Annotated in this window: 55 protein-coding genes (1 of these 55 running past the window's edge); 25 read left to right on the top strand and 30 right to left on the bottom strand. The window is 58.7% G+C overall.

All coding sequences use genetic code 11. The annotated features are described in order from the left end of the window. On the bottom strand, positions 1-260 hold the beginning of the coding sequence (locus tag AC6CWS_RS17725; protein WP_065882616.1) for a pirin family protein. The gene continues 442 nt to the left of window position 1, outside the view; the window shows 260 of its 702 coding nt (coding positions 1-260); it begins with the start codon at positions 258-260; the stop codon falls past the left edge of the window. 104 nt (positions 261-364) lie between these two features. Here AC6CWS_RS17725 and AC6CWS_RS17720 point away from each other — a divergent pair, with 104 nt between their 5' ends. Further along, complete coding sequence (locus AC6CWS_RS17720) at positions 365-1,261, top strand: LysR family transcriptional regulator (protein WP_498256430.1); 897 nt, start codon at positions 365-367, stop codon at positions 1,259-1,261. Positions 1,262-1,300: 39 nt separating this feature from the next. On the opposite strand, the gene AC6CWS_RS17715 is transcribed toward AC6CWS_RS17720, so the two are convergent. The 11 genes from AC6CWS_RS17715 to AC6CWS_RS17665 form a co-directional block, all read right to left on the bottom strand. Continuing rightward, positions 1,301-1,669, bottom strand: a complete 369-nt coding sequence (locus AC6CWS_RS17715; RefSeq protein WP_017900662.1) for a DUF805 domain-containing protein — start codon at positions 1,667-1,669, stop codon at positions 1,301-1,303. Positions 1,670-1,795: 126 nt separating this feature from the next. Further along, a complete protein-coding gene (locus tag AC6CWS_RS17710) occupies positions 1,796-2,782 on the bottom strand; it encodes a glutathione S-transferase family protein (RefSeq protein WP_023291095.1) in 987 nt (328 codons plus the stop codon). 95 nt (positions 2,783-2,877) lie between these two features. Further along, complete coding sequence (locus tag AC6CWS_RS17705; protein ID WP_002917920.1) at positions 2,878-3,270, bottom strand: DoxX family protein; 393 nt, start codon at positions 3,268-3,270, stop codon at positions 2,878-2,880. A gap of 360 nt (positions 3,271-3,630) precedes the next feature. Continuing rightward, a complete protein-coding gene (locus AC6CWS_RS17700) occupies positions 3,631-3,927 on the bottom strand; it encodes a YqjK-like family protein (protein WP_023291094.1) in 297 nt (98 codons plus the stop codon). Beyond that, positions 3,924-4,322, bottom strand: a complete 399-nt coding sequence (locus AC6CWS_RS17695; protein WP_023291093.1) for a phage holin family protein — start codon at positions 4,320-4,322, stop codon at positions 3,924-3,926. Before AC6CWS_RS17695 ends, AC6CWS_RS17700 begins: the two co-directional genes overlap by 4 nt. Positions 4,323-4,324: 2 nt before the next feature. Next, positions 4,325-4,630, bottom strand: a complete 306-nt coding sequence (locus tag AC6CWS_RS17690) for an ElaB/YgaM/YqjD family protein (protein ID WP_002917916.1) — start codon at positions 4,628-4,630, stop codon at positions 4,325-4,327. A gap of 45 nt (positions 4,631-4,675) precedes the next feature. Beyond that, on the bottom strand, positions 4,676-5,044 hold the full coding sequence (locus AC6CWS_RS17685) for a DUF1090 domain-containing protein (RefSeq protein ID WP_004206124.1): 369 nt from the start codon (positions 5,042-5,044) through the stop codon (positions 4,676-4,678). 149 nt (positions 5,045-5,193) lie between these two features. Beyond that, entirely contained in the window at positions 5,194-5,571 is a 378-nt protein-coding gene (mzrA, locus tag AC6CWS_RS17680; protein ID WP_072096611.1) for an EnvZ/OmpR regulon moderator MzrA, read from the bottom strand. Between the two features lie 8 nt (positions 5,572-5,579). Continuing rightward, positions 5,580-6,242: a DedA family general envelope maintenance protein YqjA gene (gene yqjA, locus AC6CWS_RS17675; protein ID WP_023291090.1), complete on the bottom strand. Its 663-nt coding sequence runs from the start codon at positions 6,240-6,242 to the stop codon at positions 5,580-5,582. 341 nt (positions 6,243-6,583) lie between these two features. Next, positions 6,584-7,360, bottom strand: a complete 777-nt coding sequence (gene exuR / locus AC6CWS_RS17670) for a transcriptional regulator ExuR (protein WP_004206120.1) — start codon at positions 7,358-7,360, stop codon at positions 6,584-6,586. A gap of 130 nt (positions 7,361-7,490) precedes the next feature. Continuing rightward, a complete protein-coding gene (locus AC6CWS_RS17665) occupies positions 7,491-8,792 on the bottom strand; it encodes an MFS transporter (RefSeq protein ID WP_023291089.1) in 1,302 nt (433 codons plus the stop codon). Positions 8,793-9,272: 480 nt separating this feature from the next. On the opposite strand from AC6CWS_RS17665, the gene uxaC reads away from it, so the two are divergent. The 3 genes from uxaC to AC6CWS_RS17650 all read left to right on the top strand — a co-directional run bounded on the left by uxaC (position 9,273) and on the right by AC6CWS_RS17650 (position 12,876). Next, positions 9,273-10,685, top strand: coding sequence for a glucuronate isomerase (gene uxaC, locus AC6CWS_RS17660; RefSeq protein WP_065882618.1), 1,413 nt, complete (start codon positions 9,273-9,275; stop codon positions 10,683-10,685). 18 nt (positions 10,686-10,703) lie between these two features. After that, positions 10,704-12,191, top strand: coding sequence for a UxaA family hydrolase (locus tag AC6CWS_RS17655; protein ID WP_065882619.1), 1,488 nt, complete (start codon positions 10,704-10,706; stop codon positions 12,189-12,191). Positions 12,192-12,321: 130 nt separating this feature from the next. Then, entirely contained in the window at positions 12,322-12,876 is a 555-nt protein-coding gene (locus tag AC6CWS_RS17650; protein ID WP_065882620.1) for a YgjV family protein, read from the top strand. 15 nt (positions 12,877-12,891) lie between these two features. Here the strand turns inward: AC6CWS_RS17650 and sstT are convergent, their stop codons facing one another. The 5 genes from sstT to AC6CWS_RS17625 form a co-directional block, all read right to left on the bottom strand. Continuing rightward, the gene (gene sstT, locus AC6CWS_RS17645) at positions 12,892-14,139 is read right to left on the bottom strand and encodes a serine/threonine transporter SstT (protein WP_023291085.1); all 1,248 of its coding nucleotides are present in this window, start codon (positions 14,137-14,139) and stop codon (positions 12,892-12,894) included. Positions 14,140-14,406: 267 nt separating this feature from the next. Next, positions 14,407-15,378, bottom strand: coding sequence for a TerC family protein (locus AC6CWS_RS17640; RefSeq protein WP_004188496.1), 972 nt, complete (start codon positions 15,376-15,378; stop codon positions 14,407-14,409). Positions 15,379-15,650: 272 nt separating this feature from the next. Then, positions 15,651-16,640 carry a Gfo/Idh/MocA family protein gene (locus AC6CWS_RS17635; RefSeq protein ID WP_023291084.1) on the bottom strand — a complete coding sequence of 330 codons (990 nt, stop codon included), beginning with the start codon at positions 16,638-16,640 and terminating at the stop codon, positions 15,651-15,653. Between the two features lie 73 nt (positions 16,641-16,713). Beyond that, positions 16,714-17,214: a M48 metallopeptidase family protein gene (locus AC6CWS_RS17630; protein WP_023291083.1), complete on the bottom strand. Its 501-nt coding sequence runs from the start codon at positions 17,212-17,214 to the stop codon at positions 16,714-16,716. Positions 17,215-17,233: 19 nt separating this feature from the next. After that, a complete protein-coding gene (locus AC6CWS_RS17625) occupies positions 17,234-17,836 on the bottom strand; it encodes a helix-turn-helix domain-containing protein (RefSeq protein WP_065882621.1) in 603 nt (200 codons plus the stop codon). 43 nt (positions 17,837-17,879) lie between these two features. Here AC6CWS_RS17625 and AC6CWS_RS17620 point away from each other — a divergent pair, with 43 nt between their 5' ends. Next, entirely contained in the window at positions 17,880-18,587 is a 708-nt protein-coding gene (locus AC6CWS_RS17620; protein ID WP_080901671.1) for a B3/B4 domain-containing protein, read from the top strand. 85 nt (positions 18,588-18,672) lie between these two features. Beyond that, complete coding sequence (gene rlmG, locus AC6CWS_RS17615; RefSeq protein ID WP_023291080.1) at positions 18,673-19,803, top strand: 23S rRNA (guanine(1835)-N(2))-methyltransferase RlmG; 1,131 nt, start codon at positions 18,673-18,675, stop codon at positions 19,801-19,803. Between the two features lie 110 nt (positions 19,804-19,913). On the opposite strand, the gene AC6CWS_RS17610 is transcribed toward rlmG, so the two are convergent. From AC6CWS_RS17610 to lsrR, 3 genes are all read right to left on the bottom strand, one after another. Next, positions 19,914-21,935, bottom strand: coding sequence for an NADPH-dependent 2,4-dienoyl-CoA reductase (locus tag AC6CWS_RS17610; RefSeq protein WP_065882623.1), 2,022 nt, complete (start codon positions 21,933-21,935; stop codon positions 19,914-19,916). Positions 21,936-22,154: 219 nt separating this feature from the next. After that, a complete protein-coding gene (gene lsrK / locus AC6CWS_RS17605) occupies positions 22,155-23,753 on the bottom strand; it encodes an autoinducer-2 kinase (protein WP_023291078.1) in 1,599 nt (532 codons plus the stop codon). Positions 23,754-23,790: 37 nt separating this feature from the next. Further along, positions 23,791-24,762: a transcriptional regulator LsrR gene (gene lsrR, locus AC6CWS_RS17600; protein WP_004206105.1), complete on the bottom strand. Its 972-nt coding sequence runs from the start codon at positions 24,760-24,762 to the stop codon at positions 23,791-23,793. Between the two features lie 218 nt (positions 24,763-24,980). Between lsrR and lsrA the strand changes: the two genes are divergently transcribed. From lsrA to lsrG, 6 genes are read left to right on the top strand one after another with little or no spacing between them, the layout of a single operon-like run. After that, positions 24,981-26,468, top strand: coding sequence for an autoinducer 2 ABC transporter ATP-binding protein LsrA (lsrA, locus tag AC6CWS_RS17595; RefSeq protein ID WP_065882624.1), 1,488 nt, complete (start codon positions 24,981-24,983; stop codon positions 26,466-26,468). Next, positions 26,465-27,499 carry an autoinducer 2 ABC transporter permease LsrC gene (lsrC, locus tag AC6CWS_RS17590; protein ID WP_065882625.1) on the top strand — a complete coding sequence of 345 codons (1,035 nt, stop codon included), beginning with the start codon at positions 26,465-26,467 and terminating at the stop codon, positions 27,497-27,499. The genes lsrA and lsrC overlap by 4 nt, the downstream gene beginning before the upstream one ends. Next, positions 27,500-28,498, top strand: a complete 999-nt coding sequence (gene lsrD / locus AC6CWS_RS17585; RefSeq protein WP_048335373.1) for an autoinducer 2 ABC transporter permease LsrD — start codon at positions 27,500-27,502, stop codon at positions 28,496-28,498. It begins immediately after the preceding gene. A gap of 7 nt (positions 28,499-28,505) precedes the next feature. Beyond that, positions 28,506-29,519, top strand: coding sequence for an autoinducer 2 ABC transporter substrate-binding protein LsrB (gene lsrB / locus AC6CWS_RS17580; RefSeq protein ID WP_064155346.1), 1,014 nt, complete (start codon positions 28,506-28,508; stop codon positions 29,517-29,519). A gap of 11 nt (positions 29,520-29,530) precedes the next feature. Continuing rightward, a complete protein-coding gene (lsrF, locus tag AC6CWS_RS17575) occupies positions 29,531-30,418 on the top strand; it encodes a 3-hydroxy-5-phosphonooxypentane-2,4-dione thiolase (RefSeq protein ID WP_023291072.1) in 888 nt (295 codons plus the stop codon). Beyond that, positions 30,415-30,711 (top strand): (4S)-4-hydroxy-5-phosphonooxypentane-2,3-dione isomerase, encoded by a 297-nt coding sequence (gene lsrG / locus AC6CWS_RS17570; RefSeq protein ID WP_004181386.1) that lies wholly within the window; start codon positions 30,415-30,417, stop codon positions 30,709-30,711. The genes lsrF and lsrG overlap by 4 nt, the downstream gene beginning before the upstream one ends. Positions 30,712-30,781: 70 nt before the next feature. Here lsrG and ygjG read toward each other — a convergent pair whose 3' ends face one another. Beyond that, positions 30,782-32,161, bottom strand: coding sequence for a putrescine aminotransferase (gene ygjG, locus AC6CWS_RS17565; protein ID WP_023291071.1), 1,380 nt, complete (start codon positions 32,159-32,161; stop codon positions 30,782-30,784). Positions 32,162-32,418: 257 nt separating this feature from the next. Beyond that, on the bottom strand, positions 32,419-32,973 hold the full coding sequence (locus AC6CWS_RS17560) for a PadR family transcriptional regulator (RefSeq protein ID WP_023291070.1): 555 nt from the start codon (positions 32,971-32,973) through the stop codon (positions 32,419-32,421). Positions 32,974-33,211: 238 nt separating this feature from the next. Here AC6CWS_RS17560 and AC6CWS_RS17555 point away from each other — a divergent pair, with 238 nt between their 5' ends. Then, positions 33,212-33,988 carry a siderophore-interacting protein gene (locus AC6CWS_RS17555; protein ID WP_074442618.1) on the top strand — a complete coding sequence of 259 codons (777 nt, stop codon included), beginning with the start codon at positions 33,212-33,214 and terminating at the stop codon, positions 33,986-33,988. 154 nt (positions 33,989-34,142) lie between these two features. On the opposite strand, the gene AC6CWS_RS17550 is transcribed toward AC6CWS_RS17555, so the two are convergent. The 4 genes from AC6CWS_RS17550 to dhaK all read right to left on the bottom strand — a co-directional run bounded on the left by AC6CWS_RS17550 (position 34,143) and on the right by dhaK (position 39,012). Further along, on the bottom strand, positions 34,143-35,792 hold the full coding sequence (locus tag AC6CWS_RS17550; RefSeq protein WP_048298371.1) for a glycerone kinase: 1,650 nt from the start codon (positions 35,790-35,792) through the stop codon (positions 34,143-34,145). Between the two features lie 74 nt (positions 35,793-35,866). Further along, the gene (gene dhaM / locus AC6CWS_RS17545; RefSeq protein ID WP_065882627.1) at positions 35,867-37,288 is read right to left on the bottom strand and encodes a dihydroxyacetone kinase phosphoryl donor subunit DhaM; all 1,422 of its coding nucleotides are present in this window, start codon (positions 37,286-37,288) and stop codon (positions 35,867-35,869) included. Between the two features lie 10 nt (positions 37,289-37,298). Beyond that, positions 37,299-37,931 (bottom strand): dihydroxyacetone kinase subunit DhaL, encoded by a 633-nt coding sequence (dhaL, locus tag AC6CWS_RS17540; protein WP_017899726.1) that lies wholly within the window; start codon positions 37,929-37,931, stop codon positions 37,299-37,301. A gap of 10 nt (positions 37,932-37,941) precedes the next feature. Beyond that, positions 37,942-39,012 (bottom strand): dihydroxyacetone kinase subunit DhaK, encoded by a 1,071-nt coding sequence (gene dhaK, locus AC6CWS_RS17535; RefSeq protein WP_065882628.1) that lies wholly within the window; start codon positions 39,010-39,012, stop codon positions 37,942-37,944. A gap of 117 nt (positions 39,013-39,129) precedes the next feature. Here dhaK and AC6CWS_RS17530 point away from each other — a divergent pair, with 117 nt between their 5' ends. The 3 genes from AC6CWS_RS17530 (at position 39,130) to dhaR (ending at position 42,747) form a co-directional block, all read left to right on the top strand. Further along, positions 39,130-39,408 (top strand): hypothetical protein, encoded by a 279-nt coding sequence (locus AC6CWS_RS17530; RefSeq protein WP_158238145.1) that lies wholly within the window; start codon positions 39,130-39,132, stop codon positions 39,406-39,408. Positions 39,409-39,622: 214 nt separating this feature from the next. Further along, positions 39,623-40,720: a glycerol dehydrogenase gene (locus tag AC6CWS_RS17525; protein ID WP_065882629.1), complete on the top strand. Its 1,098-nt coding sequence runs from the start codon at positions 39,623-39,625 to the stop codon at positions 40,718-40,720. Between the two features lie 101 nt (positions 40,721-40,821). After that, positions 40,822-42,747 (top strand): dihydroxyacetone kinase operon transcriptional regulator DhaR, encoded by a 1,926-nt coding sequence (dhaR, locus tag AC6CWS_RS17520; protein ID WP_044524806.1) that lies wholly within the window; start codon positions 40,822-40,824, stop codon positions 42,745-42,747. On the opposite strand, the gene AC6CWS_RS17515 is transcribed toward dhaR, so the two are convergent. From AC6CWS_RS17515 to AC6CWS_RS17500, 4 genes are read right to left on the bottom strand one after another with little or no spacing between them, the layout of a single operon-like run. Next, positions 42,725-43,255 carry a cob(I)yrinic acid a,c-diamide adenosyltransferase gene (locus AC6CWS_RS17515; protein ID WP_065882630.1) on the bottom strand — a complete coding sequence of 177 codons (531 nt, stop codon included), beginning with the start codon at positions 43,253-43,255 and terminating at the stop codon, positions 42,725-42,727. The genes dhaR and AC6CWS_RS17515 overlap by 23 nt on opposite strands. Next, complete coding sequence (locus tag AC6CWS_RS17510; protein WP_065882631.1) at positions 43,256-43,609, bottom strand: glycerol dehydratase reactivase beta/small subunit family protein; 354 nt, start codon at positions 43,607-43,609, stop codon at positions 43,256-43,258. 20 nt (positions 43,610-43,629) lie between these two features. Continuing rightward, complete coding sequence (gene dhaT, locus AC6CWS_RS17505) at positions 43,630-44,793, bottom strand: 1,3-propanediol dehydrogenase (protein WP_065882632.1); 1,164 nt, start codon at positions 44,791-44,793, stop codon at positions 43,630-43,632. Positions 44,794-44,814: 21 nt separating this feature from the next. Continuing rightward, positions 44,815-45,243: a GlcG/HbpS family heme-binding protein gene (locus tag AC6CWS_RS17500; protein WP_065882633.1), complete on the bottom strand. Its 429-nt coding sequence runs from the start codon at positions 45,241-45,243 to the stop codon at positions 44,815-44,817. A 414-nt stretch (positions 45,244-45,657) separates the two neighbouring features. On the opposite strand from AC6CWS_RS17500, the gene AC6CWS_RS17495 reads away from it, so the two are divergent. The 9 genes from AC6CWS_RS17495 (at position 45,658) to AC6CWS_RS17455 (ending at position 55,798) form a co-directional block, all read left to right on the top strand. Further along, entirely contained in the window at positions 45,658-47,325 is a 1,668-nt protein-coding gene (locus AC6CWS_RS17495; protein WP_023291059.1) for a propanediol/glycerol family dehydratase large subunit, read from the top strand. A 12-nt stretch (positions 47,326-47,337) separates the two neighbouring features. Next, entirely contained in the window at positions 47,338-47,922 is a 585-nt protein-coding gene (locus tag AC6CWS_RS17490; protein ID WP_065882634.1) for a propanediol/glycerol family dehydratase medium subunit, read from the top strand. A 2-nt stretch (positions 47,923-47,924) separates the two neighbouring features. Next, on the top strand, positions 47,925-48,350 hold the full coding sequence (locus AC6CWS_RS17485; protein WP_023291057.1) for a glycerol dehydratase small subunit DhaB3: 426 nt from the start codon (positions 47,925-47,927) through the stop codon (positions 48,348-48,350). 12 nt (positions 48,351-48,362) lie between these two features. Beyond that, complete coding sequence (locus AC6CWS_RS17480) at positions 48,363-50,186, top strand: diol dehydratase reactivase subunit alpha (protein ID WP_065882635.1); 1,824 nt, start codon at positions 48,363-48,365, stop codon at positions 50,184-50,186. Positions 50,187-50,239: 53 nt separating this feature from the next. Beyond that, positions 50,240-51,043 carry an MIP/aquaporin family protein gene (locus AC6CWS_RS17475; RefSeq protein WP_065882675.1) on the top strand — a complete coding sequence of 268 codons (804 nt, stop codon included), beginning with the start codon at positions 50,240-50,242 and terminating at the stop codon, positions 51,041-51,043. A 762-nt stretch (positions 51,044-51,805) separates the two neighbouring features. Next, positions 51,806-52,858 (top strand): hypothetical protein, encoded by a 1,053-nt coding sequence (locus AC6CWS_RS17470; RefSeq protein WP_101995250.1) that lies wholly within the window; start codon positions 51,806-51,808, stop codon positions 52,856-52,858. Positions 52,859-53,497: 639 nt separating this feature from the next. Next, entirely contained in the window at positions 53,498-54,100 is a 603-nt protein-coding gene (locus tag AC6CWS_RS17465; RefSeq protein ID WP_202820961.1) for a fimbrial protein, read from the top strand. 46 nt (positions 54,101-54,146) lie between these two features. Beyond that, positions 54,147-54,863: a fimbrial biogenesis chaperone gene (locus AC6CWS_RS17460; RefSeq protein ID WP_158240157.1), complete on the top strand. Its 717-nt coding sequence runs from the start codon at positions 54,147-54,149 to the stop codon at positions 54,861-54,863. 41 nt (positions 54,864-54,904) lie between these two features. Continuing rightward, complete coding sequence (locus tag AC6CWS_RS17455; protein ID WP_102004659.1) at positions 54,905-55,798, top strand: FimD/PapC N-terminal domain-containing protein; 894 nt, start codon at positions 54,905-54,907, stop codon at positions 55,796-55,798. Positions 55,799-55,895: the final 97 nt, after the last annotated feature.

Here is a 55,895-nt window from a genome sequence, read left to right as displayed (position 1 = left end):
GCCCTGGCCTGCAGGTGATTGCCGTCGCTGTCGCGATACTCCGCTTCGCCTTCCAGAATCAGGTTCAGGATATCGACCTTGGGATACGTTCTGGCCTGGAACGAGGCCCCGGGGGCCAGCACTTCCTGATTGAGAACGCGTAAGGACGCGAAGCCCAGTAATTTTGGGTCGAAGTAGTGGCCAAAGGAGAAGGTGTAGCGGGCCTGCAGCCAGCCGAAGTCTGCTTGTCCGCATTGTTTGGCTGTTCGGGTAGTAATCATGTTCTTGACCTCTCTTTACACTAAATCAATGGTAAAGGTATGGACGCTGTATTGTTAGCCAGATATTCTGCCCGGTATGTTCAAATTTCCTGAATGAGAAAGCGATGGCTAAAGAGAGAGCATTAACGCTGGAAGCGTTACGCGTGATGGATGCGATCGATCGTCGCGGGAGCTTCGCTGCCGCGGCTGATGAGCTGGGACGCGTGCCTTCCGCCCTGAGCTACACCATGCAAAAACTGGAGGAAGAGCTGGACGTGGTGCTGTTTGACCGCTCAGGTCATCGCACAAAGTTCACCAACGTCGGGCGTATGCTGCTGGAGCGCGGTCGCGTGCTGCTCGAGGCGGCGGACAAGCTCACCACCGATGCCGAAGCCCTGTCTCGCGGTTGGGAAACTCACCTGACGATCGTCACCGAAGCGCTGATGCCCACGCCGGATCTGTTTCCGCTGATTGAGAAACTGGCGACCAAGTCCAACACCCAGCTGTCGATTATCACCGAGGTGCTGGCCGGCGCCTGGGAGCGGCTGGAGCAGGGGCGGGCGGATATCGTTGTCGCGCCGGATATGCATTTTCGTTCTTCCTCGGAGATTAACTCGCGCAAACTCTATTCGGTGCTCAGCGTGTACGTCGCGGCGCCGGACCACCCGATCCACCAGGAGCCTGAACCGCTCTCCGAGGTCACCCGCGTCAAATACCGTGGCGTCGCGGTGGCGGATACCGCGCGCGAGCGGCCCGTTCTCACCGTTCAGCTGCTGGATAAACAGCCGCGCTTAACGGTGAGCACCATTGAAGATAAGCGTCAGGCGCTGCTGGCCGGATTAGGCGTGGCGACCATGCCCTATCCGCTGGTGGAGAAGGATATTGCTGAAGGACGCTTGCGGGTGGTCAGTCCGGAATATACCAATGAAATTGACATTATCATGGCCTGGCGACGGGACAGCATGGGCGAAGCGAAGTCCTGGTGCCTGCGTGAAATCCCTAAGCTGTTTGCCGGCAGATAGTCGAGGACGCTCCTCCCGCTAGCGGGAGGAGCAGGAAGATCAGTAGGAAAAGGGTTTTGGATCGGGCCCGAATCGGTTGTTGCCTTCCGTTCCGCGCTGGCAGTTAAAGATCAGGATCACCAGCCAGCCGATGACCGGGATCAACAGCAGCAGCAGCCACCATGCCGAACGGTCGGTGTCGTGCAGACGCCGAAACTGCACCGCCCACCACGGTAAAAAGACCAGTATGCCATAGATGGTCGTCAGAATGCCTTCGCCGCCCGCCCGCTGCCAGCCCAGCATTTTATCGATGATGCTCAATACGCCGGTCAGGATGAGGTTGACCAGAATAAACATCCAGTACTCTTTGCGCCGCGCACGGCCGCCAAATCCTATATAGTTTTTTAATACCTTGAGATACCAGTCCATTTCTACGCCTCAATTAACCGTCAATCACTTGTTTTTTAAGCGATCGCAATAAGAATAGACGTGAATGAATGGTGGGTAAATATCTGTTTTCTGAATTATTGGGCGCCATCACTGGCGCCCGACGGATCAACGGAAGCGCTGGTCGCGACCGTGTGGTTCGCTGAGATCCTGCTGCGGCCCAATGGAGATGATGCCGGTAGGGTTAATGGTTTTATGGCTGCGGTAATAGTGGTGACGAATATGCGGAAAGCTCACCGTCTCCGCGATACCCGGCATCTGGTAGATGTCGCGCAGGAAGCCGTAGAGATTGAGATAATCGCTGATGCGTCGTTTGTCGCATTTAAAATGGGTCACATACACCGGGTCGAAGCGTACCAGCGTCGTCCACAGGCGAATATCCGCTTCCGTCAGCTGATTGCCCGTCAGGTAACGATGCTGACCGAGGATCTGCTCCAGCCGCTCCAGCGAGGTAAACACCGCATCCACCGCTTCGTCGTAAGCCTGCTGACTGGTGGCAAAGCCGGCTTTATACACGCCGTTATTGACGTTGTCATATATCCAGCCGTTCAGTTCATCGATTTTTTCCCGCAGCGCCGGCGGGTAGTAATCCCCGGCTCTGGCGCCCAGGCCATCGAAGGCGGTATTAAACATACGGATGATTTCTGCCGACTCATTGCTGACGATGGTCTGCTGTTTTTTATCCCATAGTACCGGGACGGTGACGCGACCGGTGTAGTGCGGGTCGGCGTGCAGATACAGCTGATAGAGAAAATCGTGCTGATAAAGGGTGTCACCGGTGGCTTCCGGGAAGCTGTCGTCAAAAGTCCAGCCGTTTTCCAGCATCAGCGGATTGACCACGGAGACAGGGAGAAAAGGCTCCAGTCCTTTCAGCTTACGCATAATTAACGTGCGATGCGCCCACGGGCAGGCGAGAGAGACGTACAGATGATAGCGATCTTTTTCCGCCGCAAATCCCCCTTCACCACTCGGTCCGGCCGCGCCATCGGCGGTGAGCCAGTTACGGAAGGCGGAAACGGAACGCTTAAAACGCCCACCGGTGGATTTTGTGTCATACCAGGTATCCTGCCAGACGCCGTCGACTAATTGTCCCATCTTTATTCCTCCTTCAGACTTCAGATAGCAAAAGCGAGGAGTGGTCTCCTCGCTTTTTCATTCATTCATTCATTCATTCATTCAGTATAGTGCGCTTACCATTTCTTATTCAGTACACGGTCGATACTGAAGGCGCCCGGTCCGGTAATGGCCAGCAGCAGGTAACCGCCAGCGATGGTCAGGTTTTTCATGAACATCAGGGAGTTCACGCCTTCCGCAAAGTTGCTGTGGAACAGGAACGCGGTCAACAGCGTAAAGCCTGCGGTGAACAGCGCGGTGGTCCGGGTCAGGAAACCGAACAGAATCGCCAGTCCGCCGCCGAATTCAAGGAGAATGGTCAGCGGCAGCAGCGCACCCGGTACGCCCATGGCTTCCATATACTGCTGGGTTCCCGCATAACCGGTGATTTTGCCCCATCCTGCAGTGATAAACAGAATCGGCATCAGAATGCGCGCTACCAGTACACCAACATCTTCTAATTTTTTCATTTCTTACTCCAGAAAACCCAAAGGGCGGCGGTTTTGTTTTTTAGCGCAATCCCGCGTAGTTACGCGGGGTTGCTGTCGATGGAGAGGATAGTAGCGAGGCGGAGAGGGAATTGTTAGCAAGGAAAACTGTAGATCTAGTTCAAAGTTTCTGAGTAATCGGTAAGAGGGGGCGAAAAATGCCACAACGCGATAGGTCACGACCGGCGCTGGTAAAGGCCTGGCCGGGCGGAATGGCATGGGATCAGAGGGCTGGCTGACCGCGGATGGCGGCCAGGGGGCAAGTTTTTACGCACGGCGTTGCGTATCGAGCGAGGAAGTGGCAGAGCGGGGCGCCGGGAAAAGCGCCCGCGCTCCGGGCGGCTAACGAACTGCCGACTGGCGCAGGATCCCGCGGACCAGCCGCCAGGTACTCCATAAACCCAGTCCGCGTTTGGTCCAGCGCATTAAAAAATGCGGGTGTCGGACGGACCACACGGCCATCAGACCGCTGCCCACCATCAGCCACGAACGTAAACTAAGCAGCGTATGCCAGCCGCGGTCTAAGGGCGCAGTCGCTTCCAGCCAGTGACGGCGACAGGCGCTCAGCTCCAGCCGTTGCTGCTGGATCTGGCGCAGCAGCTGCGCCTTTTGCCGTTCACGCTCCTGTCGGCCATTCATGGTTTATCTTCCTCCAGAAGGGCACGGTCGTTCTCCAGCTCTCTTCGCGTCAGGCGCAGCAGCGTGGAGCGTCGCGCCTTACGTAAGGTAAGGATACCGACAATCGCGGCGGCGAGAAGCAGCACGACGGTGGTGGCGATCATGACGTGCAGGCGGTACTGAGCGTCAACGGCCCAGATAACCAGCACCAGAAGACTCATGAGGCCAAACGCGGCAAACAGCAGCGTCAGTCCGGTCATGATCAGCAGCTGGAAGAGGTTGGCTTTCTCCTCCTCCAGCTCCACGACGACCAGGCGCAGCCGTGTTTCCACCATTTCGACCAGCAGCGTAACGATACGCTGGCCAATGGAGAAGACGCGCTGACCCGGCCCCTGCGTGTGTTGAGTATTTGCCATAATCAGCGACGCGACAGCAGGACACCCAGCACCAGCCCGACGGCGGCGCCAATCCCGACCCCTGTCCACGGATTTTCGCGAACATAATCATCCGCTCGCGCGGCGGTCTCACGAGTTTGACGCAGAATCGCTTCGCTGGTCTCACCCAGACGGGCGCGGCTCTCTTTCAGCGCGCTCTCGGCTTTACTGCGCAGTTTACCCATCTCTTCTTTCGACTTGTCCGCCGAGGAATTCAGTACTTCCTCCAGGGTGTCCGCCAGCGTTTTCAGTTCTGCACGAAGGTCGTCAGTCACATTCTCTTTAGCCATGTCGTTCTCCTGTAGCGTGGTCCGTATTGCGAAAGTTAATAGTGATTAGTAATCCCGAGACTCCAGCGTTTTCAACTCCTGTTGCGCTTCATTGAGTTTATGCTGGCGTTTGTTGATTTTGTCCGCATCGCCTTTCTTCCGGGCTTCCTGCAGATCGCGCTGACGTTCAGCGATCTCTTCCCGCTGTTTGGCAATTTTTTGCTGATGATCGGCTTTGAGTTTACTGTCGCTGCAGTTCTCCCGTACCTGGCGTAGCGCGGTATTTAGCCCATCAATGCGACTTTGATTGTGATGCTTTTCGGCATAGCTGATCTCTCGTTGAATATCCTGCTCTTTTTCCTGGCAGGGAGAGGCGGCTATGGCGCTGGCGCTAAGTGAAGACAGGGCCAGAAGCAGAGCGATGCGGTGTTTCATGGATAGTACCTTCCATTGTCTTAGGGGATACCCGGAGGATAAACCCGTTCCCGTTGGTAAACGTGAATGCGTTGATTCACGCAGGTTTAAGCATAGTAACAAATGCGGGAAACCACCAGACTGCGTTGAAAACGCAGTCTGACGGCCGTTTACCCGAGCCGATGCGGCGCGTCGCGCAGGCGGGATAACCAGGCGGTAGGCGAGTTATCGTCTTCCAGCAAGGCGATAATATAACCATGAGGCAGAGCGCGGCCGAGAACCTCTTTCGCCGCCGCGCCCTGGGCGGTGGAATCAAACTTAATCAGCAGGCCATCCTTTTGCGGCGTAATGCTCTTGAAGCGGATACCGTTGGCGTCGAGGTGATGCCAGACGGAGAAACCATCCGGCATACTGACGCCCTGGCCAACCGGACGGATCGCCAGCGTGGCCTCTTGCTGCTGCACCGCCAGCCATAGCCAGAACAGCGCGCAGAGCAGAAGAGAGCCACCCAGCAGCCAGCTGAGCTGGCGCAGGGAAGGGCGTTTTATGACCATCATTAGCCCCGGCTTCTGTATTTTTTCTTCCACAGCACCACCAGCGAGCCGACCAGTCCGAAGACCAACAGCGCAACCGGCAGGAGCATCAGGCAGGACATCAGCTGATCTTCATACTTAAGGAATACCGGGGTTTTGCCCAGCAGATAGCCCAGCGAGGTCAGGATGAGCACCCACAGCAGGCCGCTCATCCAGTTAAAGAACTGAAAGCGGGCGTTATTGAGGCCGGAAAGCCCGGCGATGGTCGGCAGCAGCGTGCGCACGAAGGCGATGAAGCGGCCGATCAGCAGCGCGGAGAGCCCATGTTTATGAAACAGGTGATGCGCGCGCTGATGATAGTGAGAGGGCAGATGCGACAGCCAGTTTTGCACGATCCGCGTATTGCCCAGCCAACGCCCCTGGATGTAGCTCAGCCAGCAGCCGAGGCTGGCGGCGGCGGTGAGCAGCAGCAATGTTTCCGGAAAGCCCATCGCCCCTTTGGCGATCAGCACGCCCACGAGCACAAGCAGGCTGTCCCCCGGCAAAAACGCGGCAGGCAGTAACCCGTTCTCAAGGAACAAAATCATAAACAAGACAAAATACAGCATGCCAATCATGGAGGGATTCGCGAGCGTTTCGTAATCCTGAGCCCACAAGGCATTCAATAACTGGGTTAATAGTTCCATTCACGATTCCTGGTACATCGGTTAACGGCACGTCTGAGCGCGCGGCATGTAGGGCGACAAGATTTTTATGAGATTATGGTCGCTGCTTCGGCGCTCTGAACGCTTCCCTGTATAAAATTGAAGTAAGTCGATACCTACTCCCAGAACGGCAAAATGCATCTAATTGTAACAAATCACCTGACTTTCCGTCAGAGAAATTGCAAGGTGTTGCTCGTTGATTTTGCTGATTGCGGCGATGGGAGGCGAGAGGATTTACACAGGCTGACACTATATATGTTTTGCTTACCCCAGCCTGCATGGGGAACAGGCGCGCAGGGGCCGCGCGCCGGGGGGATAAAGGCTTATTTCGCGCCGTTGGCCGCTGTATCGAGATGAACCACCGGGTTTTCGGCAAATAAGTAGCGATCGGCATTAAATTCAAAGTCGTCGCTGGTTTCGTTAAACAGCATTTGCTTGGTATTTTCCAGATGCTGCCACATCGCCAGTTTGGCGGCGTTCGGATCTTTACGCAGCAGAGCCTTCAGGATCTGATCGTGGTCGTCGCACCAGTTATCGACGGTGCGCAGATCGATATGCTCATGCAGCTTTTTCCAGTACGGGTTATGCACGCGCTGGGTCCACATTTTTTCCACGATCGCCGCCAGGGCGCTATTCTGCGTGGCCAGCGCCACCTGGACGTGAAACTGCAGATCCCATTCGGAGTCGCGGAAACACTTTTCGTTGCGCGCTTTCTCCTGAATCTCCATCAGCTTCATGATGTCCTGCTTGGTCACCTGAGTGGCCGCGAATTCGGCGATATTGCTTTCAATAAGCTGCCGCGCCTGCAGTAGCTCAAAGGGGCCATAGTTGGCGAACTCCAGGCTTTCATCGGCCACCTGCTGGTATTTCGGATGGTTGGAGATGACGTGAATGCCCGACCCTTTGCGGACTTCGACATAGCCTTCCACTTCCAGCATGATAATGGCTTCACGAACCACGGTGCGGCTAACGTTTTTTTCATCGGCGATAAAGCGCTCGGCGGGCAGCTTATCCCCTACAAGGTAGACACCTTGTTCGATGCGCGTCTTCAGCTCAGCGGCAAGTTGCTGATAAAGACGGCGTGGTTCAATGATTTCCATATTCGCTCCCGCAAGATGGCGACAATATTCGATTTGTTATACCACTTTTACGCGATTTCCACCACTGGCAGGGATGAAAAAGCCGCCTGAGAAGGCGGCTTGGCAGACGATCACCTCAGCATAAGCGTCTCTAACTCTGGGTGGCCGGTTTGCGGCTGCTAAGCGGCGTCGTGTCATCGTCAGCCGGTTTGTTTTTCAGCACCGTCCAGATGACCAGCGCGCCCAGCAGGTCAAAGACCGCCAGTACCGCAAACAGCGGGCTGAAGCCGATGGTGTCTGCCAGCGCGCCGACGACCAGAGCGAACATGGTGCTCGCCAGCCAGGCGGCCATCCCGGTCAGACCGTTGGCGGTAGCGACTTCGTTACGGCCAAAGACGTCGGAAGAGAGGGTAATCAGCGCCCCGGACAGCGCCTGGTGAGCAAACCCGCCGATGCACAGCAGGGCAATCGCCACGTACGGGCTGGTGAACAGGCCGATCATCCCCGGGCCAATCATCAGCAGGGCGCCCATGGTGACCACCATTTTTCGCGACACGATCAGGTTGACGCCGAACCAGCGCTGGAACAGCGGCGGCAGGTATCCACCGACGATGCAGCCGAGGTCGGCGAACAGCATCGGCATCCAGGCAAACATCGCGATCTCTTTCAGGTTAAAGCCGTAAACCTTAAACATGAACAGCGGGATCCAGGCGTTAAAGGTCCCCCAGGCCGGCTCGGCGAGGAAGCGCGGCAGGGCGATACCCCAGAACTGACGGTTGCGCAGGATCTCCCACGGCGACATTTTCTTCGCATTATTGGTCTGGTGTTGAGACTCCTGGCCGCCAATGATGTAGTCGCGTTCTTCGTCAGATAATTTCTTCTGGTCGCGCGGGTGTTTGTAGAAGATCAGCCAGGCGATGGCCCAGGCGAAGCTCAGAACCCCGGAGATAATGAACGCCATCTGCCAGCTGTGCATGACGATCGCCCACACCACCAGCGGCGGCGCGATCATGGCGCCGATAGAGGAACCTACGTTGAAGTAGCCCACCGCGATAGAGCGCTCTTTTGCCGGGAACCATTCGGAGCTGGCTTTCAGCCCGGCGGGGATCATCGCCGCTTCCGCCGCGCCCACCGCGCCGCGGGCCAGCGCCAGGCCGCCCCAGCTGCCGGCGAGGGCGGTCGAGCCGCAGAATATCGCCCAGGCGATAGCGAAGAAGGCATAGCCGACTTTAGTCCCCAGAATATCAAGAACATAACCTGCGACAGGCTGCATGACGGTATAGGCAGCGGAATAGGCTGCAATGATATAGGAGTACTGTTGGGTCGAGATGTGTAACTCTTCCATCAGCGTCGGCGCGGCCGCCGCCACGGTGTTACGGGTCAGGTAGCCCAGCACGGTGCCCAGCGTCACCAGTGCGATCATGTACCAACGTAACCCTTTAATTTTACGCATGTAAACCTCATCGTCTGTAATTTCTCCGCACCAGGTGCGGCCTCTCCTGACGGCGATACGCGGTCGGGAAAGCGAAACGGAGGGTTCAGGAGGGCGGTCCCCTCTGGCCCGAACCTTACCATCAGTTGTTATGTAAAAAGTCGGTATCCATTCCGTATAAGCCGATGCCATAAACACCGGTAAAGCATTCCGTCGGTTTATATGTTGCGACGGCAGAAAGATAACTTGTCATACAACTTTAAAAGTTGAGTGCTGTCACAAAAGCGGGAAAGTTAGTGTGGTCTTTATGATTGGCGAAGAAAGCCAGATACGGCGCGCTCTGGCGAGATGTTTGCCGCGCGCAGGCGGTTTTTTTTATCAGCGTTTATTGATCTAACTCACGAAAAACAGTTCGGTCTGTGGAAATTGGTGTGATAACTTTGTCAGCATTGTAGTCAATCATCTGAAAGGCTCCCGCTCCGGAGCGAAGAGGACACACGAATGACACCGTTTATGACCGAAGATTTTCTACTCGATAGCGAATTTGCCCGCCGCCTGTACCACGATTACGCCAAAGATCAGCCTATTTTCGACTACCATTGCCACCTTCCGCCGCAGCAGGTTGCCGAAAATTACCGTTTCAAAAATCTGTATGACATCTGGCTGAAAGGCGATCACTATAAATGGCGCGCAATGCGCACCAACGGCGTGCCGGAGCGTCTGTGTACCGGTGATGTCTCCGATCGCGAGAAATTTGACGCCTGGGCAGCCACCGTGCCTCACACGATTGGCAACCCGTTATACCACTGGACCCATTTAGAGCTGCGTCGCCCATTTGGTATTACAGGTAAGCTGCTGTCGCCTTCCACCGCCGATGAGATCTGGGACCAGTGCAATGCGTTACTGGCCCAGGACGCCTTCTCCGCCCGCGGGATCATGAAGCAGATGAATGTGAAGATGGTCGGCACCACCGACGATCCGATTGATTCCCTGGAACACCATGCGGTTGTCGCTAAAGACACTTCATTTGATATCAAAGTGTTGCCGAGCTGGCGCCCGGATAAAGCGTTCAACATCGAGCAGGCGACCTTCAATGACTATATGGCTAAGCTGGGTGAAGTGTCGGACACCGATATTCGCCGTTTTGCGGACCTGCAAAGCGCGCTGACCAAACGTCTGGACCACTTTGCCGCTCACGGTTGCAAAGTCTCCGACCACGCCCTGGACGTGGTGCTGTTTGCGGAAGCGACTGACGCCGAGCTGGACGCCATTCTGGCGCGTCGCCTGGCTGGCGAAACCCTCAGCGAACGCGAAGTGGCGCAGTTCAAAACCGCGGTGCTGGTGTTCCTCGGCGCAGAGTATGCCCGTCGCGGCTGGGTGCAGCAGTACCACATCGGCGCGTTGCGCAATAACAACCTGCGTCAGTTCAAACTGTTAGGCCCGGACGTTGGCTTTGACTCGATCAACGATCGTCCGATGGCTGAAGAGCTGTCTAAGCTGCTGAGCAAGCAGAACGAAGAGAACCTGCTGCCGAAAACCATTCTCTACTGCCTGAACCCGCGCGATAACGAAGTGCTGGGCACCATGATCGGTAACTTCCAGGGCGAAGGGATGCCGGGCAAGATGCAGTTCGGCTCCGGCTGGTGGTTCAACGATCAGAAAGACGGCATGGAGCGGCAGATGACCCAGCTGGCGCAGCTCGGCCTGCTGAGCCGCTTTGTCGGGATGCTGACCGACAGCCGCAGCTTCCTCTCCTACACCCGCCACGAATACTTCCGTCGTATTCTGTGCCAGATGATCGGCCGTTGGGTGGCCGCCGGCGAAGCGCCTGCGGATATCGCGCTGCTGGGCGAGATGGTGAAAAACATTTGCTTTAACAATGCGCGTGACTATTTCGCCATTGAACTGAACTAAGACCAGAGGTCGGTTGATATGCAATACATCAAAATCCATTCGCAGGATAACGTCGCGGTCGCGCTGGCGGATATGACGGCCGGTAGCGTGGTGACGATCGACAATGACCCGGTCACCCTCGGTCAGGATATCGTTCGCGGACACAAGTTTGCACTGCGCGCTATCGCGAAAGGGGAAAACGTCGTTAAGTATGGGTTGCCGATTGGCCATGCGCTGGCGGATATCGCGCCGGGCGAGCATGTCCATGCGCACAATACGCGCACCAATCTCAGCGACCTTGACGCGTATCGCTATCAACCGGAGCAGGTTGCCCAACCGCCGCAGCCAGCGGATCGCGAAGTGCAGATTTATCGTCGCGCCAATGGCGACGTCGGGGTGCGCAATGAGCTATGGATCCTGCCGACCGTCGGCTGCGTCAACGCCATGGCCCGCCAGATGCAGAACCGTTTTCTGAAAGAGGCGAACGGCGCCGAGGATATCGATGGGGTGCATCTCTTCAGCCATACCTACGGTTGCTCACAGCTCGGGGACGACCACATCAATACCCGCACCATGCTGCAGAATATGGTCCGCCATCCGAACGCCGGAGCGGTGCTGGTGGTGGGCCTTGGCTGTGAAAACAACCAGGTGGATGCTTTTCGCGAAACGCTGGGCGAGTATGATCCGCAGCGCGTGCACTTTATGGTTTGTCAGCATCAGGACGATGAAGTGGAGGTGGGTGTGGCGCATCTCCACCAGCTGTATGACGTGATGCGTCAGGATAAACGTCAGCCGGGCAAGCTGAGCGAGCTGAAGTTTGGCCTCGAGTGCGGTGGGTCGGACGGCCTGTCCGGCATCACCGCTAACCCGATGCTGGGGCGCTTCTCAGACTATGTGATCGCCAACGGCGGCACCACCGTGCTGACCGAAGTGCCGGAGATGTTCGGCGCCGAACAGCTGCTGATGAGCCACTGCCGCGACGAAGCGACCTTCGACAAGCTGGTGACCATGGTCAATGACTTTAAGCAGTACTTTATCGCTCACGACCAGCCTATTTACGAAAACCCTTCGCCGGGCAACAAGGCCGGGGGGATCACCACCCTCGAAGATAAGTCGCTGGGCTGTACCCAGAAAGCGGGCTCCAGCCAGGTGGTGGATGTCCTGCGCTACGGCGAGCGTCTGAAGGTACATGGTCTGAACTTGCTGAGCGCGCCGGGCAATGATGCCGTCGCCACCAGCGCGCTGGCCGGCGCCGGCTGCCATATGGTGCTGTTCAGCACCGGCCGCGGCACGCCGTACGGCGGCTTTGTGCCGACGGTAAAAATCGCCACCAACAGCGAGCTGGCGGCAAAGAAAAAGCACTGGATCGACTTCGATGCCGGACAGCTGATCCACGGCAAAGCGATGCCGCAGCTGCTGGAGGAGTTCGTGGACACCATTGTGGCTTTCGCCAACGGCAAACCGACCTGTAATGAGCGGAATGACTTCCGCGAGCTGGCCATCTTTAAAAGCGGTGTTACCCTGTAAAGGCGTATACATATTGGCGCCCGGGCGGCGTTGATCGCGCATTGGCCTGATAGCGCAGCGTCATCGGGTAAGCAACAGCGGCGTTTCAGCCTGTGAAGCGCCGTTTGTTTTTTTCTCTCAGGGAGCTTTCATGACCGCATATTGGCTGGCCCAGGGGGTCGGCGTCATCGCCTTTCTTATCGGCATTACCACCTTTATCAACCGCGACGAACGTCGCTTCAGGCTTCAGCTGGCGGTCTATAGCGGCGTTATCGGCGTCCATTTCTTCCTGATGGGCGCCGCGCCTGCCGGGATGAGCGCCGGGCTTAATGCGCTCCGCACGGTCATTTCCCTGCGCACCCGCAGCCTGTGGGTGATGACGATCTTTATCCTTCTGACGCTGATCCTCGGCCTTGGCAAGCTGCAGCATGCTATGGAGCTGCTGCCGATTATTGGCACTGTCGCCAGCACCTGGGCGCTGTTTCGCTGTAAAGGGCTGACCGTCCGCTGCGTGATGTGGTGCTCCACCGCCTGCTGGGTGACGCATAACCTGTGGCTGGGTTCCATCGGCGGGACGCTGATTGAAGGCAGCTTCCTGATCGTCAACGGCCTGAATATTATTCGCTTCCGCCGGATGCAAAAGCGGGGTATCGATCCGTTCAGGGTTGAAAACGCGGTGCAGGAAGAGAGCCCCTCCGCGCGGTAGCGGAGGGGAAAGGCATTAGCTACGCAGGGCGTTTTTCGCCAGCTGGTCGTCTTCCGCCATGCAGGCGGCGGCGGTAAACAGGGCGTCGGTTGAGGAGTTCAGCGCGGTTTCGCAAGAATCCTGCAGCACCCCGATAATAAAGCCGACGGCAACCACCTGCATCGCCACATCGTTCGGAATACCAAACATATTACAGGCCAGCGGGATCAGCAGCAGCGAACCGCCCGCCACGCCGGAGGCGCCGCAGGCGCACAGCGAAGCGACCACGCTCAGCAACAGCGCCGTAGGCAGATCCACCGGAATATTCAGCGTATGGACCGCCGCCAGCGTCAGCACGGTGATCGTGATTGCCGCGCCCGCCATATTGATGGTTGCCCCCAGCGGAATGGAGACCGAATAGGTATCGCGATCCAGGTTCAGTTTCTCACACAGCGCCATATTCACAGGAATATTAGCGGCGGAGCTGCGGGTGAAAAACGCGTAGACGCCGCTTTCGCGCAGGCAGGTCAGCACCAGCGGATAGGGGTTGCGGCGGAGCTTCCAGAACACCAGCAGCGGATTAATCACCAGCGCCACCAGCAGCATACAGCCCACCAGCACCAGCAGCAGCTGGGCGTAACCCCACAGGGTTTCAAAACCGGTGGTCGCCAGGGTGGAAGAGACCAGACCGAAGATCCCCAGCGGCGCAAAGCGGATCACCACTTTAACGATAAAGGTCACCGCGTGGGAGACATCGTTGATCAGGTTTTTAGTGGTGTCGTTACCGTGACGCAGGGCGAAGCCAAGGCCCACCGCCCACACCAGAATACCGATATAGTTGGCGTTCAGCAGGGCGTCGATCGGGTTGGACACCATGCTCATTAGCAGGCCGCGCAGCACCTCAACAATCCCCGACGGCGGCGTGATGCTGTCGGCGGCGGTGGTTAAGTGCAGGGTCGAGGGAAAGACAAAACTGAACAACACCGCGGTCAGCGCCGCGCTGAAGGTGCCCAGCAGATAGAGAAACAGAATGGGGCGGATACTGGTTTTTTGTCCATGCTGATGGTTGGCGATCGAGGCCATGACGAGCATCAATACCAGCACCGGCGCTACCGCCTTTAACGCGCCGACGAACAGTGTCCCCAGCAGGCCGACGGCGATAGCCGCAGGCTTAGAGACCAGCGCCAGCAGCACGCCAAGTACCAGGCCGACTAAAATTTGTTTCACCAGGCTGCCTTGTGCCAGGCGGGAAAGCCACCCTGATGAGGGAGTGCGTGTGGTCATAATTCATTCCTTCCAGTGATGTAGCAAGCCATCCCAGCCACGTATTATTTGTTACGTTTATGTCAGGATGTAAGTATATGTTTGCATAGTCGAGTATACGGAAAGAATGACGGGCGGGAAGCGCAAAATACTGTGATTTTAATCTGGATCTTATTTTTTAACTATGTAGCAACATAATTGTGACATGAGCAGGCATTATCGTTACGAGAAGGTTTGCTATAGCCGATTACCGCGCCGCCAGCGGGGGCCGACGGCGCGCCAGGCAGGTTACTCAGGCAGTTTGCGCTGCTTGTCGTGCTGCTTGTTGACCCAGGCGTTAATCAACAGCGTGACGGTCAGGATACCACCCACGACCCCCAGCGAGATGGCGACCGGGATATGGTAGAAATCGACGATCAGCATCTTCACGCCAATAAACACCAGGATCACCGACAGGCCATATTTGAGCATCGAGAAGCGCTCAGCGACCCCCGCCAGCAGGAAGTACATGGCGCGCAGGCCGAGAATGGCAAACAGGTTCGAGGTCAGCACGATAAACGGGTCGGTGGTGACCGCAAAGATCGCCGGGATACTGTCGACGGCGAATATCACATCGCTCAGCTCGACCAGAATCAACACCAGCAGCAGCGGCGTGGCGAACAGCACCCCGTTTTTACGGGTGAAGAAGCGCTCGCTCTCGATTTTATCGGTCATTCGCAGATGGCTGCGGATCCAGCGCACCAGCGGTTTGTCGCCGATGCCGGAATCGTCCTCTTTCGCCAGCGCCATCTTCACGCCGGTAAACAGCAGGAAGGCGCCGAAGACGTACAGCAGCCAGTCGAACTGGGAGATAAGCCAGCTGCCGGCGAAGATCATAATGGTGCGCAGAACAATCGCCCCGAGGACGCCATACACCAGCACCCGGCGCTGCAGAGCAGGCGGCACGGCGAAGTAGCTGAACAGCATCAGCCAGACGAAGACGTTATCGACCGCCAGCGCTTTTTCAATCAGATAGCCGGTGAGGAAGGCCAGGGCCTGCGGATCGGCGACGGCGCGGCCCTGGGTTTGCACCAGATACCACCAGAACGCGGCGTTGAACAACAGAGAAAGTGTGACCCAGAGGATAGACCAGCCAGCGGCCTGCTTCATGGTCATGCTATGCGAACCGCGTCGTCCCTGAAGCAGCAGGTCGATCGCCAACATGATCGCGACGACGACAGCGAATCCACCCCATAGCAACGGCGTGCCGACAGTATTCATTTGATATTCCTTACATAAAAACAAAAACGGCTGACGTCGGAAGACGGCAGCCGCTGCGCTTTTATGCATAGACCTCGCCTTCCGGCAAGGTCTCACTTACAACAACCAAAGTTCATCGCGATGGGCTTTGGTAATTGCCCGGCGACCGGATGCGGTGTTACACGCATCGTAATGACGATCGACCGGCAAGGAAGTTACTCCCCTTTGCTCGTAACAAAATATGTCACGAGGCGGTTTTCGTCAATGGCGGCCAGACGGGCCTTTACACTCTTTTACGCCAGCGGCTGCGTATCGGCCGGGAAGATCACCCCGGTCTGGCGACGAATTTCGCTCGACAGTTTCGCCGTGATACGGCTCACTGCCAGGCCCGGATGGTCGACATCCTCTGTTTCCACCAGCCGCGCGAAGGTCTCCGCCTCGTACAGCATAGTATTGATATGCTGCGGCTGCGTCAGGTCCTGGGCTTTGCCGCCGCGCGGCACAAACGCCAGCTTCTGGCACTCGGAGATTTTTTCGATCACTAATACGCCGTCTTCGCCCTGAATTTCACTGGGGATCGCCGAGTCGCTCACCTTGGAATGATGCAGCGTCACGTCGAAGTCGCCGTAGCTCAGCACCACGGTGCCCTGGGCGTCCACGCCGCTGTCCAGCAGGCTGGCGGTGGCATGAACGGCCCGCGGTTCGCCCCACAGCGCCACAGCGGACGCCAGGCAATAGAAGCCGATATCCATAATCGAACCGTTGGAGAACGCCGGATTAAAGGTGTTGGGGTTTTCGCCGTCGAGGTAGCGCTGGTAGCGCGAAGAGTACTGGCAGTAGTTAATGAAGGCTTTACGCAGTTTACCCACTTTGCCGAGGGTTTCCTTCAGCAGCAGAAAGTTGGGCAGGCTGGCGGTTTTGAAGGCTTCAAACAGCACCACGTTGTTGGCTTTCGCCACCGCGATGGCCGCCTCGACCTCCTGCAGATTCGACGCCAGCGGTTTTTCGCAAATGACGTGCTTTTTGTGGCTCAGGAACAGCCGCGTCTGCGGGAAGTGCAGGGAGTTCGGGCTGGCGATATATACCGCGTCAATGGCGTCGCTTTGCGCCAGCGACTCCAGCGAGGTAAACAGATGCTCGACCGGATAGTCATTGGCGAAGGCTTGCGCCTGTTCGAGGCTGCGGGAGTAGATGGCGGTAAGTTTATATTTGCCGGTTTCATGGGCGGCATCGACAAACTGCTTAGTGATCCAGTTTGTGCCAACAACTGCGAAACGTATCATAAACGGTGACGAACTCCATTAAAGGGAACCTGTCGTCACTCTATCATGCCCCCATGACAAAACCAGTGCGTGACTACGCAGAACGATTTAACGAAAGGTGCGTCAGCCACAGGCGGGTGTCGAACTCCAGCTGATGGTACTGCGGCTCCATATGGCAGCACAGCTGGTAGAAGGCTTTGTTGTGCTCCTTCTCTTTCAGATGCGCCAGTTCATGGACCACGATCATCCGCAAAAAGTCCTCCGGCGCGTCGCGAAATACCGTCGCCACGCGGATCTCCGCTTTGGCTTTCAGCTTGCCGCCCTGAACGCGGGAAATGGCGGTATGCAGGCCGAGCGCATTGTTCAGCACGTGGATCTTACTGTCATACATCACTTTGTTGATCGGCGCCGCGCCGCGCAGAAAGCGGTTTTTCAAATCCTGGGTGTACTGATATAGCGCTTTATCGCTGTTAACGTCGTGCCCTTGCGGATAGCGCTTTTGCAGCACCTCTCCAAGGCGGTTTTGCTCGATTAACGTGGTCACCTGCGCCAGCAGCGATTCAGGATAGCCCTGTAAATAAATGAGTTTTGTCATCGTCTTATCATTATGTCTGTCAGGAGGGCAGTTCAGCCACGGTCATGGTAAAGACCAGCGGCGCGGGCCCCGCATTCCGGTACCCATGCTCTGTTTCGGTACGGGCCACCGCGGATTCCCCGGCCGCCACCGTGCGGCAGGTCTCGCCAAGCGTCAGCGTCAGCGCGCCGGCTTCCACGTGCAGCAGCTCGAAGGTCGTCGCCGGATGGCCGGGCGAGGTAAAGGCTTCGCCGGGCTGCATCTCCCAGCGCCACAGCTCTATCATATTCGGCCCGGCGGTACCGGCGAGGAGCCTGGCGCTGCCCCCCAGCGGGCCTTGCCAGAGGGTGGGGATCTGCTCGGCGGGAATAATATGCAACGCGGGTTCGCTAGCCACATTGACAATATCCGCCACCGAGACGCCCAGCGCGGCGGCGAGTTTGCAGAGGATCGCAATGCTGGGGTTGGCGGCCTCTTTTTCCATCTCGACCAGCATGCCTTTGCTGATGCTGGCCCGGCGCGACAGCTCGTCCAGCGACATTTTTTTCGCTTTACGGTAGGCCTTCAGCCGCGTGGCGAGGGCGCGACTTACCTGGTCGACATCAGATCCTGAATCGGTCGTTATATTGACTTTTACGTTCATTGGTCACTATGATGAAACAAATTGGTCATTACAGGATTATCGAATGCGTAGCGTAACGCCGTCAATCGAATCTGCGGTCAGCCGCCTGGCGCCGGGCTTTCGGGCATTAAGTATTGTGGTGGAGAGCGCGCCGGTGGCCAATCCCGCCGTCGCGGAACAGGCGCTGGCCGAGGCCTGCCTGGCGGTGCAGCAGGATGATGTGCCCTGGGCGCAAGCGCACCTGGCGGCATGGGATGAAGCGTTCAGCGCCTTCGGCGCGAAGGCGAAACGTACCCCCTGTTCGGCGCAGGCGCTGCGCAAGCGGGTGCTGAAAGAGGGGAGCCTGCCGGCCATCGATCCGGTGGTGGATATCTACAACGCGATCAGCATTCGCTATGCCATCCCGGTCGGTGGGGAAAATCTGGCCTCCTACCGTGGCGAACCGCGGCTGGCCATTGCCCGCGGCGATGAGCCATTCGATACGCTAAAATCGGCAGAGCCGGTGGTGGAATATCCGGAGCCGGGCGAAGTCATCTGGCGGGATGATATAGGCGTAACCTGCCGACGCTGGAACTGGCGGCAGGGCGTACGCACCCGGCTGGACAGCGGCGCGCAGACGATGTGGTTTATTCTCGAAAGCCTGCCGGCGATGCCGTTGTCGGCCCTGCATGAGGCGGGAGAGCGGCTGGTAGGCTATCTGCAGCAGCTGATGCCCGGCGCCCGCGCCTCGATAACGCTGCTGCGAGCCGATGACGAGGGCGATCTACGCTGAGCGGCGATGATCAGCGATCTCTCTTCAACTGGACAGGATTTGCGTATAAACTCGCGGGTTTTACTATTCCGGAGGCGGAGAGGCGATGAGCCAGGCAGAGTTAAACGGTGAGTTATTCACATTAGAGCGGTTCCCACCTAACGCTGAAGAAGAAGCGCTTCAGGCGTGGGAAGCGGCGGATGAATATCTGCTGCAACAGGTGAATGACGTCGACGGCCTGACGCTCATCTTCAACGACGGCTTCGGCGCGCTCGCCTGCGCGCTGGCGGAACGCAACCCGGTGAGCATCAACGACTCCTTTATCTCCGAGCTGGCGACCCGCCACAACCTGCGGATGAACGGCATTGATGAAGAGAGTGTGCGTTTTCAGGATAGCCTGAGCCCGCTGCCGGCCGCGCCGGCGCTGGTGCTGATTAAGGTGCCAAAGCAGCTGGCGCTGCTGGAACAGCAGCTGCGCGCCCTGCGCGCAGTGGTGACGCCGGAAACCCGCATTATCGCCGCGGCGAAAGCGCGCGATGTGCATAACTCGACGCTGGCGCTGTTTGAAAAGATCCTCGGCACCACCACCACCTCGCTGGCGTGGAAAAAAGCGCGTCTGATCCACTGCGTTTTCACCGCCCCTGAGCTTGCCGACGCGCCGCAAACCTACAGCTGGAAGCTGGACGGCACGCCGTGGACCATCCACAACCATGCCAACGTCTTTGCCCGCAGCGGTCTGGATATCGGCGCGCGCTTCTTCCTGCAGCATTTACCGTCTGATTTAGAAGGCGAGATCGCCGATCTCGGCTGCGGCAACGGAGTGATAGGCCTGCAGGCGCTGGCGCAGAACCCCCATGCCCGCGTGATGTTCACCGATGAGTCGCACATGGCGGTGGCTTCCAGCCGGTTGAACGTTGAGCACAACCTGCCGGACGATATTGACCGTTGTGAATTTATGGTCAACAACTCGCTCTCCGGCATTGAGCCGGACCGCTTTACGGCGATCCTGTGCAATCCGCCGTTCCACCAGCAGCACGCCATTACCGACCATATCGCCTGGCAGATGTTTAACGACGCCCGCCGCAGCCTGAAATACGGCGGCGAGCTGTACGTCGTCGGCAACCGTCATCTCGACTACTTCCGTAAGCTGAAGCGCGCTTTCGGTAATTGCACGACGATTGCGACGAACAATAAGTTTGTCATTTTGAAAGCAACGAAGGTGCGTAAGCAGCGCTGATTCATTTTGTTGTTTTCCCCCCGGCTTGCGGCTGTCGCCTTAGCCGGGCTACCGTTCGGGATTATCGTGGTAGCCCGGGGAAGGCGCATCGCGCCGCCCCCGGGACACGGCTAAATCGCCAGGGCCAGCTTCGTGCCCTGGGCAATCGCCCGGCGCGCATCCAGCTCCGCCGCCACGTCGCAGCCGCCGATCAAATGCACCGTTTTTCCCGCCGCGCGCAGCGGATCCGCCAGTTCACGGCGCGGCTCCTGACCGGCGCAGATCACGACATGATCCACCGCCAGCAGCTGGCGCTCGCCGCCGATCGTCACGTGTAATCCCTCATCATCGATCTTCTCATAGCTGACCGCCGGGATCATTTTCACGCCGCGCGCCAGCAGCGTGGCGCGGTGGATCCAGCCGGTGGTTTTGCCGAGCCCGTCGCCCGGTTTGCTCGCCTTGCGCTGCAGCATCACAATCTGTCGCGGGCTTTGACTCAGCTGCGGGCCTTCCGGATGCAGCCCGCCCGCCGTCCGCAGGCTGGTATCGATACCCCATTCGCGACAGAACTCGCCGATATCCTGGCTGGTGGCGACCCCCGACTGGCTTAAATACATCGCGGTGTCGAAGCCGATGCCGCCGCAGCCGATAATCGCCACCTTCGCGCCAACCGGCGCTTTATCGCGTAAGACATCCAGGTAGCTGAGCACCTTGGGATGATCGATCCCGACGATCGCCGGCAGGCGCGGGGCGATGCCGGTGGCGAGGATCGTCTCATCGAACGCCAGCAGATCGTCTGCCGTGACGCGGGTGTTCAGACGTAGATCGACGCCGTTAAGATCGAGCATTCTACGGTAGTAGCGCAGGGTTTCATAAAACTCCTCTTTGCCGGGGATCTGTTTGGCGATATTAAACTGGCCGCCGATCTCCGGGAGGGCATCGAACAACGTGACGTGATGACCGCGGGCGGCGGCGTTAACCGCGAAGGCCAGACCGGCAGGCCCGGCGCCGACCACCGCCAGCCGCTTAGGGGCGTTGGCAGGCAGGACCGGCATCAGGGTTTCATGGCAGGCGCGCGGGTTGACCAGACAGGAGGTGACTTTGCCGACGAAGATCCGATCGAGACACGCCTGGTTGCAGCCGATGCAGGTGTTGATCTCATCGGCGCGATCGCTCTGCGCTTTCGACATAAATTCGGTATCGGCAAGGAACGGGCGGGCCATTGAGACCATGTCGGCATCGCCGCGGGCGAGGATCGCCTCCGCGACCTGCGGATCGTTGATGCGGTTGGTGGTGATCAGCGGGATCGACACCGCGCCCTTCAGTTTGCGGGTGACCCAGCTAAAGGCGCCGCGCGGTACCGGAGTGGCGATGGTCGGAATGCGCGCTTCGTGCCAGCCGATGCCGGTGTTGATGATCGTCGCCCCCGCCGCCTCGATGGCTTTGGCCAGCGCGGTGACTTCCGCCAGCGTGCTGCCGTCGTTAACCAGATCGAGCATCGACAGACGGTAGATGATAATGAAATCGTGACCGGCGCGCTGGCGCACGGCCTTGACCACTTCAACGGCGAAACGCATCCGGCGCGCGTAATCGCCGCCCCATTGATCGTTGCGCTGGTTAGTGCGCGCGGCGAGGAATTCGTTAATCAGATAGCCCTCAGAGCCCATCACCTCCACGCCGTCATAGCCTGCTTCCCGCGCCAGCTGGGCGCAGTGGGCAAAATCATCGATCAGCGTGAGGATCTCGTCGTGGCTCAGCTCATGAGGGGTGAACCGGTTAATCGGCGCCTGCAGAGGAGAGGGGGCGACCAGCGCGGGCTGGTAGCTGTAGCGCCCGGTGTGCAGGATCTGCAGGGCGATTTTACCGCCTTCCTGATGTACCGCATCGGTGATCTGGCGATGATGCGCCAGATGGCTGACATCGTTGAGTACCGCGCCGCCGGCCATGGTCACCCCGGACGGGGCGGGCGCGATGCCGCCGGTGACGATCAGCGCCACGCCGTGCCGCGCGCGCTCGGCGTAAAAGGCCGCTAACCGTTGCGAGCCGTCGGGCAGTTCTTCCAGACCGGTATGCATGGAGCCCATCAACACGCGGTTTTTGAGGGTGGTGAAGCCCAGCTCAAGCGGGGCGAAAAGCGACGGATAGCGGCTCATAATGGCTTCCAATGTAAAATTATTGTTATGTGGTCGGATGAGTTACTAATTTAGCCGTCGTGAAGAAAAAGGGAAAAGGGGAGTGCGGTGATTGTGATGGGATTCAAAGAACGGCGAAGCGTTGCACCTCACCCCGGCCCTCTCCCAAAGGGAGAGGGGCGAGCGGGCACTGAAAATCAGGCTTCGCGCTGAACGGTCCCCTCTTCCTCAGGGAGAGGTTTAGGGGGAGGGGGAAGACACAGCGCGCTGGCGGCGTTCGAGGCCCGGCGCCTGCCACATCGACGTTGTCAGCCCGCTATCGACAAGACCAAGCTGATCGGCATATACCGACTGCCATTTGCTCATCATCTCCTGATACAGCTCGCGATGCTGCGGATTAGGGGTGAACTCGCGGTGCCAGCTCACTAACTTTTCTCCGGCGCTGGCCATGTCGCCGTACAGCCCGGCGCCAGCGCCGGCGGCGATGGCGCAGCCGAGGGCGGTGGCTTCGCGGACCACCGGCACCCGCACCGGCAGGCCGGTGACGTCGCTGAGGATCTGGCTCCACAGCGCTCCCTTCGAGCCGCCGCCGGCAAACACCAGGCTATCGAAAGTCACCCCAGAAAACTGCGATATCTGCGCCAGGTTGCAGGCGGAGACAATCGCCGCGTTCTCCTCCAGGGCGCGGAACAGAGTGGCTTTATTGCACTTCTCCGGATCGATGGAGAGGTTAATAAACGACGGCGCGGCGTGGTACCACTGCTTAAAGTGCATGGCGTCGGAAAAAATAGGCATCACGCCGTGGGAACCGGCGGGTACGCGGCTGGCCATCTCCTCCAGCAGCGAATAGGCATCGACGCCGAGGCGCTCGGCAATCAGCTTTTCTTCAGCGCAGAAGGCGTCGCGGAACCAGCGCATGGTCAGGCCGGTAAAAAAGCTGATGGACTCCGCCTGCGCCATGCCGGGAATGACGTGAGGGTTAACGCGAATATTCATCTGCGGGTCGGTGCGCACCTGCGGCAGATTCACCACCTGCTGCCAGAAGGTGCCGCCGAGCACTGCGCTTTGTCCGGCGCGCACCACCCCGAGCCCCAGGCAGCCGAGCTGCACGTCGCCGCCGCCCATCACCACCGGCGTCCCGGCGCGCAGGCCGCTCTGCTGGGCCGCCGCTTCGGTGACGGCGCCCAGCAGCGTGCCGGTCTCTTTCACCGGCGACAGCATATCGGCGCGCAGCCCGGCCATATCCAGCAGCGCCGGACGCCAGTCGCGGCTGAACAGATCGAGCATGCCGGTGGTGCCCGCGTTTGACGGGTCGACCGCCAGCTCGCCGGAAAGCTTCGCCGCCAGCCAGTCGCTGATCATGGTGATGGTCGCCGCCTTGCGGTAGATATCGGGCCGATGGTGCGCCAGCCACAGCAGGCGCGGCATCGCGCTGAGCGCCAGCGTTTGCCCGGAGACCTCGTACACCTCGGATTCAAAACGATAGTCGTGGATCTCTTTAAGCTCCGCGACTTCGCGGCTGGCGCGGGCATCAACGTTGGCGCAGGCCCAGATGGCCTCGCCGTTGCGGTCATAGAGGACGATCCCTTCGCGCATCGAACAGCAGGCGACGGACTGAATATCGGCGGGAGAGAGCCGGGCGGCGTCGAGCGCCTGGCGAATGCACTGGCAGGCCAGCTGCCAGTTGGTGGTAAGGTCGAACTCCATCGAGCCGGGGACGTTATCGACGCTCAGGTGTTTCCATTCGGCCTGGCCCACCGCCAGCTGGCGGCCATTGAGATCGAAAATGACCGCCCGAATGCTGCCGGTCCCGGCATCTAACGCTAACAGGTAACTCATGACATGCGCCTCGCTGTTGTCACGCGGCGCCGGGCCTTCAGGAGGCCAGCGCGAGCACCGCGCGTGCTGTTGTCTCTTCCGTTACCAGGCCATTAATCCGCTTGCCAATCAGAGCGGCATGAATCGCCTGCGCTTTTTGTTCTCCTCCGGCGACGCCGACGATGGTCGGCAGCTGCGCCAGCTCATCCAGGGTCACGCCGAGCAGTTCCCGATGGATCTCCAGCCCCTCTACCGGCCGGCCGTCGGCCTGCAGGAAATAACCTAAAATGTCGCCGACCGCCCCTTTGCGGGCGTACATCAGCTGTTCGCCCTCGCTGATATAGCCGGAGCGCAGAATGGTCGCGTCGCGCCGCTGATCGATAGCGCCAATGCCAACCACCGCCGCGTCCGCCGCCGTCGCCGCCAGCATCACATCGCGCACGCTGGATTCGCGGCGCAGGATTTCGGCGACCTCCGCCGACGAGACCCGCAGCGGCGCCGGAATAATGCTCACGCTGCAGGCGGCATCCAGCTGACCGATGCCGGTCATATAGGGGCCGACGCCGCCGGAGAGGGTCACCAGCCGCACCTGCTGCGAGCCGATAAAGCCGCTGAGATGCTGCAGGCAGCTCATGGTGGCTTCGCCGAAGCCGACCGCCAGCAGCTGTCCCGGTTGCAGAATCCCCATCAGCGACTGCGCCGCGCCGATCCCCAGCCGGGTATTCATCGGCGGGGTGTTGAGCGCCGGCAGCACGCGAGCAATCTTGAGGCCAAAGCGCTGCTGGAGTTCGCTTTCCAGCGCCAGACAGCCTTCATAGCGCGAGTTGATCTGCACGCGGATCACCCCGGACTGGCGACCCTTCTCCAGCAGGCGGGAAATCTTCAGCCGCGGCAGCCCCAAACGCTCGCCGATGTCGTTTTGCGTCAGGCCGTCGTGGTAGTAACACCACGCCACCCGCGCCACCAGCTCTTCCTCGGCTAACGCCAGCCCGGCGTAGCGATGGTCTTCCGTAATGCGTTTTTCGCTCATAAATTGAACTCTTATAAAAATTTAGATCATATGTTCGCTATTGCGCGGCCGGAAAGTGTGAGCCGACTGGCAAAACGGATCTTTCCTCTCTGGCCCCTTTTTTCCGGACGATCTAAAGCGCCAAACTGTGATCTTCGCACGGTTGTAAATATAGTTCACCGTCTACGCTTTTGAACATTATTAAATTTAAAAATCATTTGTTCAAACGAGGCGCGACGATGAAGCCACTGCTTGAAGCTCGCCAGATCCGCAAACAGTTCTCCGGCGTTGCCGTGCTGAAGGGCATCGACTTTACGCTATGCGCGGGCCAGGTGCATGCGCTGATGGGGGGCAACGGCGCGGGTAAATCGACGCTGATGAAGATCATCGCCGGCGTCGAAACCCCGGATAGCGGTGAACTGACGATCGGCGAACGCGCGTTTGCGCGCCTTAACCCGGCGCTGGCCCACCAGCTGGGCATCTATCTGGTGCCGCAGGAGCCGATGCTGTTTCCCAACCTCAGTGTGCGCGAGAACATTCTCTTTCGTCTGCCGAAGCGGGCGGATACCGCCGCGCGGCTACAGCAAAAACTGCAGCAGCTGAACTGCCAGATCAACCTGGACGCCAGCGCCAGCACGCTTGAGGTAGCCGATCAACAGATGGTCGAGATCCTGCGCGGCCTGATGCGCGAGGCGCGGATCCTGATCCTTGATGAACCCACCGCCTCTTTAACGCCGGGCGAAACGGAAAGGTTGTTTCAGCAGATCCGGGCATTGCAGGGGCTTGGCGTGGGGATCGTCTTTATCTCGCACAAACTGCCGGAAATCCGCCAGCTTGCCAGCCATGTGTCGGTGATGCGCGATGGGGCGGTAGTGCTCAGCGGCGAAACGGCGGGCTACGGCGACCAGCAGCTTATCAGCGCCATGACGCCGGCCAGCCGCGACCATGCGCTGAGCGACACGCAAAAGCTGTGGCTGGCGCTGCCGGGCAACCGCCGCACCCAGGCGCAGGATTTTCCCGTTCTGCGGGTGGAGGATCTCACTGGCGAAGGTTTTATCGATCTCAGTCTGGAGATCCGCGCCGGGGAGATCGTCGGCCTCGCCGGGCTGGTGGGATCCGGGCGCACCGAATTTGCTGAAACCTTATACGGCCTGCGTCCGCCGCGCGCCGGGCGGATCTGGCTGGAGAACCGCGAGATTAGTCAGGAGAGCACCCGCGCCAGGCTGGGCAGCGGGCTGGTCTATCTGCCCGAAGACCGCCAGGTCTCCGGGCTGTTTCTCGATGCGCCGGTGCGCTGGAACACGGTGATGTTCAATCAGCCGTCGTGGTGGCAGCAGGGGAAACGGGAGGCGGCGGTGGTCGAACGCTATCACCGGGCGCTGGGGATCAAGCTGGCCGATGGCGATCAGCCGGTGCGTACCCTCTCCGGCGGCAACCAGCAGAAGGTGCTGCTGGCGCGCTGTCTGGAGGCTAACCCGCTGCTGTTGATTGTCGATGAACCGACGCGCGGCGTGGATGTCTCCGCCCGCGCCGATATCTATCAGTTGCTGAAAAGCGTTGCCGCGCAAAATGTGGCGGTGCTGATGATCTCCAGCGATCTGGATGAGTTCGTTGGCCTGGCCGACCGGGTGTTGGTGATGCATCAGGGCCGCTACAGCGGCGAGCTGGCGCGGCAGGCGGTGACCGTCGATCGCATGATGACCCTGGCCTTTGGAGGGCAGGCATGAAAACGTTACTCAAGAATCGCGAACTGAGCGCCTTCTTCGCCATCGTGGCGCTGTTTGCCGTGCTGGTGGCGCTCAATCCGGCCTATTTCAGCCTGCAGACGCTGGCGATGATTTTCGCCAGCTCGCAAATCCTGTGCCTGCTGGCGCTGGGGGCAACGCTGGTGATGCTGACCCGCAATATCGACGTGTCGGTGGGCTCCACCGTTGGCCTGAGCGCCATCGCCGTTGGGGTGGCGCTGAACAACGGCTACGGGCTGGCGACGGCGATCGCCTTCGCGCTGGCGATTGGCGCGCTGGCCGGGGCTTTTAACGGCCTGCTGGTGGTGGGGCTGCGCATTCCGGCGATCGTCGCCACCCTCGGCACGCTGGGGTTGTATCGCGGGGTGATGTTGCTGTGGACCGGCGGGAAATGGATCGAAGGCTTGCCCGATAGCCTGAAATCGCTCTCGGAGCCGCTGTTTATCGGCGTCTCGCCGCTGGGCTGGCTGGTGCTGGCGCTGCTGCTGGCGGGCGCATGGCTGCTGTCGAGCACCGCCTCCGGGCGTGATTTCTATGCCGTTGGCGATAACCTCGCCGCTGCCCGCCAGCTGGGCGTGGCGGTCAACCGCACGCGGATGCTGGCCTTTACCCTCAACGGTATGCTGGCGGCCTGCGCCGGGATCGTCTTCGCCGCGCAGATTGGCTTTGTGCCCAATCAGACCGGCAGCGGCCTGGAGATGAAAGCCATCGCCGCCTGCGTGCTGGGCGGGATTTCGCTGCTCGGCGGCACCGGCACCCTGCTCGGCGCGTTTTTCGGCGCCTTCTTCCTCACCCAAATCGACACCGTGCTGGTGCTGTTCCGCCTTCCCGCCTGGTGGAATGACTTTATCGCCGGCCTGGTCCTGCTCGGGGTGCTGGTCCTTGATGGCCGCCTGCGCCAGGCGCTGACCCGCCATCAGCGGGCGCTGAAGTACAGCCGTTTCCAGCCCGGCAACAAAGGGGGCAAACAGGTAGCCCGCTTTCCCGAACGCAAAAGCAAAGAGGTGGCGTAAATGAAGCTGAAGCTTAACTGGGAAAGCGCGCTGCTGGCGTTGTTAGTCGTGGAAATCCTGCTGTTCGGCGCGCTGAATCCGCGCATGCTGGATCTCAATATGCTGCTCTTTAGCACCAGCGACTTTATCTGCATCGGCATCGTCGCGCTGCCGCTGACGCTGGTGATCATCAGCGGCGGGATCGATATTTCGCTGGGCTCGACCATCGGCCTGTGCGCCATCGCCCTCGGGGTGATGACCCAGGCGGGCTGGCCGCTGTGGCTGGCGGTGTCGCTGACGTTGCTGCTGGGGCTGCTGTGCGGGTTAATCAACGCCGCGCTGATCCACTACACCGGCATCAGCCCGCTGGTGATCACCCTCGGGACGCTGTATCTGTACGGCGGCGGCGCGCTGCTGCTTTCCGGCATGGCCGGCGCCACCGGCTATGAAGGGATCGGCGGCTTTCCCGACAGCTTCACCGCCTTCGCCAATTTAACCCTGGGCGGGCTGCCGCTGCCGCTGGTGCTGTTCGCGGTTATCACCTTTCTCTTCTGGCTGCTGGCCCATCGCGGGCGCTTTGGCCGCCATCTTTTTTTACTCGGGCAAAACCCGCGCGCCGCCCGCTATGCCGCGCTGTCGGTCAACGGCATCCCATATGTGCTGTATGGCCTGGTGGGCGTGGCGTCGGCAGTGGCGGCGCTGGTGATGGTCTCCTATTTTGGCTCGGCGCGTTCGGATTTAGGCCGTGATCTGCTGATGCCGGCGCTGACCGCGGCGGTGCTCGGCGGGGCCAATATTTACGGCGGCTCGGGATCGATACTGGGTACCGCGCTGGCGGCATTGCTGGTGGGGTATCTGCAACAGGGTTTACAGATGGTCGGCATCCCCAACCAGGTGTCGAGCGCGCTGTCAGGGGCGCTGTTGGTTGTGGTGGTGATGGGGCGTTCGCTGAGCCTGCACCGTGAATGGGTGCGCGCGACCTGGCGGCGTCTTTTCTCGCGTAAAACAATCGGAGCATAAACATACGATGAAAACCAAACGAATCCTCCAGACGAGCGTCCTGGCGCTGGCGTTAAGCGTGGCAACCGCCCAGGCGGCGGACCGCATCGCCTTTATACCTAAGCTGGTCGGTGTGGGCTTCTTTACCAGCGGCGGCAACGGCGCGAAAGAGGCGGGGAAAGCGCTGGGCGTGGATGTCACCTATGACGGCCCCACCGAGCCCAGCGTCTCCGGCCAGGTGCAGCTGATCAACAACTTCGTCAACCAGGGCTACAACGCGATTATCGTCTCCGCCGTCTCGCCGGACGGCCTGTGTCCGGCGCTGAAGCGGGCGATGCAGCGCGGGGTGAAGGTCCTGACCTGGGATTCCGATACCAAACCGGAGTGCCGCAGCATCTATATCAATCAGGGCACCCCGCAGCAGCTCGGCGGCCTGCTGGTGGAGATGGCGGAAAAGCAGGTGACCAGGCCCGCTGCCAAAGTGGCGTTTTTCTACTCCAGCCCGACGGTGACCGACCAGAACCAGTGGGTGAAGGAAGCCAAAGCCAAAATCGAAAAAGAACATCCGCAGTGGCAAATCGTCACCACCCAGTTTGGCTATAACGATGCCACCAAATCGCTGCAAACTGCCGAGGGGATCTTAAAAGCGTATCCCGATCTTGACGCCATTATCGCGCCGGATGCCAATGCCCTGCCGGCGGCGGCGCAGGCGGCGGAAAACCTCAAGCGCCAGGGCGTGGCGATCGTCGGCTTTAGTACCCCCAACGTGATGCGCCCGTACGTGGAGCGCGGCACGGTGAAAGCCTTTGGCCTGTGGGATGTGGTTCAGCAGGGCAAAATTGCGGTTAACGTCGCCGATCGTCTGCTGAAAAAGGGCGATCTTAACGTCGGCGACAGCGTTGAGGTGAAAGATATCGGCTCGCTGAAGGTCGAACCGAACAGCGTGCAGGGCTACCAGTATGAGGCGAAGGGCAACGGTATCGTGCTGCTGCCGGAGCGCGTGGTGTTCAGCAAAGAGAACATCAATAACTACGACTTCTGACGGAGGATGAGATGGCTGATTTAGACGATATCAAAGAGGGCAAGGACTTCGGCCTCGACCGCCCGCAGCAGAACACGCTGTATACCCTGAAAGGCTGCGGCTCGCTGGACTGGGGCATGCAGTCGCGGCTGGCGCGCATTTTTAATCCGCACAGCAACCGCACGGTCATGCTGGCCTTCGATCATGGTTACTTCCAGGGACCCACCACCGGGCTGGAGCGCATCGATCTCTCTATCGCGCCGCTGTTCGAGGAAACCGACGTGCTGATGTGCACCCGCGGCGTACTGCGCAGTCAGGTGCCGGCCGCGACCAACAAACCGGTGGTGCTGCGCGCCTCCGGCGGCAACTCGATCCTCAGCGAACTTTCCAACGAGTGCGTGGCGGTGGCGATGGAAGATGCGCTGCGCCTGAACGTCTGCGCAGTGGCGGCGCAGGTCTATATCGGCAGCCAATACGAACATCAGTCGATCAACAACATCATCAAACTGGTGGACGCCGGCAACCGCTACGGTATGCCGGTACTGGCGGTGACCGGCGTCGGCAAAGAGATGACCCGCGATGCGCGCTACTTCTCGCTGGCCAGCCGGATTGCCGCCGAAATGGGGGCGCAGTTTGTGAAGACCTATTTCGTTGAGGAAGGCTTTGAAAAAGTGACCGCCAGCTGCCCGGTGCCGATCGTCATCGCCGGGGGGAAAAAGCTGCCGGAGCATGAGGCGCTGGAGATGTGCTGGCGGGCGATCGACCAGGGGGCGTCCGGGGTGGATATGGGGCGCAATATCTTCCAGTCCAGCGCCCCGCGCGCAATGCTGAAGGCGGTGAAAAAGGTGGTGCATGAGAATCTGAACGCGCGCGAAGCGTACCAGTTCTGGCAGGAAGAGAAACAGGGAGAGCGGAAATGAATGTGACGCTGGTGGAGATCAATATCAAACCCGAGCGGGTGGATGAGTTTCTCGAGGTGTTCCGCGCCAACCACGAAGGGGCGCTGCGGGAGCCGGGCAACCTGCGCTTTGATGTCCTGCAGGACCCGGAGGTGAAGACCCGCTTTTTTATCTACGAAGCCTATAAAGACGATGAGGCGGTGCTGGCGCATAAGAAGACCCCGCACTATTTAGCCTGCGTCGAAAAGCTGGAAGAGATGATGTCGCAGCCGCGGCAGAAGCGCAGCTTTATCGGCCTGCTACCGCAGGTGTGAGGGAAATCCAGAGCAGAAGATAATCCCGGTCCTCTTCCATTGGGAGAGGACCGGGGGGAGGGGCAGTTTATTACGCCTCTTCAACCGAGACGCGCAGGGCCGCCAGCGCCTTACGCGCCGCCTTCAGCACCTGCTCGCACTGCTCAAGGGTGAGCGTCAGCGGCGGTTCAACGCGGATCGTCTTGGCGTTATTTAACGTCCCGGCGACCAGCACCCGCTGTCTGAACATCTCGCTGGCAAAGTCGTAGCCAATCTCGTTATCGACAAACTCGATGGCCATCAGCATGCCTTTCCCGCGCACTTCATTCACCAGGTCCGGATACTCCTGCGCCAGCAGGCGGAAACCGTCCAGCAGCATATCGCCTTTCTGCGCCGCCTGCGCCGGCAGGTTTTGCGTCAACAGCACGTTGATGGTCGCCAGCGCCGCCGCACAGGCCAGCGGGTTGCCGCCGAAGGTCGTGGTGTGCAGGAACGGGTTGTCGAACAGCACCGAGAAGACCTCTTCCGTCGCCACCGTCGCGCCGATCGGCATCACGCCGCCGCCGAGCGCTTTCGCCAGACACAGAATGTCGGGCTGAACGTTCTCATGCTCGCAGGCGAACATCTTGCCAGTGCGGCCCATGCCGGTCTGCACTTCGTCGAGGATCAGCAGGGCGCCAAACTCGTCGCACAGCTTACGCACCGCCGGCAAATACCCCGTCGGCGGCAGGATCACGCCCCCTTCGCCCTGAATCGGCTCAAGGATCACCGCCGCGACGTCGTCGCCGGTTTTCTTGCACTCGCTCAGCATGGTGCGCATGGCGTTGATATCGCCGAACGGCACATGGCGGAAGCCCGGCAGCAGCGGCATAAACGGTTTGCGGAAAGTCGACTTGGCGGTGGCCGACAGCGCGCCCAGCGATTTGCCATGGAAGGCGCCGCTGGTGGCGATGAAGGTGAATTTACCGCGCGGCGACTGATAGGCTTTCGCCAGCTTGATGGCCGCCTCTACCGATTCGGTACCGCTGTTGCAGAAGAAGCTGTACTTCAGTTTGCCGGGCGTTAAGGCCGCCAGGGTTTTCGCCAGCATCGCGCGTAGCGGATCCAGCAGTTCCTGGCTGTGAAGCGGTTGTTTCGCGAGTTGATTCTCGACGGCGGATACCACAACTGGATTACGGTGCCCTACATTGAAGATGCCAAACCCGCCAAGGCAGTCGATAAACTCCTGTCCCTGGGTGTCGACAAGCGTATTTAACCCTCCCGCTTGCCACTCTACGGCTCCGTAATCCCCGCCGGCTGTGACCGATTTTCGATACTCTAAAAACCCCGGATTCACATGCTCTTTAAAGTATTCTCTGACCTCCTGGTTAAGTGCTTTCATTTCCTCATGGTCAAGCGTGCGCTTTTCAATGAGATTCAGTGCGTGTGCGCTGCAGGCCAGAGCCGATGCGCTGGAAGGTAACCTGTTCAAAATGTGCTCCTGGGGCGGACGTATCACACGATACTGGATTAAGTATTGCAGGGATTACGCCAGTTCGGCAGAAGCGGTGAAAATCGGGATAAATGCAAAGTAAAAGACGAAATGTGTAAAATTTAATCTCATGGCGCCATTATTGGCACGTTTTATTCCTGAGCTGACGAGATTTTCTGCCTTGCGGCGTTGAGCGGCACGATCCGTCGTGGTGCGGGCTGCCCCAGCGCGGGGCAGCCGATGGTGAGAAAGGAGGCTTAGTCGAGCTGGGAGATCTCCATCGCCGCCCGGTCGATAATGCCGATGATCTGCTTGAGCTGGGCGGCGCTGCTGGCCTGCTGGTTCACTTTCAGGTCGAGGACCGCTTTGAAATTCTCCAGCGCGCGCTTCATCTGCGGATCGCGGCGCAGCTCGCAGCCGACCATCCGCGCCTGCAGACGCTCCTGGATATGGGCCAGATGCTCCTGGTTCTCCGCGTGCAGCTGTTTCCCCTCTTCGCTGATGACGATTTTTTTGCGTCCGTTGTCGTCTTCCACGCTGATGAGACCCTGGTCCTGGAGCAGATCCAGCGTCGGGTAGATCACCCCCGGGCTGGGACTGTAGTTCCCCTGGGTGAGGGTTTCGATCTCTTTGATCAGCTCATAGCCGTGGCTGGCGCTGCGGCTGAGGATGTCCAGAATAATCAGCCGCAGTTCGCCGTGGCCAAAGAAACGCTGGCGACGTCCGCCGCCGCGACGGCCATGGTCGCCGTGTTCGCTGGGGTCACCGTGGCGCCCGCGCGGCCCACGCCCGTCTTCATGATGATGTCGCATGGTTACCTCCTGCTATGTTTTGATATATCTAATTTATATCTAAAAAATGAATTCTCGCAATGCTGGTTGTGATTTATTTTTTAATTTGTTGATATTTATCTGTTTATTTTTGATTCTGGAATTTTAATGCGGTTTGTTTTGACTATATCAAAAAAAGACTTGCATTCTTTTTAGATGGCAATCATTATCATTTGCATCGAGTTTAGATATATCTATTTACTGTTCACGAAGGCGATCGATGATGACAAAAACCAAAGCAGACAAGTACCCGCAGCGTGTCCGCAATGAGCTGCGTTTCCGTGAGCTGACGGTGCTGCGCGTGGAGCGCGCAGGCGCGGCTTTCCAGCGCATCGTGCTGGGAGGCGAGGCGCTGGAAGGTTTCGTTTCCCGCGGCTTTGACGACCACACCAAGCTTTTCTTCCCGGAGCCGGGCGCGGCGTTTGCCCCGCCGCAGGTGACCGAGGAGGGGATTGACTGGGGCGAGGGCGTGCGGCCTGCTACCCGCGACTATACGCCGCTGTACGATGCCGAACGCCATGAGCTGGCGTACGACTTCTTTATCCACGACGGCGGAATCGCCAGCCGCTGGGCGCTGGAGGCAAAAGTGGGCGATAAGCTGGTGATCGGCGGTCCGCGCGGCTCGCTGGTGGTGCCGGAGGATTACGCCTGGCAACTGTATGTCTGCGATGAGTCCGGTATGCCGGCGCTGCGTCGTCGTCTGCTGGGTTTGCGTCAGCTGGCGGTGACGCCGCAGGTGACGGCCATCGTCACTATCGCCGATGCGTCATATAAAGATTATCTGGCGGATCTCGACGGCTTTAACATCGAGTGGGTGGTGGGCCACCATCCGGCGTTCGTCGCCGAGCGTCTGGCGCAGGTGAAGGTGCCGGCGGAGGATTATTTCATCTGGCTGACCGGCGAAGGCGCGGTGGTGAAATCGCTGCTGGCGCGCTTTGAGGATGAGAGCATCGATCAGCAGCTGGTGCGCTCGCAGGCGTACTGGCACAGCAAGTAAAAAGCCATCGTGGTCAAACCCGGATAGCGGCGCATAGCGTCTTATCCGGGCTATCCGCGGTGCCGTTTTTGTCGGGTGGCGGCTAACGCCTTACCCGACCTGCCTTTTGGCGGTGGGACGTTGCCCCGGTAAGCGCAGCGCCACCGGGGGAAGTTTATCGTTCCGCCAGCGCTTTAAACACCATCGCCACCGCGTGGGCGCCGGGGTCCATGTTGCCGAGCAGGCTGTCGCTATTGAGATAGGACGCTCGTCCGGCGCCGGCTTTGCCCGACTGGCAAGTGCGATCCGCGCCGGCCTGCGCCGCGGCAAAAGCGGCCTGCAGGTTCTCCGGTTCGGCGAGCAGCGCCGCCAGCGCTGGCTGCAGCGCGTCGATCATTGTCCGGTCGCCTTCCTCGGCGCCGCCGTAAAATTTCATCTGCTCCAGACCGGCGTTCAGCGCCTCGGCCACGCTGGCGCCGTGCCCCAGCTTCTGCCCGGCAGCGGTGAAGAAGATCGACATCAATACCCCGCTGGAGCCGCCCATCACCACCGTCAGGCGTTCGCCCGTGAGCGCGAACAGCGTGGGCAGATCGTTCAGCGGCAGCTGCTGGCGCTGCAGCAGGTCGGCAATCTCACGCGCCCCGGCGGCGAAGGTGGAGCCGGTATCGCCATCGCCCACTTTGGCATCCAGCGCGTTGAGATGGTCTTCAAGCCCGACGAGGGTGCCGGTCACCTGGGCCACGTAATCACCCACCTGCGGGTTGGCCGAAGGCGTAAAGTCGACGCGCGGGCTGGCGAGAGTGGACGGCATGATGTTAACCGTCCGCGGCTGCACCGGCCGCGGCCAGCCGGCGGTTTCCACATCCGCCAGCAGCGCTTTCTCAATACTCTCTTCCAACACGATGGCGCTCAGCGAGAAACCCTTCATATCCAGGGCCGTCACCAGCGAGGCCGGGCCAATCAGCCAGTCAACGCGCGCCTGCAGCGGCGTGTTGGCCAGTTCGCGGGTCAGGATCGCCATTTCGGCCACCGACACGCCGCCGAGGTTATTGAGCATCACCGCCAGACGGCCGGTTTCCGGCAGGGCAGCGGTCAGTTTTTCCACCATCAGGTTGACGATGTCCGCACTGTTTTGCGTGGCGATGGTGGAGGCGCCAGGTTCGCCGTGGATGCCCATTCCCAGCTCGGCGTGGCCGGCCTGATGGCGCGGCGCGCTGTCGGCCTCCTGCGGCAGATGGCAGCTGGCCAGCGCCACCCCGATGCTGGCGGTGTGGTTGGCGGCATACTGCGCTTCGCGCAGTACGGTGGCGAGATTGTAGCCGCGCTCGGCAAAATAGCCCGCCACCTTATGGACGAACAGCGTACCGGCGATGCCGCGCGGCTGTTTGTTTTCCGGCAGCGAAATGTCGTCGCCGACGATCAGCATTTCCACGTTGTAGCCGAGACGGCGCGCTTTCTCCGCCGCGAGGCCGAAGTTCAGCCGGTCGCCGGTATAGTTTTTTACGATCAGCAGGCAGCCCGCCTCGCCGGTCACCGCCTGAATGGCGGTAAGCACCGCGTCGACGCTCGGCGAGGCGAACAGATCGCCACAAACCGCGGCGGTCAGCATGCCTTTACCAATAAAGCCGACGTGCGCCGGTTCGTGGCCGGCGCCGCCGCCGGCGATCACCGCCACGTTGTTTTTATTCAGGTCGCGACGGACCACCACCCGGATCGCCGGGTCGCTCTCCAGCCGGGCGAGGTTGTTCCACGGACTGGCGATGATGGTTCCCTCAATCACATCGTTGACGAGGCTGGCGCGCTGGTTAAAAAAGAATTGAGACATAGTGGTTCCTGAAGAGTAAGCGAAAACTCACCCTCCGGAGGCAGGCCTCCGGAGCGGTAACGGACAAAGTGGATTTAGTAACGGATAAGGCGCTGGCGGCGCATATCCAGCGCGATGGGCTCGCCGGGCTGCACGCTGTTCAGCGCCTCGCCCTGCTGACATAGCCAGGCGATCCCCGCCGCGCGGGCGATAATCGCGCCGTGGGCCTGTTCGCTGCCGTCGCGCAGGCACAGGCCTTTCACGCGGCTGGCATCCAGTTGCAGGACGGCCGATGGGAACATGTTGTCAGCGATAATAATGGTCGGCTCGCCGGGCGTCGGCAGCGTTTCCTGCACGTCCTGCAGATGGCGCAGGGTGCGCTGCAGAATATCTTCGATATCGATATAGCGCGCCTGGAGATAGGGGTCATCCAGCTGGCGATACTGCTGGCTGAGCTCCATCAGCACCTGATGCCACGCCCATTCCGCCGAGCACGGCTCGGTGAGCAGACGATCGTTGGCGGCATCAAACAGATCCTCATCGTCGAGCAGGGTGTGGTGCCCGGCGAAAATCGCCGCGATATCGGCGTTAAATTTATTCTCCGCCAGCTCGGTCAGGGCAGTGAGATCCGCCAGCGTCTGGTCGATAGCCCGGCGCAGCCGCTGCTGCTCGCGGGCGACATCGGCGGCGGCCGGGCGGACCGGCTGGATCAGGGCCAGCGGATAGCGCAGCGCGATGCCTTCGACGCGTTCGGGGGCGGCCGGGGCCGCTGCCGGTTGCGCTGCAGGCGATTCGCCGAAGTTATCGGCGGCCAGCGCCTGAAACGCCGCCAGCGCCGCATCGGCCTCTGGCCCGCGGGCCAGCAGGCGCAGCTTATCGTTGCGCCGCACCTGCAGCAGGGCGATTTGGTTGAGGCTGTCCGGTTTGACGCACTTCCCGTTTTTCTCCAGCAGCAGATCGGCGTTAAAGCCCGCCAGCGCGGCGACCAGCTTCGACGCCGGACGCACGTGCAGGCCGTTGTGGTTCTGTATGACGACCGCAAGCGACTTGCTGTCGCCATCGTCGGCAAGCGTCGGCGCCGGGGCGGCGTCAGGGGTTGGCGAAGGTAAACCCAGCTGGATCCGTTTGGCCTCCAGGGCGTTCATGGCGTCGGCGATCACTTTGTCGATCCCGGCGCCGGAGGCGGCGCTGACGGTGGCCGCCAGCGTCCCCTCCACCAGCGGCGCGGCGCACAGCCGCACCTTCGCGGCAATCGCCGGATCGAGCAGGTCGAGGGCGGTTTCGGCGCTGAGCAACGCGCTGCCGATATCCATCATCACCAGCACGTGGTCGGTATCGGCGACGGATTCGATCGCTTCCATGACCTTGATCGGATCGGTGCCGATCGGGCTGTCGGGATCGTCGATCCCGGCGGCGATCGCCAGCTTGCAGCCGTCGTTGATTAACATCTGCCGGGCCAGTTCTCCGACACCTTCGCCCAGCCGGGCGCTATGAGAAACAATAACCAGGTTTACCATCGCGATTTCCTTACTCTTTGGCCGCGGCGGCCAGCATCTGCATCATAAACATCACTGACGTGGCGCCCGGATCCTGATGGCCGATGCTGCGTTCGCCAAGGTAGCTGGCGCGGCCTTTGCGCGCCTGCATGGTGATGGTGCTGTGGGCGCCGGCCTCCGCTGCTTTGCAGGCGGCATCCAGCGCGGCGGCGATCGACAGATGCTGCTCGCTGGACTGGCGCAGGGAGTCCACTACCGGCAGCCAGACGTCGCACATGGTTTTATCCCCTGGCTCCGCTTTACCGCGGTTGACGACGCCGTCCGCGCCTTCGCGGATCATCAGGTACAGTTCGTCGAGGGTCAGGCTCTGGTGGGCCTGAGTGACCTGCGCGGCGCGAATGAAGAAGGTGCCGAACAGCGGGCCGCTGGCGCCGCCGACGTTGGAGAGCAGCGTCATGCCGGTGTTTTTGAGGATAAAGCCAATATCTTTATCGGCAATCGACGGCAGCTTTTCCACCACCTTGCTGAACCCGCGGTGCATATTCAGGCCGTGGTCGGCATCGCCGATCTCTTTATCGAGGCCGGTGAGAAAATCGCTCTCTTTGGTGAAGATATCGCCGCAGCGGTACAGCCAGTCGACGATTTGCGTTCTGTTCAGTGACATGTCGTGCTCCTTAGTTTCCCCAGTTCAGCGCCGGGGTATGAACCGGGGCGTCCCATAGCGCCAGCGTTTCATCATCCACTTTCAGCAGGGTGATGGAGAAGCCCGCCATATCCAGCGAGGTGCAGTAGCTGCCGACGAGGTTACGTTCGATGATGATGCCGGACGCTTCACAGCGCTGGGCGAGCCGGTGATAGACGCCGTACAGTTCGGACAGCGGCGTGGCGCCGAGGTTATTGACCATGGCGATGACCCGATCGCCATTTTGTAGCGCGGTTTTGCTCTGCTTCACTTCCTGCCACGCGCCCTTAACGGTATCCCACTGGCGCAGCGTGCGGCTGTAGGCGCCATTCTCCAGCAGGGTATCGAACATCTCATCGACGGTTTGGTCCAGTGAGCTGAAGCGACGGCGGTCGATGCCCGGCTCGCCGTGAATGCCGACGCCGAACTCCATTTCATCGTCCTGCAGGGTAAAGGAGGGTTGTCCGGCGGCCGGTACGGTGCAGGCGCCGAGGGCGATGCCAATGGAGTGGCCGAGATTATTCAGGCGGCGCCCCAGTTCAGCGCAGGCCTCCAGCGAATCGCCGCGCTCGGCGGCAGCGCCGACCAGTTTTTCGATCAGAACGGTATTGGCGACGCCGCGGCGGCCTGCGGTATAGAGACTGTCTTTCACCGCCACGTCGTCGTCGACCACCACGGTGGTGACTTTAATGCCGCTCTCATGCAGCAGCTCGGTGGCGGTTTCGAAGTTCAGGATGTCGCCGGTGTAGTTTTTGATAATCAGCAGGACGCCTTCGCCGCCGTCAATCTGCATCGCGCATTCGAACATTTTATCCGGCGTCGGCGAGGTGAAGATTTCCCCCGGGCAGGCGCCAGAGAGCATCCCCTGGCCGATATAGCCGCAGTGCATCGGCTCATGGCCGCTGCCGCCGCCGGAGAGGAGGGCGACCTTGCCGGCCACCGGCGCGTCGGCGCGGGTGACGTACAGCGGGTCCTGGTGCAGGGTCAGCTGCGGGTGGGCTTTAGCCAGCCCCTGTAATTGTTCATTCAGTACATCTTCAACACGGTTAATCAGCTTTTTCATTATTCAGTGCTCCGTTGGAGAAGGTTCGATGCGGCCTCTCTGCTGGCGGAGGCGGTCATCGCGTAGGGGTATCGTCTGACGGTGCAGCGTGCCTGGCGATATGATGATTCTGGCTGAGTGGACGAAAAAAAGAATGCCCCGGCGATCGGGTTTCATTACGAAACATCACCTGCTGATTTTGTTTCTTTATGGAACGTTTTTGCTAAGGAAACGGTGAAAATGCGAGCTGGCGCGCTTTTTTTCCTCTGCCTTAAGCGCCGGTCATCGCGGCTGGCGCAGCGGGCGGAAAAAAATTTTTTGCTAAATTTCCCCCGGCTGTGGGGAAAAAGCCTGCCGCTAAAGGGGGATGGTAAGGGAATTATGCGGCAGAGGAGCGGATCGGGATCGCAATCCTGACGAAGACTAGGGTTTTTTGTTCCAATATGGAACGTAAAAATTTAACCTGTGTTTCAAATCAGAACAAAAAGGCGAAAGATTTTTTTGTTCCGTGCCGGCCCTACAGTGATCGCACTGCTCCGGTACATTCCGTTGAGGCCGCGCTTTACCGGCCGGCGCGGATAACGCCAGGGCTCATCATGTCTACATGCGCACTTATTTGAGGGTGAAAGGAATGCTAAAAGTTATTCAATCTCCAGCCAAATATCTTCAGGGTCCTGATGCTGCTGTCCTGTTCGGTCAATATGCCAAAAACCTGGCGGAGAGCTTCTTCGTCATCGCTGACGACTTCGTGATGAAGCTGGCGGGGGAGAAAGTGGTGAATGGCCTGCAGAGTCACGATATTCGCTGCCATGCGGAACGGTTTAACGGCGAATGCAGCCATGCGGAAATTAACCGCCTGATGGCGATTTTGCAAAAACAGGGCTGCCGCGGCGTGGTTGGCATCGGCGGCGGTAAAACCCTCGATACCGCGAAGGCGATCGGTTACTACCAGAAGCTGCCGGTGGTGGTGATCCCGACCATCGCTTCGACCGATGCGCCGACCAGCGCGCTGTCGGTGATCTACACCGAAGCGGGCGAGTTTGAAGAGTATCTGATCTATCCGAAAAACCCGGATATGGTGGTGATGGACACGGCGATTATCGCCAAAGCGCCGGTACGCCTGCTGGTCTCCGGCATGGGCGATGCGCTCTCCACCTGGTTTGAGGCCAAAGCCTGCTACGATGCGCGCGCCACCAGCATGGCCGGGGGGCAGTCCACCGAGGCGGCGCTGAGCCTGGCCCGCCTGTGCTATCATACGCTGCTGGCGGAGGGCGAAAAGGCCCGTCTGGCGGCGCAGGCCGGGGTGGTGACCGAAGCGCTGGAGCGCATCATCGAAGCGAACACCTACCTCAGCGGCATTGGCTTTGAAAGCAGCGGCCTGGCCGCCGCCCACGCGATCCACAACGGTTTCACCATTCTGGAAGAGTGCCACCACCTGTATCACGGCGAGAAAGTGGCCTTCGGCACCCTGGCGCAGCTGGTGCTGCAGAACAGCCCGATGGACGAGATTGAAACCGTGCTGGGCTTCTGCCAGCGCGTCGGCCTGCCGGTGACCCTCGCGCAGATGGGCGTCAAAGAGGGGATCGACGCGAAAATCGCCGCGGTGGCGAAAGCCACCTGCGCGGAAGGGGAAACCATCCACAATATGCCGTTTGCGGTGACCCCGGAGAGCGTGCACGCCGCTATCCTCACCGCCGATCTGTTAGGCCAGCAGTGGCTGGCGCGTTAATTCGCGGTGGCTAAACCGCTGGCGCCGGTCGGCGGTTTTTCTTTCTCCCCTCTGGCAGCGGCTGCCGGAGGGGTTCTCTATGGTAAAACGCGGAAAACAGTATGACTGTTCAGACTCAGGATACCGGGAAGGCGGTCTCTTCCGTCATCGCCCAGTCATGGCATCGCTGCAGCAAGTTTATGCAGCGCGAAACCTGGCAAAAACCGCACCAGGCTCAGGGCCTGACCTTTGACTCGATCTGTCGGCGTAAAACCGCGCTGCTGACCATCGGTCAGGCGGCGCTGGAGGACGCCTGGGAGTTTATGGACGGTCGCCCCTGCGCGCTGTTTATCCTTGATGAGACCGCCTGTATTCTGAGCCGCTGCGGCGAACCGCAAACGCTGGCGCAGCTGGCTGACCTGGGGTTTCGCGACGGCAGCTACTGCGCGGAGAGCATTATCGGCACCTGCGCGCTGTCGCTGGCCGCGATGCAGGGGCAGCCGATCAACACCGCCGGCGATCGGCATTTTAAGCAGGCCCTGCAGCCATGGAGCTTTTGTTCGACGCCGGTGTTCGATAACCACGGGCGGCTGTTCGGCTCTATCTCGCTTTGCTGTCTGGTGGAGCACCAGTCCAGCGCCGACCTCTCCCTGACGCTGGCCATCGCCCGCGAGGTGGGCAATTCCCTGCTCACCGACAGCCTGCTGGCGGAATCCAACCGCCACCTCAATCAAATGTACGGCCTGCTGGAGAGCATGGACGACGGGGTGATGGCGTGGAACGAACAGGGGGTACTGCAATTTCTCAATGTTCAGGCGGCGAGACTGCTGCATCTTGATGCCCAGGCCAGCCAGGGAAAAAATATCGCCGATCTGGTGACCCTGCCGGCGCTGCTGCGCCGCGCCATCAAACACGCCCGCGGCCTGAATCACGTTGAAGTCACCTTTGAAAGCCAGCACCAGTTTATCGACGCGGTGATCACCTTAAAACCGATTGTCGAGTCGCAAGGCAACAGCTTTATTCTGCTGCTGCACCCGGTGGAGCAGATGCGGCAGCTGATGACCAGCCAACTGGGCAAAGTCAGCCACACCTTTGAGCAGATGTCAGCCGACGATCCGGAAACCCGGCGGCTGATCCACTTTGGCCGCCAGGCGGCGCGCGGCGGCTTTCCGGTACTGCTGTGCGGTGAAGAGGGGGTGGGGAAAGAGCTGCTGAGCCAGGCCATCCACAATGAAAGCGAGCGGGCGGGCGGCCCCTACATCGCCGTCAACTGCCAGCTGTATGCCGACAGCGTGCTGGGCCAGGACTTTATGGGGAGCGCCCCCACCGATGATGAAAATGGCCGCCTGAGCCGCCTTGAGCTGGCCAACGGCGGCACCCTGTTTCTGGAAAAAATTGAGTATCTGGCGCCGGAGCTGCAGTCCGCCCTGCTGCAGGTGATTAAGCAGGGAGTGCTTACCCGCCTCGACGCCCGCCGCCTGATCCCGGTGGATGTGAAGGTGATCGCCACCACCACCGTCGATCTGGCCAACCTGGTGGAACAGAACCGCTTTAGCCGCCAGCTGTACTATGCGCTGCACTCTTTCGAGATCGTCATTCCGCCGCTGCGCGCCCGGCGCAACAGTATCCCGTCGCTGGTGCATAACCGGCTGAAAAGCCTGGAAAAGCGTTTCTCTTCCCGGCTGAAAGTGGACGATGACGCGCTGGCCCAGCTGGTGGCCTACTCGTGGCCGGGAAATGATTTTGAGCTTAACAGCGTGATAGAGAACATCGCCATCAGCAGCGATAACGGCCACATTCGCCTGAGCAACCTGCCGGAATATCTCTTTTCCGATCGGCCGGGGGCCGATAGCGGCTCATCGCTGCTGCCGGCCAGTCTGACCTTTAGCGCCATCGAAAAAGAGGCCATCATCCACGCCGCCCGGGTGACCAGCGGGCGGGTGCAGGAGATGTCGCAACTGCTGAATATCGGCCGCACCACCCTGTGGCGCAAAATGAAGCAGTACGATATCGACGCCAGCCAGTTCAAGCGCAAGCATCAGGCCTAGTCTCCTCGATACGCGCCATGGAGAACAGGGCGTCCGACAGACGATTGCTGTAGCGTTTGAGCGCGTCGCGCAGAGGGTGCGAGCGGTCCATGGCCGTCAGCAGACGTTCCAGCCGACGAGCCAGGGTGCGCGCCACGTGCAGCTGGGCGGAGGAGAGATTCTTCCCCGGGATCACAAACTGTTTCAGGGGGCCGCTTTCGGCCATATTGCGGTCGATAAGTCGCTCCAGGGCGGTGATCTCCTCCTCGCCGATCGTCTGGCTCAGGCGGACCAGGCCCCGTGCATCGCTGGCCAGTTCAGCCCCCAGCGCGAACAGCGTCTCCTGAATCTGATGCAGACTTTCCCGCAGCCCGGCGTCGCGGGTGGTGGCGTAGCAGACGCCCAGCTGGGATATCAGTTCATCGACGGTGCCGTAGGCCTCGACGCGAATATGGTCTTTCTCGATGCGGCTGCCGCCGTACAGGGCGGTGGTGCCTTTATCTCCGGTGCGGGTATAGATACGGTACATTCAGCTTCTCTCACTTAACGGCAGGACTTTCACCAGCTGCCCGGCGTTGGCGCCGAGCGTACGCAGATGATCGCGGCTATCGGTGACGTGCCCGGTCGCCAGCGGCGCGTCCGCCGGCAGCTGGGCATGGGTTAGCGTGATCTCGCCGGCTGCGCTGAGCCCAATGCCCACCCGCAGCGTCGAGCTTCTGGCCGCCAGGGCGCTCAGCGTACCGGCGTCACCGCCTTCGTCGCAGGATACGGTCTGGCAGGGGACTCCCTGCTCCTCCAGCCCCCAGCACAGCTCATTGATGGCGCAGGCATAGTGCCCGCGCGGATCGTAAAACAGGCGTACGCCCGGCGGTGAAAGCGACATGACGGTCCCCTCGTTAACACTCAGAATGCCTGGCGGAAAATCGCGGCAATCTCCTGCTCGTTGCCCTTACGCGGGTTCGAGAACGCGTTGCCGTCTTTCAGGGCCATCTCCGCCATGTACGAGAAGTCGGCCTCTTTCACCCCCAGATCGCGCAGATGCTGCGGAATCCCGATATCCATCGACAGACGCGCGATGGCGGCGATAGCTTTTTCCGCCGCATCGAGGGTCGACAGTCCGGCGATATTTTCGCCCATCAGTTCGGCGATATCGGCGAATTTTTCCGGGTTGGCGATCAGGTTATAGCGAGCCACGTGCGGCAGCAGGACGGCGTTGGCCACGCCGTGCGGCATGTCGTACAGCCCGCCCAGCTGATGCGCCATGGCGTGCACATAACCGAGGTTGGCGTTATTGAAGGCCATCCCGGCCAGCAGAGAGGCGTAGGCCATGTTTTCCCGCGCCTGAAGATTGCTGCCGAGGGCGACGGCCTGGCGCAGGTTGCGGGCGATGAGGCGGATCGCCTGCATGGCGGCGGCGTCAGTCACCGGGTTGGCGTCTTTAGAGATATAGGCCTCTACGGCGTGGGTCAGGGCATCCATCCCGGTCGCCGCGGTCAGGGCGGCCGGTTTGCCGATCATCAGCAGCGGATCGTTGATGGAGACCGACGGCAGGTTGCGCCAGCTGACGATCACAAACTTCACTTTGGTTTGGGTGTTGGTCAGGACGCAGTGGCGGGTGACCTCGCTGGCGGTGCCGGCGGTGGTGTTGACCGCGACGATGGGCGGCAGCGGGTTGGTCAGGGTCTCAATCCCGGCATACTGATAAAGATCGCCCTCATGGGTGGCGGCGATGCCGATGCCTTTGCCGCAGTCGTGCGGGCTGCCGCCGCCCACGGTGACGATAAGGTCGCACTGCTCGCGGCGAAACACGGCGAGACCGTCGCGCACGTTGGTGTCTTTCGGGTTCGGCTCGACGCCGTCAAAGATCGCCACCTCGATACCGGCCTCTCGCAGATAATGCAGAGTTTTATCCACCGCGCCATCTTTTATCGCCCGCAGGCCTTTGTCGGTAACCAGCAGGGCTTTTTTACCCCCCAGCAGCTTGCAGCGTTCACCGACCACGGAAATAGCGTTGGGACCAAAAAAGTTAACGTTTGGCACCAGATAATCAAACATACGATAGCTCATAATATACCTTCTCGCTTCAGGTTATAATGCGGAAAAACAATCCAGGGCGCACTGGGCTAATAATTGATCCTGTTCGACCGTACCGCCGCTAACGCCGACGGCACCAATTATCTGCTGGTTTAAAATAACCGGCAGGCCGCCGCCAAAAATAATGATTCGCTGTTGATTGGTCAGCTGCAGACCATACAGAGATTGTCCGGGCTGAACCGCTGGCGTAATTTCATGGGTGCCTTGTTTCAGGCTGCAGGCGCTCCAGGCTTTATTCAACGAAATATCGCAGCTGGAGACAAAGGCTTCGTCCATCCGCTGGACAAGCAGCGTGTTGCCGCCGCGGTCAACCACGGAAAATACCACCGATACGTTGATCTCATTAGCTTTTTTCTCCACTGCCGCCGCCATTTTCTGGGCGGCGGCCAGGGTGATAGTCTGAATGTGTTGGCTCTTGTTCATGATTATCTCCCGCGCCAGGGTAATGCTGACGCGAATAGTCAGTAGGGGGCGAAAGTAAAAAAACTATCGCCACGCGGTTGGCTTAATTTATTTTTCTCAGCGTTATTTTGTCGCCCGCCATGATTTAGTCAACAGGTCTAAAAAGGCCTCAGAAAAACGCGGTGGCGGGCTTTTTTTATTAATTGATTTATATCAATGCTGGCGATCACATTTTTATTTTAGCCGTTGCGGCGGGGTTTCATAGTGAAACTGTTTGCCGATTTAACGTGCCAGATTGAAACAAAATTAAATTTATTTTTTTCACCAGTGGCTCATTTAAAGTTCCGCTATTGCCGGTAATGGCCGGGCGGGCAGCGACGCTGGCCCGGCGTGTTCGCTACCGTCTGCGGATTTCACCTTTTGAGCCCATGAACAATGAAAAGATCAAAACGATTTGCAGTACTGGCCCAGCGCCCCGTCAATCAGGACGGGCTGATTGGCGAGTGGCCTGAAGAGGGACTGATCGCCATGGAAAGCCCCTTTGACCCGGTCTCGTCGGTCAAAGTGGAAAACGGTCGGATCGTCGAGCTGGACGGCAAGCGCCGGGACCAGTTTGATATGATCGACCGGTTTATCGCCGACTACGCGATCAACATTGAGCGCACGGAGCAGGCGATGCGTCTGGAGGCGCTGGAGATAGCCCGCATGCTGGTGGATATCCACGTCAGCCGGGAGGAGATCATCGCCATCACCACCGCCATCACGCCGGCCAAAGCGGTTGAAGTCATGGCGCAGATGAACGTGGTGGAGATGATGATGGCGCTGCAAAAGATGCGCGCCCGCCGAACGCCCTCCAACCAGTGCCATGTCACCAACCTGAAGGATAATCCGGTGCAGATTGCCGCCGACGCCGCCGAGGCCGGGATCCGCGGCTTCTCCGAGCAGGAGACCACGGTCGGTATTGCGCGCTATGCCCCGTTTAACGCCCTGGCGCTGCTGGTCGGCTCGCAGTGCGGCCGCCCCGGCGTGTTGACGCAATGCTCGGTGGAAGAGGCCACCGAGCTGGAGCTGGGCATGCGTGGCTTAACCAGTTACGCCGAGACGGTGTCAGTCTACGGCACCGAGGCGGTATTTACCGACGGCGATGACACCCCATGGTCAAAGGCGTTCCTCGCCTCGGCCTACGCCTCCCGGGGGCTGAAAATGCGCTACACCTCCGGCACCGGCTCCGAAGCGCTGATGGGCTATTCGGAGAGCAAGTCGATGCTCTACCTCGAATCGCGTTGCATCTTCATTACCAAAGGCGCCGGGGTGCAGGGTCTACAGAACGGGGCGGTGAGCTGCATCGGCATGACCGGCGCCGTGCCCTCGGGCATTCGGGCGGTGCTGGCGGAAAATCTGATCGCCTCCATGCTCGACCTCGAAGTGGCCTCGGCCAACGACCAGACCTTCTCCCACTCGGATATCCGCCGCACCGCGCGCACCCTGATGCAGATGCTGCCGGGCACCGACTTTATTTTCTCCGGCTACAGCGCGGTGCCGAACTACGACAACATGTTCGCCGGCTCGAACTTCGATGCGGAAGATTTTGATGATTACAACATCCTGCAGCGCGACCTGATGGTTGACGGTGGACTGCGTCCAGTGACCGAGGCGGAAACCATCGCCATTCGCCAGAAAGCGGCGCGGGCGATCCAGGCGGTCTTTCGCGAGCTGGGGCTGCCGCCGATCGCCGACGAGGAGGTGGAGGCCGCCACCTACGCGCACGGCAGCAACGAGATGCCGCCGCGTAACGTGGTGGAGGACCTGAGTGCGGTGGAAGAGATGATGAAGCGCAATATTACCGGCCTCGATATTGTCGGCGCGCTAAGCCGCAGCGGCTTTGAGGATATCGCCAGCAATATTCTCAATATGCTGCGCCAGCGGGTCACCGGCGATTACCTGCAGACCTCGGCCATTCTCGATCGACAGTTCGAGGTGGTGAGCGCGGTCAACGACATCAATGACTATCAGGGGCCGGGCACCGGCTATCGCATCTCAGCCGAACGCTGGGCGGAGATCAAAAATATTCCGGGCGTGGTCCAGCCCGACACCATTGAATAAGGCGGTATTCCTGTGCAACAGACAACCCAAATTCAGCCCTCTTTTACCCTGAAAACCCGCGAGGGCGGGGCGGCTTCTGCCGATGAACGCGCCGATGAAGTGGTGATCGGCGTCGGCCCCGCCTTCGATAAACATCAGCATCACACTCTGATCGATATGCCCCATGGCGCGATCCTTAAAGAGCTGATTGCCGGGGTGGAGGAAGAGGGACTTCACGCCCGGGTGGTGCGCATTTTGCGGACCTCCGACGTCTCCTTTATGGCCTGGGATGCGGCGAACCTGAGCGGATCCGGGATCGGCATCGGTATCCAGTCGAAGGGGACCACGGTCATCCATCAGCGCGATCTGCTGCCGCTCAGCAACCTGGAGCTGTTCTCCCAGGCGCCGCTGCTGACGCTGGAGACCTACCGGCAGATTGGCAAAAACGCCGCGCGCTATGCGCGCAACGAGTCACCTTCGCCGGTGCCGGTGGTGAACGACCAGATGGTGCGGCCGAAATTTATGGCCAAAGCCGCCCTGTTTCATATCAAAGAGACCAAACATGTGGTGCAGGACGCCGAGCCCGTCTCCCTGCACGTCGACTTAGTAAGGGAGTGACCATGAGCGAGAAAACCATGCGCGTGCAGGATTATCCGTTAGCCACCCGCTGCCCGGAGCATATCCTGACGCCCACCGGCAAACCATTGACCGACATCACCCTCGAGAAAGTGCTCTCTGGCGAGGTGGGCCCGCAGGATGTGCGGATCTCCCGGCAAACCCTTGAGTACCAGGCGCAGATTGCCGAGCAGATGCAGCGCCATGCGGTGGCGCGCAATTTTCGCCGCGCGGCGGAGCTTATCGCCATCCCTGACGAGCGCATTCTGGCTATCTATAACGCGCTGCGCCCGTTCCGCTCCTCGCAGGCGGAGCTGCTGGCGATCGCCGACGAGCTGGAGCACACCTGGCATGCGACGGTGAATGCCGCCTTTGTCCGGGAGGCGGCGGAAGTGTATCAGCAGCGGCATAAGCTGCGTAAAGGAAGCTAAGCGGAGGTCAGCATGCCGTTAATAGCCGGGATTGATATCGGCAACGCCACCACCGAGGTGGCGCTGGCGTCCGACGACCCGCAGGCGAGGACGTTTGTTGCCAGCGGGATCGTCGCGACGACGGGCATGAAAGGGACGCGGGACAATATCGCCGGGACCCTCGCCGCGCTGGAGCAGGCTCTGGCGAAAACGCCATGGTCAATGCGCGATGTGTCTCGCATCTATCTTAACGAAGCCGCGCCGGTCATTGGCGATGTGGCGATGGAGACCATCACCGAGACCATTATCACCGAGTCAACCATGATCGGTCATAACCCGCAGACCCCGGGCGGGGTGGGCGTCGGCGTGGGGACGACCATCGCCCTCGGCCGGCTGGCGACGCTGCCGGCGGCGCAGTATGCCGAGGGGTGGATCGCGCTGATTGACGACGCTGTCGATTTCCTTGACGCCGTGTGGTGGCTCAATGAGGCGATCGACCGCGGGATCAACGTGGTGGCGGCGATCCTCAAAAAGGACGACGGCGTGCTGGTGAACAACCGCCTGCGCAAAACCCTGCCGGTGGTGGATGAAGTGACGCTCCTGGAGCACGTGCCCGAGGGGGTGATGGCGGCGGTGGAGGTAGCCGCGCCGGGTCAGGTGGTGCGGATCCTGTCGAATCCCTACGGCATCGCCACCTTCTTTGGGCTGAGCCCGGAGGAGACCCAGGCCATCGTCCCCATCGCCCGCGCGCTGATTGGCAACCGCTCAGCGGTGGTGCTCAAGACCCCCCAGGGCGACGTGCAGTCGCGGGTGATCCCGGCGGGAAAGATCTACATCAGCGGCGAAAAGCGCCGTGGAGAAGCCGATGTCGCCGAGGGCGCGGAGGGGATCATGCAGGCGATAAGCGCCTGCGCTCCGGTACGCGACATCCGCGGCGAACCGGGCACCCACGCCGGCGGCATGCTCGAGCGGGTGCGCAAGGTGATGGCGTCCCTGACCGGCCATGAGATGAGCGCGATCCACATCCAGGATCTGCTGGCGGTGGATACATTTGTTCCGCGCAAGGTGCAGGGCGGGATGGCTGGGGAGTGCGCCATGGAGAATGCCGTCGGGATAGCGGCGATGGTGAAATCGGATCGTCTGCAGATGCAGGTTATCGCCCGCGAGCTGAGCGCCCGACTCCAGACTGAGGTGGTCGTGGGCGGCGTGGAGGCCAACATGGCCATCGCCGGGGCGTTAACCACGCCGGGCTGTGCGGCGCCGCTGGCGATCCTCGACCTCGGCGCTGGTTCGACGGATGCGGCGATCGTCAGCGCGGAGGGGCAGATCGCCGCGGTGCATCTCGCCGGGGCGGGAAATATGGTCAGCCTGCTGATTAAAACCGAGCTGGGTCTCGAGGATCTTTCGCAGGCGGAAGCGATAAAAAAATACCCGCTGGCCAAAGTGGAAAGCCTGTTCAGTATCCGCCACGAGAATGGCGCAGTGGAGTTCTTCCGGGAAGCCCTCAGCCCGGCGGTGTTCGCCAAAGTGGTGTACATCAAGGAGGGCGAACTGGTGCCGATCGATAACGCCAGCCCGCTGGAAAAAATTCGTCTTGTGCGCCGCCAGGCGAAGGAGAAAGTGTTTGTTACCAACTGCCTGCGCGCGCTGCGCCAGGTCTCCCCCGGCGGTTCCATTCGCGATATCGCCTTTGTGGTGCTGGTGGGCGGCTCATCGCTGGATTTTGAGATCCCGCAGCTGATCACCGACGCCCTGTCGCACTACGGCGTGGTCGCCGGGCAGGGCAACATTCGGGGAACAGAAGGGCCGCGCAATGCGGTCGCCACCGGGCTGGTGCTGGCCGGTCATGCCGATTAAGCCGGCGCTCGCGCCAGCCTCTCTCTATAACGTGCTATTTCAGGATGCCAATGATGAACCAGACTTCTAGCTTAACCGGGCAGTGCGTGGCCGAGTTTCTTGGCACCGGACTGCTCATTTTCTTCGGCGCGGGCTGTGTCGCTGCGCTGCGGGTCGCCGGAGCCAGCTTTGGCCAGTGGGAAATCAGTATTATCTGGGGCCTCGGCGTCGCCATGGCCATCTATCTGACGGCTGGCGTCTCCGGCGCGCACCTTAATCCGGCCGTCACTATTGCCCTGTGGCTGTTCGCCTGTTTTGAACGCCGTAAAGTACTGCCGTTTATTGTCGCCCAGACGGCCGGGGCATTCTGCGCCGCCGCCCTGGTGTACGGGCTCTATCGTCAGCTGTTTCTCGATCTTGAACAGAGCCAGCATATCGTTCGCGGTACCGTCGCCAGCCTTAACCTGGCCGGGGTCTTTTCCACCTACCCGCATCCGCATATCACCTTTTGGCAGGCGTTTGCCGTAGAGACCACCATCACGGCGATCCTGATGGCGATGATCATGGCTCTGACCGACGACGGCAATGGCATCCCGCGCGGGCCGCTGGCGCCGTTGCTGATTGGCTTGCTGATCGCCGTGATCGGCGCGTCGATGGGGCCGCTAACCGGCTTTGCGCTGAATCCGGCGCGTGATTTTGGCCCTAAACTGTTTACCAGTCTGGCCGGCTGGGGCGCGATCGCCTTTACCGGCGGGCAGTCGATACCCTACTTTTGGGTGCCGCTGCTGGCGCCGGTGGTGGGGGCGATTATGGGGGCGTTTTTATACCGCAAGCTTATCGGCCACCATCTGCCGTGCGAATGCGCGGTAAACGACTAAGGCGAACCCTGCTGGGCTCCGGCGGTTAAGGATGTTTCGCTAGCGCCTGAGATGCTGAGTTCGGCTTTTCAGCATTGGAGCTTATGGTATACGCCTTGTGTACGTTTGTTTTCCTCTTCATTTGTTCCTTTCCTGTGACTGATGACCTCTGCTGAGGTCGTCAGCTGTCTCTTAGAATTAATGACGTAAGTCTGTAGCTTCGGGTCTCCACATTAGCGATAAACCGGTAAAGTCCCATGCCACACGGGAAAGATCGTCTATCCTGGTGAGTACAGTATCGACTGTGCGCAGGCTCACTATGTATCAGAGGCTGAGGAAGGCGGGGGCTCTATGACGCGATATGAACTGTTTTAAGTTATATTTATGAAGCGAAGTTGCCAGGTTTAAGCAGTTTATTCCATGTTGAAGGTTGTTACTTTTCCTGTTTATCTATTTTCGATGATATTGATAGTTTTTTTATCTTCTGCATTATCTTTTGGCATCAACAATACCCCTCTTTAATACTCACATTAGTTGTTAAATGATTGTCATTTTTTTGTTTATTTAAGTGAAAATAAAACAGAGGGTTTGTTTTAAAAATAATGTTCATCTTGAAAATACTATCTAAAAATGGACATTGCCAATGATATATATTGACATTAATGCCGGTGATGAACTGCAAGATATTAAGCTTACGTATAGATATGTAAAAAAACACATAGAAAATAATTGATCCCAAATAAGCGGTTTTTTATGATTGCCTGTAACATTTGGGGAATAAATATGAATGGCATAAAGATACTTATTTTTAGCTTGTTGGGACTTTTAATAACCTGCTATTCCGCCGGCGCAATGGCAAATGTGGCATGTGGTTCTGAAGCCAGTCTCCCCGCGGGAACGCTGAATATCGGGTTTACACCGGCGCCTTCAGTGATTCAAAAATCGGCTGGCGTGTATGATGTCAGAACAGTGTCCGATCATGGCGTAGTCGGCGATTTGGTGTATACCGCTTCCGTGCAATGTATTTCCGACACGGATGGGCCGATACATTATGTGCCCCTCGTTTTTAACGGTGCCTGTATGGGGATGTTCGGATTTGAATTCGAACTGGAACCGACCTTTTGTCGCGCTATTGTGAATCATTTCCTCACCGATCCTCATGCTGTGAGCAGTCAACCGATCAACGCGAAATCTGGCACTCCCTTCATGGTTTCAGCCAGGGTTGCATTACCATTAGCACTGAAAAACCACCACGGCAGCGGCAGCTTTACGCTCGACCTGAATAGTTCTTCAGTTAAGGATGGAGTCAGACACCAAGCTTCAAACGCGCCAATCACTGCAGGAAAAAACATTTTTCTTGGCGGACAAGTGGTCTCTTACAACGGGCCACAGCTCATAAAATTTGTTACTGTGCCACCTACCTGTGTATTTGAACTGAATGATGTCGATTTTCAGAATCAGACGCAGGAACATGTGATGAAAAATACTGTCATGCCATTGCATACTACATTGTCTGCAAACTGCAATGAGGCTTTGAGCGGCGTAAAAGTGAAATTTACCAGTCCCAATGGTTATATGCAGCAGCCAGGGGTGATTAAATCTAATCTTAATGATTTAGGTTTTCTGCTGGTCTGGGCAGACGATATTTTGGCTTCTAAAGGTACAGCCGTTGAATTTACCAGGGATTACACGCTCGCGGACAGGTTGTTTGCCAGCGCCAGCACTACGACAATTAATTTACCAATAGATGTTACCCCCTATTATAATGCCAGCTCAGGATCCAGTATCACGGGGCAAGTCAGAAGTTCTATCACTGCTGAAATTAATTACTGGTGATCTGTGATGAAAAAAATGTGTTGTATATTACTGCCAATGTTGATGGCCCCGGCTCTGCAGGCGAGTACCGTTACGGCAAATAATGGCACAGCCAGCGTGAGCGCAAATCTGGCGATGACGATAGCGACTGATAACTGTACGATTAGCAACAGCAGCTCAATAAGAACTAACGTTGTATTTGATGATATTTCAGTTGAAGATCTCAGACAGCATACGACTTTCACTGAGGATATTCCGCTAGAGATAACGTGTTCACCCGGCGCGACGGCCGCGTTGATCTCGGTATCGCCAGCGCCTGGGTACCAACTCGTCACCGATGGCTCTGATGGTCGGGTGACTACCGACTTAGCGGGGGTCGGCCTGGCCGTATACTGGCAATCTACGGTATCCGAGGTCAATATGTCCCCTGGTTTTAACACCCGATTTAACTACCGAGGCCAGCCAATCAATGCGAGCCTCCTTGTTAAACCTGTAGCTATTAACGCTAATATATCTCCAGGTGACTACCATTCTGCTATCGTGGTAGCCGTCACCTATATTTAAATGCTGAATGTGTAAAAAAGCATAATCATTAAAATTGTTTTTTGTTGTTGTATATATATAGTGTCTTTGCCCACTTTGTTTAATTAAATCTAGGAAATGATGATGTTCGCTATTAAGAAAAAAGCAGTGTGTGTTGCAGTTGTATCTATTATTTCTTCTTTATCTTTTGCTGCTAGCGCTGCGCCTACTGCAACGGCTAACGGTGGTACTATTAATTTCACCGGTAAAGTGACTGACGTAACCTGTACGGTTAAGCTGAACGGCGGGACTAACTCCGGTACGGTGGCACTGCCTCCGGTATCCACGGCATCTCTTGCCAAAAGCGGTGATGTTGCCGGAATGACCAGTTTCACTGTCTCTCTCGATAACTGTAAATCTGCTGGCGCAACTCTGGCGGCGGGTAAAACAGCAGCGGTCTTCTTCGAAGCCGGCGCGGATGTGGATTCTGCCACTGGCTTATTGTTAAACCATAAAGCGAGCGGTGCGGGTGCCGTTGCCCTTGAATTAGTGGATAACAGCAACAGCAGCCACCACGCGATTATCGCCGGTGACGCTGCACAGCAGGCGAATACCACCAAAATTGCCATTGATCCTCAGGGCACCACCATTCTGCCTTACGCGGTACGTTACCATGCAACTGGTGCTGCGACTGCCGGCGATGTCGAATCCAGCGTTGTTTATTCTGTGATGTACAATTAATAAAAATACTCTCCCCATGCAAATGGGGAGAGTATGGAGTCTGGCAATGAGTTATCCATTACACCGCCTCATGTCGGTATTATCGCTGACAATGTCTATTATTATGGCTGCAAACGTTTCAGCTTCATCGATTATCAATGGTACCCGGTTTATATATCCTTCTGATGAACGTGAGATAACCGTTCAGGTTGATAATAAAAACAGCTATCCGGTACTGTTACAAAGTTGGATCGATGATGGACATTCACAAATAGAACCAGAAAAGATGAATGTGCCTTTCATTTTGACCCCTCCGTTAACCAGAGTCGAAGCTGGTAAGGGACAGACGCTGCGAATTAACTATATCGGCGCCGATCTTTCACCCGACCGTGAACATGTTTTTTGGTTAAATGTGCTGGAGATACCACCAAATGAAAAAGATACTAAAAATCATTTACAGGTTGCCTTCAGAAGTCGATTAAAGCTTTTTTGGCGACCATCTCAACTTTCTAACGGCGCTGCGACAGCGCAGGAAAAGTTGTCATGGAAGGTTGCTGGTGACTCAATCATTATTAAAAACCCGACACCCTATTATATTACGCTGGCTGCGGTGAGTATTACCCATAACGGTAAGAAAACGATTGTCAATGGTTCAATGATTGAGCCAATGGGAACAACATCATTAAAAAATTATATCAATGTTAACAGCACAGATAAGGTTGAAGCAGAATATATAAATGATTTCGGGGCTCATAAAAGCATCACTATTAAATACTTGCCATAATTAACTCGCATTTTATATGCATCTAGATATCTTAGAATAACATGAAAATATCTCTTACTGCTTTTTCTGTAAATAAAGCTTTATGGTTTCCTGTGTGTGCTTTTTTTTCTGTAAATGCGCTTGCAGATGGAGTTGTTAATCACGATATCGTGGATGCTGATACGCTTGCGAACAACACACAGTTCGATCCCGTATTCATCAACTCCTCTTTCAAGAAAAATATCGATCTCAAACAATTTTCTATTGCTGGCAATGTACCTGAAGGCGATTACCAGGCAGATGTTTATATTAATGAAATTTTATCCTACAGCGAAAGGGTTAAATTTAGAAGGAATAAAGCTGGAAAAGTTGTACCGTGTTTATCAGAATCGATGTTAAAGCATCTTCATCTTAAAGAAAATGTGATAAAAAATAAGGTCGATTTCGCTTCATGTCCTGAATTATCCAATTTAATCCCCGGCAGTAGCGTCAAGTTTGATGCCAGTAGCCAACGACTCGATATCTCTGTACCACAAAAATTTATTTTGCATCTTTCGCAAGGTGAAGTTCCTGAGTCGGAGTGGGATAGTGGGATCGCCGCAGCGTTCGTCGGATATAATTTTAATACCTATGAAAGTAGTACCCATGGCTCGCATTATAACTCTGACTATCTTGGCCTGAATAGCGGCATGAATATCGGTGGTTGGTTCTTCAGACATAATGGCACCTGGACCAGCCAAACGAATCAACAAAGCCGATACCATGCCCTGAATACCTATGTCCAGCATGACATTAATGGCATTAAAGGGCGAGTGGTTATTGGCCAGTCAAACACCTCCGGTCGACTTTTTGATACATTACCGTTCACCGGCGTCTCTGTCATGTCGGACGATCAGATGTTACCGCAGTCGAGACGCGGTTATGCACCTGAGATTAGGGGGGTGGGGCTTTGTTGAATAAATCAGATTTCGGGTAAGTCTCCCCCGTAGCGGGTTGTGTTTTCAGGCAATACGCACGCTTTCAGGCATACCTGCTTTCGTCATTTTGTTCAGC

It is taken from the genome of Klebsiella sp. M041, assembly GCF_059759695.1.
This window is presented reverse-complemented; position numbering and strand designations above follow the sequence as displayed.

What these genes read in the sequence shown, in the direction of transcription:
- AC6CWS_RS17500 (WP_065882633.1), bottom strand. Translation starts at nt 45,243, where the DNA reads ATGAACAAGAGCCAACACATTCAGACTATCACCCTGGCCGCCGCCCAG.
- yqjA (WP_023291090.1), bottom strand. Translation starts at nt 6,242, where the DNA reads ATGGAACTATTAACCCAGTTATTGAATGCCTTGTGGGCTCAGGATTAC.
- AC6CWS_RS17470 (WP_101995250.1), top strand. Translation starts at nt 51,806, where the DNA reads ATGAATGGCATAAAGATACTTATTTTTAGCTTGTTGGGACTTTTAATA.
- exuR (WP_004206120.1), bottom strand. Translation starts at nt 7,360, where the DNA reads ATGGAAATCATTGAACCACGCCGTCTTTATCAGCAACTTGCCGCTGAG.
- AC6CWS_RS17525 (WP_065882629.1), top strand. Translation starts at nt 39,623, where the DNA reads ATGCTAAAAGTTATTCAATCTCCAGCCAAATATCTTCAGGGTCCTGAT.
- AC6CWS_RS17695 (WP_023291093.1), bottom strand. Translation starts at nt 4,322, where the DNA reads ATGGCAAATACTCAACACACGCAGGGGCCGGGTCAGCGCGTCTTCTCC.
- AC6CWS_RS17455 (WP_102004659.1), top strand. Translation starts at nt 54,905, where the DNA reads ATGAAAATATCTCTTACTGCTTTTTCTGTAAATAAAGCTTTATGGTTT.
- AC6CWS_RS17635 (WP_023291084.1), bottom strand. Translation starts at nt 16,640, where the DNA reads ATGATACGTTTCGCAGTTGTTGGCACAAACTGGATCACTAAGCAGTTT.
- AC6CWS_RS17705 (WP_002917920.1), bottom strand. Translation starts at nt 3,270, where the DNA reads ATGAAAAAATTAGAAGATGTTGGTGTACTGGTAGCGCGCATTCTGATG.
- rlmG (WP_023291080.1), top strand. Translation starts at nt 18,673, where the DNA reads ATGAGCCAGGCAGAGTTAAACGGTGAGTTATTCACATTAGAGCGGTTC.
- AC6CWS_RS17510 (WP_065882631.1), bottom strand. Translation starts at nt 43,609, where the DNA reads ATGTCGCTTTCACCGCCGGGCGTACGCCTGTTTTACGATCCGCGCGGG.
- lsrC (WP_065882625.1), top strand. Translation starts at nt 26,465, where the DNA reads ATGAAAACGTTACTCAAGAATCGCGAACTGAGCGCCTTCTTCGCCATC.
- AC6CWS_RS17485 (WP_023291057.1), top strand. Translation starts at nt 47,925, where the DNA reads ATGAGCGAGAAAACCATGCGCGTGCAGGATTATCCGTTAGCCACCCGC.
- AC6CWS_RS17690 (WP_002917916.1), bottom strand. Translation starts at nt 4,630, where the DNA reads ATGGCTAAAGAGAATGTGACTGACGACCTTCGTGCAGAACTGAAAACG.
- sstT (WP_023291085.1), bottom strand. Translation starts at nt 14,139, where the DNA reads ATGACCACACGCACTCCCTCATCAGGGTGGCTTTCCCGCCTGGCACAA.
- AC6CWS_RS17515 (WP_065882630.1), bottom strand. Translation starts at nt 43,255, where the DNA reads ATGTACCGTATCTATACCCGCACCGGAGATAAAGGCACCACCGCCCTG.
- AC6CWS_RS17555 (WP_074442618.1), top strand. Translation starts at nt 33,212, where the DNA reads ATGATGACAAAAACCAAAGCAGACAAGTACCCGCAGCGTGTCCGCAAT.
- AC6CWS_RS17610 (WP_065882623.1), bottom strand. Translation starts at nt 21,935, where the DNA reads ATGAGCCGCTATCCGTCGCTTTTCGCCCCGCTTGAGCTGGGCTTCACC.
- dhaL (WP_017899726.1), bottom strand. Translation starts at nt 37,931, where the DNA reads ATGTCACTGAACAGAACGCAAATCGTCGACTGGCTGTACCGCTGCGGC.
- AC6CWS_RS17655 (WP_065882619.1), top strand. Translation starts at nt 10,704, where the DNA reads ATGCAATACATCAAAATCCATTCGCAGGATAACGTCGCGGTCGCGCTG.
- AC6CWS_RS17710 (WP_023291095.1), bottom strand. Translation starts at nt 2,782, where the DNA reads ATGGGACAATTAGTCGACGGCGTCTGGCAGGATACCTGGTATGACACA.
- AC6CWS_RS17665 (WP_023291089.1), bottom strand. Translation starts at nt 8,792, where the DNA reads ATGCGTAAAATTAAAGGGTTACGTTGGTACATGATCGCACTGGTGACG.
- AC6CWS_RS17650 (WP_065882620.1), top strand. Translation starts at nt 12,322, where the DNA reads ATGACCGCATATTGGCTGGCCCAGGGGGTCGGCGTCATCGCCTTTCTT.
- dhaT (WP_065882632.1), bottom strand. Translation starts at nt 44,793, where the DNA reads ATGAGCTATCGTATGTTTGATTATCTGGTGCCAAACGTTAACTTTTTT.
- AC6CWS_RS17465 (WP_202820961.1), top strand. Translation starts at nt 53,498, where the DNA reads ATGATGATGTTCGCTATTAAGAAAAAAGCAGTGTGTGTTGCAGTTGTA.
- AC6CWS_RS17640 (WP_004188496.1), bottom strand. Translation starts at nt 15,378, where the DNA reads ATGAATACTGTCGGCACGCCGTTGCTATGGGGTGGATTCGCTGTCGTC.
- AC6CWS_RS17620 (WP_080901671.1), top strand. Translation starts at nt 17,880, where the DNA reads ATGCGTAGCGTAACGCCGTCAATCGAATCTGCGGTCAGCCGCCTGGCG.
- dhaR (WP_044524806.1), top strand. Translation starts at nt 40,822, where the DNA reads ATGACTGTTCAGACTCAGGATACCGGGAAGGCGGTCTCTTCCGTCATC.
- lsrB (WP_064155346.1), top strand. Translation starts at nt 28,506, where the DNA reads ATGAAAACCAAACGAATCCTCCAGACGAGCGTCCTGGCGCTGGCGTTA.
- lsrK (WP_023291078.1), bottom strand. Translation starts at nt 23,753, where the DNA reads ATGAGTTACCTGTTAGCGTTAGATGCCGGGACCGGCAGCATTCGGGCG.
- lsrR (WP_004206105.1), bottom strand. Translation starts at nt 24,762, where the DNA reads ATGAGCGAAAAACGCATTACGGAAGACCATCGCTACGCCGGGCTGGCG.
- AC6CWS_RS17715 (WP_017900662.1), bottom strand. Translation starts at nt 1,669, where the DNA reads ATGGACTGGTATCTCAAGGTATTAAAAAACTATATAGGATTTGGCGGC.
- AC6CWS_RS17475 (WP_065882675.1), top strand. Translation starts at nt 50,240, where the DNA reads ATGAACCAGACTTCTAGCTTAACCGGGCAGTGCGTGGCCGAGTTTCTT.
- AC6CWS_RS17460 (WP_158240157.1), top strand. Translation starts at nt 54,147, where the DNA reads ATGAGTTATCCATTACACCGCCTCATGTCGGTATTATCGCTGACAATG.
- uxaC (WP_065882618.1), top strand. Translation starts at nt 9,273, where the DNA reads ATGACACCGTTTATGACCGAAGATTTTCTACTCGATAGCGAATTTGCC.
- AC6CWS_RS17630 (WP_023291083.1), bottom strand. Translation starts at nt 17,214, where the DNA reads ATGACAAAACTCATTTATTTACAGGGCTATCCTGAATCGCTGCTGGCG.
- AC6CWS_RS17685 (WP_004206124.1), bottom strand. Translation starts at nt 5,044, where the DNA reads ATGAAACACCGCATCGCTCTGCTTCTGGCCCTGTCTTCACTTAGCGCC.
- lsrA (WP_065882624.1), top strand. Translation starts at nt 24,981, where the DNA reads ATGAAGCCACTGCTTGAAGCTCGCCAGATCCGCAAACAGTTCTCCGGC.
- AC6CWS_RS17700 (WP_023291094.1), bottom strand. Translation starts at nt 3,927, where the DNA reads ATGAATGGCCGACAGGAGCGTGAACGGCAAAAGGCGCAGCTGCTGCGC.
- AC6CWS_RS17720 (WP_498256430.1), top strand. Translation starts at nt 365, where the DNA reads ATGGCTAAAGAGAGAGCATTAACGCTGGAAGCGTTACGCGTGATGGAT.
- dhaK (WP_065882628.1), bottom strand. Translation starts at nt 39,012, where the DNA reads ATGAAAAAGCTGATTAACCGTGTTGAAGATGTACTGAATGAACAATTA.
- dhaM (WP_065882627.1), bottom strand. Translation starts at nt 37,288, where the DNA reads ATGGTAAACCTGGTTATTGTTTCTCATAGCGCCCGGCTGGGCGAAGGT.
- AC6CWS_RS17560 (WP_023291070.1), bottom strand. Translation starts at nt 32,973, where the DNA reads ATGCGACATCATCATGAAGACGGGCGTGGGCCGCGCGGGCGCCACGGT.
- AC6CWS_RS17495 (WP_023291059.1), top strand. Translation starts at nt 45,658, where the DNA reads ATGAAAAGATCAAAACGATTTGCAGTACTGGCCCAGCGCCCCGTCAAT.
- AC6CWS_RS17625 (WP_065882621.1), bottom strand. Translation starts at nt 17,836, where the DNA reads ATGAACGTAAAAGTCAATATAACGACCGATTCAGGATCTGATGTCGAC.
- lsrF (WP_023291072.1), top strand. Translation starts at nt 29,531, where the DNA reads ATGGCTGATTTAGACGATATCAAAGAGGGCAAGGACTTCGGCCTCGAC.
- lsrD (WP_048335373.1), top strand. Translation starts at nt 27,500, where the DNA reads ATGAAGCTGAAGCTTAACTGGGAAAGCGCGCTGCTGGCGTTGTTAGTC.
- AC6CWS_RS17550 (WP_048298371.1), bottom strand. Translation starts at nt 35,792, where the DNA reads ATGTCTCAATTCTTTTTTAACCAGCGCGCCAGCCTCGTCAACGATGTG.
- AC6CWS_RS17480 (WP_065882635.1), top strand. Translation starts at nt 48,363, where the DNA reads ATGCCGTTAATAGCCGGGATTGATATCGGCAACGCCACCACCGAGGTG.
- lsrG (WP_004181386.1), top strand. Translation starts at nt 30,415, where the DNA reads ATGAATGTGACGCTGGTGGAGATCAATATCAAACCCGAGCGGGTGGAT.